At 72.3% G+C, this 56695-nt stretch carries 50 protein-coding genes and 2 pseudogenes (2 of these 52 only partly in view); 26 read left to right on the forward strand and 26 right to left on the reverse strand.

What is annotated here, in order from left to right; all coding sequences use genetic code 11:
* The 3 genes from G3I54_RS18485 to G3I54_RS18495 form a co-directional block, all read left to right on the forward strand.
* Nucleotides 1-247: the 3' end of a bifunctional DNA primase/polymerase gene (locus G3I54_RS18485; protein WP_164615963.1), read on the forward strand. Its footprint begins 440 nt before the window's first position; the window shows 247 of its 687 coding nt (coding positions 441-687); the start codon falls outside the window, past its left edge; its stop codon occupies nt 245-247.
* A 62-nt stretch (nt 248-309) separates the two neighbouring features.
* On the forward strand, nt 310-1137 hold the full coding sequence (locus tag G3I54_RS18490) for an ABC transporter ATP-binding protein (protein ID WP_164615964.1): 828 nt from the start codon (nt 310-312) through the stop codon (nt 1135-1137).
* Nucleotides 1134-2774 (forward strand): transporter, encoded by a 1641-nt coding sequence (locus G3I54_RS18495; protein WP_164615965.1) that lies wholly within the window; start codon nt 1134-1136, stop codon nt 2772-2774. Before G3I54_RS18490 ends, G3I54_RS18495 begins: the two co-directional genes overlap by 4 nt.
* A gap of 57 nt (nt 2775-2831) precedes the next feature.
* On the opposite strand, the gene G3I54_RS18500 is transcribed toward G3I54_RS18495, so the two are convergent.
* Together G3I54_RS18500 and G3I54_RS18505 are read right to left on the reverse strand one after the other, a co-directional pair.
* Nucleotides 2832-3725: an alpha/beta hydrolase gene (locus G3I54_RS18500; protein ID WP_164615966.1), complete on the reverse strand. Its 894-nt coding sequence runs from the start codon at nt 3723-3725 to the stop codon at nt 2832-2834.
* 657 nt (nt 3726-4382) lie between these two features.
* Nucleotides 4383-5075, reverse strand: a complete 693-nt coding sequence (locus G3I54_RS18505) for a metal-dependent transcriptional regulator (protein WP_003967172.1) — start codon at nt 5073-5075, stop codon at nt 4383-4385.
* A gap of 210 nt (nt 5076-5285) precedes the next feature.
* Between G3I54_RS18505 and G3I54_RS18510 the strand changes: the two genes are divergently transcribed.
* Complete coding sequence (locus tag G3I54_RS18510) at nt 5286-6041, forward strand: SIS domain-containing protein (protein WP_164615967.1); 756 nt, start codon at nt 5286-5288, stop codon at nt 6039-6041.
* Here the strand turns inward: G3I54_RS18510 and G3I54_RS18515 are convergent.
* Complete coding sequence (locus G3I54_RS18515; protein ID WP_164615968.1) at nt 6029-7219, reverse strand: ATP-binding protein; 1191 nt, start codon at nt 7217-7219, stop codon at nt 6029-6031. The two genes, G3I54_RS18510 and G3I54_RS18515, sit on opposite strands and share 13 nt — an antisense overlap.
* Nucleotides 7216-7905 carry a response regulator transcription factor gene (locus tag G3I54_RS18520; protein ID WP_164615969.1) on the reverse strand — a complete coding sequence of 230 codons (690 nt, stop codon included), beginning with the start codon at nt 7903-7905 and terminating at the stop codon, nt 7216-7218. The genes G3I54_RS18515 and G3I54_RS18520 overlap by 4 nt, the downstream gene beginning before the upstream one ends.
* A gap of 139 nt (nt 7906-8044) precedes the next feature.
* On the opposite strand from G3I54_RS18520, the gene G3I54_RS18525 reads away from it, so the two are divergent.
* The 4 genes from G3I54_RS18525 to G3I54_RS18540 are packed head-to-tail and all read left to right on the forward strand — an operon-like array spanning nt 8045 to nt 11593.
* Nucleotides 8045-8569 carry a hypothetical protein gene (locus G3I54_RS18525; protein WP_164615970.1) on the forward strand — a complete coding sequence of 175 codons (525 nt, stop codon included), beginning with the start codon at nt 8045-8047 and terminating at the stop codon, nt 8567-8569.
* Nucleotides 8566-9627 (forward strand): peptidoglycan-binding protein, encoded by a 1062-nt coding sequence (locus G3I54_RS18530; protein WP_203686632.1) that lies wholly within the window; start codon nt 8566-8568, stop codon nt 9625-9627. The genes G3I54_RS18525 and G3I54_RS18530 overlap by 4 nt, the downstream gene beginning before the upstream one ends.
* Complete coding sequence (locus G3I54_RS18535; protein ID WP_164615972.1) at nt 9624-10376, forward strand: ABC transporter ATP-binding protein; 753 nt, start codon at nt 9624-9626, stop codon at nt 10374-10376. The genes G3I54_RS18530 and G3I54_RS18535 overlap by 4 nt, the downstream gene beginning before the upstream one ends.
* The gene (locus tag G3I54_RS18540; RefSeq protein ID WP_164615973.1) at nt 10373-11593 is read left to right on the forward strand and encodes an ABC transporter permease; all 1221 of its coding nucleotides are present in this window, start codon (nt 10373-10375) and stop codon (nt 11591-11593) included. Before G3I54_RS18535 ends, G3I54_RS18540 begins: the two co-directional genes overlap by 4 nt.
* 188 nt (nt 11594-11781) lie before the next feature.
* Here the strand turns inward: G3I54_RS18540 and G3I54_RS18545 are convergent, their stop codons facing one another.
* Nucleotides 11782-13212, reverse strand: a complete 1431-nt coding sequence (locus tag G3I54_RS18545) for a PAS domain-containing protein (RefSeq protein WP_164615974.1) — start codon at nt 13210-13212, stop codon at nt 11782-11784.
* A 329-nt stretch (nt 13213-13541) separates the two neighbouring features.
* Between G3I54_RS18545 and G3I54_RS18550 the strand changes: the two genes are divergently transcribed.
* Complete coding sequence (locus G3I54_RS18550; RefSeq protein ID WP_164615975.1) at nt 13542-14984, forward strand: phytase; 1443 nt, start codon at nt 13542-13544, stop codon at nt 14982-14984.
* 262 nt (nt 14985-15246) lie between these two features.
* Here the strand turns inward: G3I54_RS18550 and pdxH are convergent, their stop codons facing one another.
* Nucleotides 15247-15888, reverse strand: a complete 642-nt coding sequence (gene pdxH / locus G3I54_RS18555) for a pyridoxamine 5'-phosphate oxidase (RefSeq protein ID WP_164616016.1) — start codon at nt 15886-15888, stop codon at nt 15247-15249.
* 262 nt (nt 15889-16150) lie between these two features.
* On the opposite strand from pdxH, the gene G3I54_RS18560 reads away from it, so the two are divergent.
* Together G3I54_RS18560 and G3I54_RS18565 are read left to right on the forward strand one after the other, a co-directional pair.
* Nucleotides 16151-17254 carry a citrate synthase 2 gene (locus tag G3I54_RS18560; protein WP_164615976.1) on the forward strand — a complete coding sequence of 368 codons (1104 nt, stop codon included), beginning with the start codon at nt 16151-16153 and terminating at the stop codon, nt 17252-17254.
* A 152-nt stretch (nt 17255-17406) separates the two neighbouring features.
* A complete protein-coding gene (locus G3I54_RS18565; protein WP_164615977.1) occupies nt 17407-17961 on the forward strand; it encodes a VOC family protein in 555 nt (184 codons plus the stop codon).
* A 58-nt stretch (nt 17962-18019) separates the two neighbouring features.
* Here G3I54_RS18565 and G3I54_RS18570 read toward each other — a convergent pair whose 3' ends face one another.
* Nucleotides 18020-18610, reverse strand: coding sequence for a hypothetical protein (locus G3I54_RS18570; protein ID WP_164615978.1), 591 nt, complete (start codon nt 18608-18610; stop codon nt 18020-18022).
* Between the two features lie 148 nt (nt 18611-18758).
* Entirely contained in the window at nt 18759-19421 is a 663-nt protein-coding gene (locus G3I54_RS18575) for a class I SAM-dependent methyltransferase (RefSeq protein ID WP_164615979.1), read from the reverse strand.
* 132 nt (nt 19422-19553) lie between these two features.
* Between G3I54_RS18575 and G3I54_RS18580 the strand changes: the two genes are divergently transcribed.
* The 5 genes and pseudogenes from G3I54_RS18580 (at nt 19554) to G3I54_RS18600 (ending at nt 24018) form a co-directional block, all read left to right on the forward strand.
* On the forward strand, nt 19554-20162 hold the full coding sequence (locus G3I54_RS18580; protein ID WP_239144423.1) for a helix-turn-helix domain-containing protein: 609 nt from the start codon (nt 19554-19556) through the stop codon (nt 20160-20162).
* Between the two features lie 566 nt (nt 20163-20728).
* On the forward strand, nt 20729-21583 hold the full coding sequence (locus G3I54_RS18585; protein WP_164615981.1) for a hypothetical protein: 855 nt from the start codon (nt 20729-20731) through the stop codon (nt 21581-21583).
* 70 nt (nt 21584-21653) lie between these two features.
* Nucleotides 21654-21809: pseudogene (locus tag G3I54_RS39530) on the forward strand (XRE family transcriptional regulator); the annotation flags it as partial.
* Nucleotides 21796-22524, forward strand: a complete 729-nt coding sequence (locus G3I54_RS18595) for a uridine kinase (protein WP_164615982.1) — start codon at nt 21796-21798, stop codon at nt 22522-22524. The pseudogene G3I54_RS39530 and the gene G3I54_RS18595, both read left to right, overlap by 14 nt.
* A 327-nt stretch (nt 22525-22851) precedes the next feature.
* Nucleotides 22852-24018 (forward strand): alanine--tRNA ligase-related protein, encoded by a 1167-nt coding sequence (locus tag G3I54_RS18600; RefSeq protein WP_164615983.1) that lies wholly within the window; start codon nt 22852-22854, stop codon nt 24016-24018.
* 71 nt (nt 24019-24089) lie between these two features.
* Here G3I54_RS18600 and G3I54_RS18605 read toward each other — a convergent pair whose 3' ends face one another.
* Entirely contained in the window at nt 24090-24974 is an 885-nt protein-coding gene (locus G3I54_RS18605; protein WP_164616017.1) for an aminoglycoside phosphotransferase family protein, read from the reverse strand.
* Between the two features lie 142 nt (nt 24975-25116).
* Here G3I54_RS18605 and G3I54_RS18610 point away from each other — a divergent pair, with 142 nt between their 5' ends.
* The gene (locus G3I54_RS18610) at nt 25117-26238 is read left to right on the forward strand and encodes an NADAR family protein (protein WP_164615984.1); all 1122 of its coding nucleotides are present in this window, start codon (nt 25117-25119) and stop codon (nt 26236-26238) included.
* A 106-nt stretch (nt 26239-26344) separates the two neighbouring features.
* On the opposite strand, the gene G3I54_RS18615 is transcribed toward G3I54_RS18610, so the two are convergent.
* Nucleotides 26345-26608, reverse strand: coding sequence for a hypothetical protein (locus G3I54_RS18615; RefSeq protein WP_164615985.1), 264 nt, complete (start codon nt 26606-26608; stop codon nt 26345-26347).
* Nucleotides 26609-27454: 846 nt separating this feature from the next.
* Between G3I54_RS18615 and G3I54_RS18620 the strand changes: the two genes are divergently transcribed.
* Nucleotides 27455-27859, forward strand: coding sequence for a hypothetical protein (locus G3I54_RS18620; RefSeq protein WP_343240363.1), 405 nt, complete (start codon nt 27455-27457; stop codon nt 27857-27859).
* Between the two features lie 3 nt (nt 27860-27862).
* Here G3I54_RS18620 and G3I54_RS18625 read toward each other — a convergent pair whose 3' ends face one another.
* The 3 genes from G3I54_RS18625 to G3I54_RS18635 form a co-directional block, all read right to left on the reverse strand.
* Nucleotides 27863-29071: an HTTM domain-containing protein gene (locus G3I54_RS18625; RefSeq protein WP_239144424.1), complete on the reverse strand. Its 1209-nt coding sequence runs from the start codon at nt 29069-29071 to the stop codon at nt 27863-27865.
* Nucleotides 29064-29711, reverse strand: coding sequence for a DUF5819 family protein (locus G3I54_RS18630; protein WP_164615986.1), 648 nt, complete (start codon nt 29709-29711; stop codon nt 29064-29066). Before G3I54_RS18630 ends, G3I54_RS18625 begins: the two co-directional genes overlap by 8 nt.
* A gap of 199 nt (nt 29712-29910) precedes the next feature.
* Entirely contained in the window at nt 29911-31158 is a 1248-nt protein-coding gene (locus G3I54_RS18635; RefSeq protein WP_164615987.1) for an ice-binding family protein, read from the reverse strand.
* A gap of 373 nt (nt 31159-31531) precedes the next feature.
* Here G3I54_RS18635 and G3I54_RS18640 point away from each other — a divergent pair, with 373 nt between their 5' ends.
* Nucleotides 31532-31984: a nuclear transport factor 2 family protein gene (locus G3I54_RS18640; protein WP_164615988.1), complete on the forward strand. Its 453-nt coding sequence runs from the start codon at nt 31532-31534 to the stop codon at nt 31982-31984.
* A 180-nt stretch (nt 31985-32164) separates the two neighbouring features.
* A pseudogene (locus G3I54_RS18645) lies at nt 32165-32634 on the forward strand (serine hydrolase domain-containing protein); the annotation flags it as partial.
* A gap of 35 nt (nt 32635-32669) precedes the next feature.
* Here the strand turns inward: G3I54_RS18645 and G3I54_RS18650 are convergent.
* The gene (locus tag G3I54_RS18650; RefSeq protein WP_164615989.1) at nt 32670-37820 is read right to left on the reverse strand and encodes a hypothetical protein; all 5151 of its coding nucleotides are present in this window, start codon (nt 37818-37820) and stop codon (nt 32670-32672) included.
* 207 nt (nt 37821-38027) lie between these two features.
* Nucleotides 38028-38807 carry an XRE family transcriptional regulator gene (locus G3I54_RS18655; protein ID WP_164615990.1) on the reverse strand — a complete coding sequence of 260 codons (780 nt, stop codon included), beginning with the start codon at nt 38805-38807 and terminating at the stop codon, nt 38028-38030.
* A 333-nt stretch (nt 38808-39140) separates the two neighbouring features.
* On the opposite strand from G3I54_RS18655, the gene G3I54_RS18660 reads away from it, so the two are divergent.
* Both G3I54_RS18660 and G3I54_RS18665 read left to right on the forward strand, forming a co-directional pair.
* A complete protein-coding gene (locus G3I54_RS18660; RefSeq protein WP_164615991.1) occupies nt 39141-39599 on the forward strand; it encodes a hypothetical protein in 459 nt (152 codons plus the stop codon).
* Between the two features lie 92 nt (nt 39600-39691).
* On the forward strand, nt 39692-40381 hold the full coding sequence (locus G3I54_RS18665) for a class I SAM-dependent methyltransferase (RefSeq protein WP_164616019.1): 690 nt from the start codon (nt 39692-39694) through the stop codon (nt 40379-40381).
* Nucleotides 40382-40401: 20 nt separating this feature from the next.
* Here the strand turns inward: G3I54_RS18665 and G3I54_RS18670 are convergent, their stop codons facing one another.
* The 8 genes from G3I54_RS18670 to G3I54_RS18705 form a co-directional block, all read right to left on the reverse strand.
* Nucleotides 40402-41004 (reverse strand): TetR/AcrR family transcriptional regulator, encoded by a 603-nt coding sequence (locus tag G3I54_RS18670; RefSeq protein ID WP_343240364.1) that lies wholly within the window; start codon nt 41002-41004, stop codon nt 40402-40404.
* Entirely contained in the window at nt 40992-41732 is a 741-nt protein-coding gene (locus tag G3I54_RS18675; RefSeq protein ID WP_164615993.1) for an enoyl-CoA hydratase family protein, read from the reverse strand. The genes G3I54_RS18670 and G3I54_RS18675 overlap by 13 nt, the downstream gene beginning before the upstream one ends.
* Nucleotides 41729-43330, reverse strand: a complete 1602-nt coding sequence (locus tag G3I54_RS18680; protein ID WP_164615994.1) for a 4-coumarate--CoA ligase family protein — start codon at nt 43328-43330, stop codon at nt 41729-41731. Before G3I54_RS18680 ends, G3I54_RS18675 begins: the two co-directional genes overlap by 4 nt.
* Nucleotides 43331-43468: 138 nt before the next feature.
* Nucleotides 43469-44638: an acyl-CoA dehydrogenase family protein gene (locus G3I54_RS18685; protein WP_164615995.1), complete on the reverse strand. Its 1170-nt coding sequence runs from the start codon at nt 44636-44638 to the stop codon at nt 43469-43471.
* Nucleotides 44635-46632, reverse strand: coding sequence for a biotin carboxylase N-terminal domain-containing protein (locus G3I54_RS18690; RefSeq protein ID WP_203686637.1), 1998 nt, complete (start codon nt 46630-46632; stop codon nt 44635-44637). The genes G3I54_RS18685 and G3I54_RS18690 overlap by 4 nt, the downstream gene beginning before the upstream one ends.
* 7 nt (nt 46633-46639) lie before the next feature.
* The gene (locus G3I54_RS18695; RefSeq protein ID WP_164615997.1) at nt 46640-48238 is read right to left on the reverse strand and encodes a carboxyl transferase domain-containing protein; all 1599 of its coding nucleotides are present in this window, start codon (nt 48236-48238) and stop codon (nt 46640-46642) included.
* Nucleotides 48235-49977 carry an acyclic terpene utilization AtuA family protein gene (locus tag G3I54_RS18700; protein WP_164615998.1) on the reverse strand — a complete coding sequence of 581 codons (1743 nt, stop codon included), beginning with the start codon at nt 49975-49977 and terminating at the stop codon, nt 48235-48237. The genes G3I54_RS18695 and G3I54_RS18700 overlap by 4 nt, the downstream gene beginning before the upstream one ends.
* Nucleotides 49974-50852 (reverse strand): TIGR03084 family metal-binding protein, encoded by an 879-nt coding sequence (locus G3I54_RS18705; protein ID WP_164615999.1) that lies wholly within the window; start codon nt 50850-50852, stop codon nt 49974-49976. Before G3I54_RS18705 ends, G3I54_RS18700 begins: the two co-directional genes overlap by 4 nt.
* Nucleotides 50853-51070: 218 nt before the next feature.
* Here G3I54_RS18705 and G3I54_RS18710 point away from each other — a divergent pair, with 218 nt between their 5' ends.
* The gene (locus tag G3I54_RS18710) at nt 51071-51964 is read left to right on the forward strand and encodes an XRE family transcriptional regulator (RefSeq protein WP_164616000.1); all 894 of its coding nucleotides are present in this window, start codon (nt 51071-51073) and stop codon (nt 51962-51964) included.
* Between the two features lie 9 nt (nt 51965-51973).
* On the opposite strand, the gene G3I54_RS18715 is transcribed toward G3I54_RS18710, so the two are convergent.
* Nucleotides 51974-52387: a peptidoglycan-binding protein gene (locus tag G3I54_RS18715; RefSeq protein ID WP_164616001.1), complete on the reverse strand. Its 414-nt coding sequence runs from the start codon at nt 52385-52387 to the stop codon at nt 51974-51976.
* A gap of 303 nt (nt 52388-52690) precedes the next feature.
* On the opposite strand from G3I54_RS18715, the gene G3I54_RS18720 reads away from it, so the two are divergent.
* The gene (locus G3I54_RS18720; RefSeq protein WP_164616002.1) at nt 52691-53734 is read left to right on the forward strand and encodes an XRE family transcriptional regulator; all 1044 of its coding nucleotides are present in this window, start codon (nt 52691-52693) and stop codon (nt 53732-53734) included.
* 72 nt (nt 53735-53806) lie between these two features.
* Here the strand turns inward: G3I54_RS18720 and G3I54_RS18725 are convergent, their stop codons facing one another.
* Nucleotides 53807-54256 (reverse strand): hypothetical protein, encoded by a 450-nt coding sequence (locus tag G3I54_RS18725; protein WP_164616003.1) that lies wholly within the window; start codon nt 54254-54256, stop codon nt 53807-53809.
* 368 nt (nt 54257-54624) lie between these two features.
* Here G3I54_RS18725 and G3I54_RS18730 point away from each other — a divergent pair, with 368 nt between their 5' ends.
* The gene (locus G3I54_RS18730) at nt 54625-55338 is read left to right on the forward strand and encodes an NUDIX domain-containing protein (protein WP_164616004.1); all 714 of its coding nucleotides are present in this window, start codon (nt 54625-54627) and stop codon (nt 55336-55338) included.
* 34 nt (nt 55339-55372) lie between these two features.
* Here G3I54_RS18730 and G3I54_RS18735 read toward each other — a convergent pair whose 3' ends face one another.
* The gene (locus tag G3I54_RS18735) at nt 55373-56017 is read right to left on the reverse strand and encodes a TetR family transcriptional regulator (protein ID WP_164616005.1); all 645 of its coding nucleotides are present in this window, start codon (nt 56015-56017) and stop codon (nt 55373-55375) included.
* 69 nt (nt 56018-56086) lie between these two features.
* Between G3I54_RS18735 and G3I54_RS18740 the strand changes: the two genes are divergently transcribed.
* A protein-coding gene (locus G3I54_RS18740) for an oxidoreductase (protein ID WP_239144426.1) crosses the window boundary here: on the forward strand, nt 56087-56695 show its 5' portion. 360 nt of this gene lie beyond the right edge of the window; only the first 609 of its 969 coding nucleotides appear in the window; the start codon lies at nt 56087-56089; its stop codon lies beyond the right edge, outside the window.

A 56695-nucleotide genomic window follows, 5' to 3' on the forward strand; every position in this document is an offset into this window, starting at 1 on the left:
CGCCGCCAAGGCCGCCGAGCTGGTGCGCACGCTCGGCTGGAACGCCGAGGCGATCGATCTGACGGGCCGGGGCGAGGGCCACTACATCGCCGCTCCGCCCACCCGGGTCGGCGCGCGGGGGGCCGTGCAGTGGGCCCGCAAGCCCACCCACGCCAACCGCTGGCTGCCCGATGTGGACGAGCTGATCAGCCCGCTGGCGTACGCCTGCGCCCGTGAGGCGGCCGACGCCCGCGCCCGCGTTTCTTAGGGGGTCCTGGCCGCCTTTCGTAGGGTGGTCCCCACCACGTGGGGATATCGAAAGGCTGTGCCATGCCGGACCGGGCAGATGCGCGTACGGAGACAGACACGGCGACGGGCGGTGCCCACGAGGCACCGCCCGCCGTCCGTGTGCAGGGGCTGTGGAAGCGGTTCGGGGAACAGGTCGCCGTCGCGGGGATCGATCTGGAGCTGCCCGCGGGCAAGTTCATCGGCCTGGTGGGGCCCAACGGGGCGGGCAAGACGACGACGCTCTCGATGGTCACCGGGCTGCTGCGGCCCGACCTGGGCAAGATCGAGGTGGCGGGCCACGACGTGTGGACGGACCCGGTCGAGGTGAAGTCCCGGATCGGGGTGCTGCCGGAAGGGCTGCGGCTCTTCGAGCGGCTCTCAGGGCGTGAACTGCTCGCGTACAACGGCCGGTTGCGCGGACTGCCGGGCGACGAGGTGGACAAGCGGGCCACCCAGCTGCTGGACGTGCTGGATCTCGCGGGCGCGCAGCACAAGCTGGTCGTGGACTACTCGACCGGTATGCGGAAGAAGATCGGGCTCGCGGCGGCCCTGCTCCACAACCCCGAAGTGCTGTTCCTGGACGAGCCGTTCGAGGGCGTCGACCCGGTCTCGGCGCAGACGATCCGCGGTGTGCTGGAGCGCTACACCCGGTCCGGGGCGACCGTGGTCTTCTCCAGCCATGTGATGGAGCTGGTCGAGTCGCTGTGCGACTGGGTCGCGGTGATGGCGGCGGGCCGGATCAAGGCGCAGGGCACGCTGGCCGAGGTGCGCGGCGACGCCCCCTCGCTCCAGAACGCCTTCCTCGAACTGGTCGGCGCGGGCGGCCGGGACAACGGCGACTCCCTCGACTGGCTGGGCGGCGCCCGATGAGCGTGCTGGACGCCCCGGTCACCGCGGCCGCCCCGGCCGCGCCGACGACGGGCCTGACCCCGATCTTCGTACGGCTCAAGCTGACGATGCTGCGGAACGGACTGCGGCAGTCCTCCGGGCGCAAGGCGGCGTTCATCGCCTCGCTCGTCGTCAGCCTGCTGCTCGCCGCCGGCCAGGTGCTCGGTCTGGTGCTGCTGCGCGGCAACGAGCACGCGGGCACGGTCGTGGTGCTGATCACGGGGGTGGTGGCGCTCGGCTGGGCGGTGCTGCCGCTGTTCTTCCCGAGCGGTGACGACACCCTCGATCCGACCCGGCTGGTGATGCTGCCGCTGCGGCCCGAGCCGCTGGTCCGGGCGCTGCTGGTGTCCTCGATGATCGGCATCGGCCCGCTGTTCACCCTGTGCCTGGTGGTCGGCTCGGTCCTGGCGCTGGCGCACGGGGCGGCGGGTGCGGTGTTCGCGGTGCTCGCGGTCCCGCTGACGATGCTGCTGTGCGTGGCGCTGTCCCGGGCGGTGGCCACGGCCAACGTACGGCTGCTGAACTCCCGCAAGGGCCGTGATCTCGCGGTGCTCAGCGGGCTGGTGATCGCGGTGGGCATCCAGTTCGTCAACTTCGGCGCGCAGCGGCTCGGCCGGGCGGGCGGGCTCTCCACGCTGGACCCGGTGGCGGACGTGGTGCGCTGGCTGCCCGGGGCTTCGGCGGTGGCGTCGGTGGACGCGGCGTCGGACGGTGCGTACGGGATCGCCGTCGCCCAGCTCCTGATCACGGTCGCCGCCCTGGTGGCGCTGATGTGGATGTGGCAGCGGAGCCTGGTGAAGCTGATGACCGCGCCGGACGGTTCGACGCTGGCGGCGGCGGAGCCGAGCCGTGAGAAGGCGTCCGGGCGGGGCGGTCTGTCGGGGCTGCTGCCGGAGGGCCGCACGGCGACGGTGATGCAGCGCAGTCTGCGGTACGTGGCACGGGACCCGAAGACCAAGGCGGCCTGGGTGACGGCGCTGGCGGTCGGGGCGATCGTGCCGCTGCTCAACGCCGTCCAGGGCACCGGCTCGGTCTACTTCGCGTGCTTCGCCGCCGGAATGCTCGGCATGCAGATGTACAACCAGTTCGGCCAGGACACCTCGGCCTTCTGGATGGTGGCGCTGACGATCTCCTCGCCGCGGGACGCGTATGTCGAACTGCGGGCGCGGGCGCTGGTCCTGCTGCTGCTGACGCTGCCGTTCACGCTGGTCGTGTGCGTGGTGACGGCGGCGATGATCGGCGACTGGCGGTCGCTGCCGGGGGCGTTGGGCCTGTCCTTCGCGCTGCTGAGCTCGATGGTGGCGACGGGTGCGGTGGCCTCGGCGCTGTTCCCGTACTCGATTCCGCAGGAGGGCGCGTTCAAGAACGTGGTGCCGGGGCAGGGCGGTCTGGCCTGGATCTCGATCCTTGGCGGCATGCTGGCCGCCGCGCTGCTGGCGTCGCCGGTGATCGCGGCGACGGTCTGGATGCACCTCTCGGACCACCACGACGCGCTGTGGTTCATGGTGCCGGGCGGGCTGGTGTACGGGGCGTTCATCGGGTGGGCGGGGCTGAAGGTCGCCGCGCCGCGCACGGCGGCGCGGCTGCCGGAGATCCTGGCGGCGGTCAGCAAGGGCTGAGCCGCCGTCCTCGGGCCGGGGCGGGGCGAGTGCCGAGGGCCGGTTCGACGACGGGCCCTACGGCGAGACGGGTTCGCGGTCGTCGCGGTTGTCCTCGGCCAGCTGCTCCAGGAAGGGTTCGACCGCGGCCCGCCAGCCCTCCGGCTGGTCGTAGTGGACGAGGTGGCCCGCGTCCGCCACTTCCGCGTACTGCCCGCGCGGCAGGACGCGGACCATCTCCTGGGCCTCGGCGCGGCCCAGCTCCCCGTCGAGGCCGCGCAGCACCAGCGCGGGGCACTGGACCTGGGCCAGCTCCTCCCAGTGGGCGTCGAAGACCCAGGTGGCGCGGGTACGGAGCATCTGGCGGCGGGAGAAGACGGGGCGCCAGCCGTCCTCGGTCTCGGCCATCACCTCGGCGTAGAACTCGCCGCGCGAGGGGTTCGGCCGCTCCACCCAGGGGTCGTCCTCGCCGAACCACTTCCGTACGTCGGCGAGGGTGGCGAAGGGCAGCGGCCAGGAGTCGAACCAGTCGCTCCACTCGCGCTGGGAGGCGGCTCCGAGGGCGGAGGCCCGCATGTCGCAGACGACCAGGGCGTGGACGAGGTCGGGGCGCTTGGCGGCGAGCTGCCAGCCGGTGAGCGCTCCCATGGCGTGGCCGACGACGGTGACGGGGCCGAGCCCGAGCTGTTCGATCGCGGCCTCGGCGTCGGAGACGTAGGCGTCGCGGGTGTACGGGCCGTCGGCGGGCTTGTCGCTGCGGCCGTGGCCCCGCTGGTCGAGGCCGACCGCGCGGTGCCGCTCGGCGAGCCAGCGGGCGGTCGGGGCCCAGTGCGAGGCCCGGCCCATCAGCCCGTGCAGCAGTAAGACCCCGGGAGCGCCGTCCGCTTCCGCGCGCCCCTTGGGCGGGTCGGCAAACTCCCATGCCGCGAGGCGTACGCCGTCGGTTCCGGTCACATCGATGCGCCGCACCATAGTCCTGGCACCCCCTTCTGGTCCTCGATCACCGTGTGGTCGCGCCCCGCCAGGCTATCGAACTCTTATTCGAAAACGGGGTTCCGCCACCCAAGACCCCACGTTCGAGTGACACCCGTCAAGGATTGACGCCGATCGGCCTGGGGAGATCTTCAGCGGGAGGCGGGCCGCTCGGGGACAGGGGCCCGCGGGGACTGACCTTGAGAGCTCGGGGCTCCGGGTCAGCACAGGGGAGGAACGGCCCCGGCGTCTTCGGACGCCGGGGCCGCCCTCTGGTCGGAGACGCCCTTCGGCGGGCGTCCGGCGGATCGGGGCCGGACACCCTCCAGCAGCCTCGACAACGATGGCAGGCGGCGTCGCGAACCGCCCCGCACCGGCCGGGATCGGTCCATTCCGAAGAGCGACGCGCACCGTGCGGTGCGCGTGGTGGTACGACGGGCGCATTCCCTGCTCCCTCCCCGACCGTGCCGGCCGTGGCCGGCCGACACCCTCAGGTCCGCTGCCTGGCCTCAGCCTGGCATGTGACGCGTCCGGCCGCTGCCATTCCGGACGGAAATCGGAAAGCGCACATCACGGTTGTGTTGCCGTGACCCGCCCCCGGCCGGCCGCCGCGCCGGCGCCGGACGACGAACACCTCGGCACCGGGCGGCAGCCGGGTCAGCGCTTGGCGACGAAGACGTGCGAGGCGACCTCGGAGTCCAGCTCCGCCGCCTCTCCGCTGGAGCCGACCAGCACCCCGCCGGGCGACTCGGTCACGCTGACGACGGACCCGGGCTGCACCCCGGCCCTGCGCAGCGTGTACATCAGCTGTGCGTCGGTCTGGATCGGCTCCCCGATCCGCCGGACCACCACGGTCTTGCCCTCGGCGCCCGGGTCCAGGTCGGCCAGGCTCACCATGGAGGCGTCCAGGAACGGGTCGGCCTCGGCCTTCTCGCCCAGCTCCTCCAGGCCCGGGATGGGATTGCCGTACGGCGACTCCGTCGGGTGGCGCAGCAGCTCCAGCACCCGCCGCTCCACCGCCTCGCTCATCACGTGCTCCCAGCGACAGGCCTCGGCGTGGACCTGCTCCCACTCCAGGCCGATCACGTCCACGAGCAGACACTCGGCGAGCCGGTGCTTGCGCATGACACGGGTGGCGAGGCGGCGGCCCTCCTCGGTCAGCTCCAGGTGGCGGTCCCCCGCGACCTGGACCAGTCCGTCGCGCTCCATGCGGGCCACCGTCTGGCTGACGGTCGGACCGCTCTGGTCCAGCCGTTCGGCGATACGGGCGCGCATGGGGACCACGCCTTCCTCTTCCAGTTCGAGGATGGTGCGGAGATACATCTCCGTGGTGTCGATCAGTCCGGACATACGTGCCCCTCGATGCTGTGACTAGAAAACGTCGTGCGATGGCCCTGCACCAATTCTGACGCATAGCGCCGACAACCGTGCCGCCCCGGTGGAAGACCGGTGGAAGTGCGTACGGACAGGGTCGCAGGGCGCTATTGACAGGCCACTGGTCCAGACCGCAACGTGATCGGCGGCACAGCCATTCCCACCCCGCCGAAAGGGCCCTTCCCGATGAGCGACAGCAAGCTGGCCGGTCAGTTCTTCGATGCGGCGATCGGCCTGCTGACGCGGGTGCGGGACGAGGAGGCGGACAGCATCGCCGCCGCCGGCGCGGCCGTGGCGGACACCGTCGAGTCGGGCGGCCGGCTCTTCGCCTTCGGCGCGGGCCACTCCTCGCTGGCCGCCCAGGACGTCGTCTACCGCGCGGGCGGCCTCGCGCTGATGAACCTGCTCACCGTGCCCGGTGTGGTCGGCGTGGACGTCATGCCCGCGACGCTCGGTTCGGCGCTGGAGCGGGTGGACGGGCTCGCCTCGGCCGTCCTGGACTCCAGCCCCGCCACCGCCGGGGACCTCCTGGTGATCGTCTCGCTGTCCGGGCGCAACGCCCTGCCGGTCGAGATGGCGCAGAACGCCCGGGCCCTCGGGCTGAAGGTCATCGGCCTCACCTCGGTCGCGTACGCGGAGAACACCCGCTCCCGGCACGCCTCGGGCGGCTTCCTGCGGGACCACTGCGACATCGTCCTGGACAGCAAGATCGCGATCGGCGACGCGGAGCTGACGACCCCCGGCGTCGAGGCCCCCTTCGCCCCCGCCTCGACGGTGGTGACCAGCGCGATCATGCAGGCGATGCTGGCGGCCGCCGTGGAGCGGCTGGTGGCCCGGGGCGTCGAGCCGCCGATGCTGCGCTCGGGGAACGTGGACGGCGGCCACGAGTGGAACGGCCGGGTCATGACGGAGTACCGGGACCGGATCTTCTACCGGCACTGAGCCGCGGCCTGCGGGGTGCGCGTCGGCAGCACGACCCGGGCCGTCAGCCCGCCGCCCGGGTTGGCCCTCGCACCGGCGTCCCCACCGTGCGCCCGCGCCACCGACGCCACGATGGAGAGCCCGAGGCCCGCGCCCTCGCCGGGCGCGTGACGGCGGGCCCGGGCGCGGCGGAACGGCTCGAACAGCAGCGGCACGGTCGCCGGGTCCACCACGGGCCCGGTGTTGGCGACCTCCAGACCGTCCGGTCCGACCCGGACCCGTACGGTTCCGCCGGGGTGGTTGTGGCGCAGCGCGTTGGCGACCAGGTTGTGCACGAGGTGGTCGAGCAGGACCGCGTCGCCCTCGACCGTCACCGGCCGGGCCGTCACCTCCACGGTGATGTCCCGCTCCTTCGCCTCGGCGGCCAGCGCCTCGGTGACCGTGGCGGTGGTCTCGTCCAGCGCGACCCGCTCCCGCCGCCGCAGCCCCTCGTCGGAGACCGCGAGGAGCAGCAGCCCCTCGATGAGCCGCTCGCTGCTCGCGGCGGTGTCGATGAGCTTGTCCCGGATCCAGGCGACCTTCTCCGGCGGCGGGTCGTCGGCGAGCCCGATCTCGGCGGCGGCCCGCTGCACGGCGAGCGGGGTGCGCAGCTCATGGGCGGCGTTGGCGGCGAACCGCTGCCGGGCGGCGACCAGTTCCTGGATCCGGTCGAGCATCCCGTCGAAGGTGTCGGCCAGCTCCTTCAGCTCGCCGGGCGGGGCCTTCAGCGCGAGGCGTTCGTGCAGGTTGGAGCCGGAGAGCCGGCGGGCGCGGGCGGTGATGACGCCGACCGGCCGCAGCACCCGGCCCGCCATCCACCAGGCGAGGGCGACGGAGAGCGCGGAGTAGACGGCCAGAGAGACCCCGGAGACGGTCAGCAGCTGGCTGAGCGCGGCGTCCCCGGCGGCGGTGCTGACCTTCTGCGCGACCGCGACCTGACCGGGTTCGAGCACCGCGGTCCGCGCCCAGTCCGAGGTGGGCAGGGCCGGGGCGGAGCCGGCGTCCAGCCGTGCGGCGGGGACGGCCGGGGCGACGGCGGTGCCGATGCTGGCGTACACGCCCTCGCTGACCAGCAGATAAACGATCGCCATGAGCAGGACGCCGGCCATGACCAGCAGTCCGCCGTACAGCGCGGCGAGACGGGTGCGCTCACTGTTCACCGGGCGTCCTCCGTACCGGCCCCGGGGGCGTTCCCGATGCGGTAGCCGGCCCCCGGCACGGTCTCGATGACCGGGGGCGCGCCGAGTTTGGCGCGGAGCTTGGAGAGGGTGACGCGGACCGCGTTGGTGCGGTAGCTGGTGTCCTCCTCCCACACCTCCTCGATCAGGTCGTCGCCGCTGACGACGGCGCCTTCGGCCCGCAGCAGGGTTTCCAGCACGGCGAACTCCTTGCGGGAGAGGGAGAGGAAGCGGCCGTCGCGGCAGACCTGGCGGCGGGCGGTGTCCAGCCGCAGCCCGGCCCGTTCCAGGACGGGCGGCAGGGCGGGGCGGGCGCGGCGGCCGAGCGCGAGGACCCGGGCGAGGAGTTCGTCGTACGCGAACGGCTTGGTCAGGTAGTCGTCGGCGCCGAGCCCGAGACCGGCCACCCGGTCCCGTACGGTCCCGGCGGCGGTGAGCATCAGGATCCGGGTGAGCAGGCGCAGGTCGACGACCCGGCGGCACACCTCGTCGCCGTGCAGCCCCGGCAGGTCGCGGTCGAGGATCATCACGTCGTACGCGCCGAACCGCAGCTTCTCCAGCGCCGCCCGCCCGTCGGGGGCGATGTCCACGGCGACGGCGTCACGGCGCAGCCCCTCGGCGATCATCTCCGCCAGGAATTCCTCGTCCTCCACCACCAGCACGCGCATGGGCCCTGTGTACCCGAAAGCGATGTTTCGTCGGTGTAAGCATCCGGGCTGAGAGAAACGAAACCGCGTCCTCGCGCACGCTCGGGCCGTCGTGGCCGACGTACCCGGCCGGACTGTCAGCAACCGACGAGGAGCCCTCATGGACCAGACCCTTTCCCGCCGGACCGCCTCACGCGCACGGGGGCGGTCCTTCGCCGCCGCCTGTGCGCTGGCCGCCGCTCTCGCCCTGACGGCCACCGCGTGCTCGGGCGACGGCGGCGGGACGAAGGACGGCGGATCGGCGTCCGGCACCAAGAAGACGAAGGAGGACCAGGCGCTGGAGCACCGCAAGTGTCTCCGGGAGCAGGGCCTGGACATCCCCGAGCCGAAGCCGGGCGAGAACGGCATGGGCGTCACCATCGACGGCGGCTCGATGGGCAAGGAGAAGATGGAGAAGGCGTTCAAGGCCTGCGAGGACAAGGCGGTCGGCGGCGGGCCCAAGGAGCTGACGCAGGCGGAGAAGGACAAGATGGTCGCCTTCGCCCGGTGCATGCGCAAGAACGGCTTCGACATGCCCGACCCGAAGTTCGACGGCGGGGCGATGCAGGCGGCGCCCGCGCTGAAGCAGAAGGACATGAAGAAGTTCGAGAAGGCCAACAAGGCGTGCGAAAGCGTCGGCCGATGAAGCGCGGACGGGCCGTGGCGGCAGCGGTGACGGTGGTGCTCGCCGTGGCGGCCGGATCGCTCGCCCTCACCCGGCTGGAGTCCGACGAGGAGCCCGGCGGGTCGAAGAACACCGGCCTGCCCCCGGCCACCGCCCCGGTCGAACGCGGGGATCTGCGCGACAGCGCCCAGGCCGACGGGACGCTCGGCTACGACAAGGAACGCAAGGTCAACGCGGGCGCGGCGGGCACCATCACATGGACACCGCGCACCGGCTCGACCGTGGAGCGGAACGAGCGGCTGTACGAGATCGACGGGCGGCCGGTCCGCCTGATGTACGGCTCCGGGCCCATGTACCGGACGCTGAAGGCGGGCGACAAGGGCCGGGACGTGGAGCAGCTGGAGCGCAATCTCGCGGACCTCGGCTACACGGGCTTCACCCCGGACGACGAGTACACCGAGCTGACGGCGGCGGCCGTGAAGCGCTGGCAGAAGTCCCACGACGCGAAGCAGACCGGGAAGGTCGGTCCCGCGGACATCACGTTCGCACCGGGGAAGGTCCGGATCAAGAGCATCGCGGCGGGCGTGGGCGAACAGGCCCAGCCCGGTGCCCCGGTCCTGGAGACGACCGGTTCCGAACGCATCGTGACGTTCCAACTGGACGTGGCCGAAAGTCAGTTGGCGAAGGCGGGCACGAAGGTCACGGTGGAACTGCCGGACGGCACGACCGCACCGGGGAAGGTCTCCTCGGTCGGCCGGACCGCGAAGCCGGGCGACGACCCGCAGGACGACAGCCCCAAGGTCACGCTGACCGTGTCCTTCGACGATCCGGACGAGGTCGGCGGCTTCGACCAGTCGCCGGTCACGGTGAACCTGACGGGCGAGACCCGCAAGGACGTCCTGACCGTCCCGGTCAACGCGCTGCTCGCCCTGCCCGGCGGCGGCTTCGGACTCCAGGTCGTCCAGGGCGGCACGGTCCGTGAGGTGAAGGTCGAGCTCGGCATGTTCGCGGAGGGCCGGGTCGAGGTGTCCGGCGGCGGTCTGCGCGAGGGCACGAAGGTGGGGGTGCCGAAGATATGAGCACCGGCACCGCCGCGGGCCCGGCGCCCCACCCCCGTACGGTCGTCGCCCTCTCCGGCGTCACCAAGGAGTACCCGGGCCCGGTCGCCGCGCTGCGCGGGGTGGACCTCACCGTCGAGGAGGGCGAACTCCTCGGCATCGTGGGCCCGTCCGGCTCCGGCAAGTCCACTCTGCTGCACATCATCGGCACCCTGGACCGCCCCACCGCCGGCTCCGTCCACATCGCGGGCCACGACGTGGCAGCGCTCTCCGACCGCAGGCTCTCCGCGCTGCGGGCCCAGCATGTGGGCTTCGTCTTCCAGGCGTTCCACCTGGTGCCGGGCGTCAGCGCCCGCGACAACGTGGCCGAGGGCCTGCTCTACTCCGGCCTCTCCCGCTCGGTACGCCGCCGCAGGGCGGCCGAGGCCCTGGACCGGGTCGGCCTGGCGGACCGCCTCGACCACAAGCCGCACCAGCTGTCCGGCGGCCAGAAGCAGCGGGTCGCCATCGCGCGGGCCGTGGTCGGCGAGCCCGCGCTGCTGCTGGCCGACGAACCGACCGGGGCGCTCGACACGGCTTCCGGGGAAGCGGTGATGGAACTGCTGCGGGACCTGAACCACGAGGGGGCCACGATCGCGGTCATCACGCACGACACGGAGATCGCGCGGGAGTTGCCGCGCGAGGTGCGGATCCGGGACGGCCAGGTGGTCGCGGACATACGGAATACGTCGCCGTCGCCGTCTCCTTCGGCGGCGGGAGCGGGGCTGTGAACCGGGGAACGGGCGGCCGGGGCCGAGGCAGGCTGAAGGCGGCCCGGCTGAGCCCCCGGGACGTGGCGCACGTCGGCTCGTCCGGTCTGCGCAGCCGGCCGATGCGGGTGGTGCTCTCGGCCCTGGGCATCGCCATCGGCATCGCGACGATGATCTCGGTGGTCGGCATCTCCGCCTCCAGCCAGGCCCAACTGCTGCGCGAGCTGGACAAGTTGGGCACCAACCTCCTGGTCGCCTCGCCCGGCGATTCGATGTTCGCCGGGGAGGAGGTGAAGCTGCCGGAGGAATCGGTCGGGATGGTGGGCCGGATCAAGGGCGTCCAGGACGTCGGCGCGACCGCCGATCTGAACGCGTCCGTACGCCGCAACGAGAAGATCGACGAGGGCGATACGGGCGGGATCTCGGTCAAGGCGACGACGGCCGACCTGCTCCGCGTCCTGCGCGGCGAGGTCGGCAGCGGCAGCTGGCTGAACGCGGCGACCGGCCGCTACCCCTCCGTGGTCCTCGGCCATGTATCGGCGGAGCGCCTGGGCATCACGGAGCCGGGACAGCAGGTATGGCTGGGCGACCGGTACTTCACGGTCACCGGCATCCTCGCCCCGCTCCCCCTCGCCCCGGAGATCGAGCGTTCCGCCCTGGTCGGCTGGGAGGGCGCGAAGCGGCTGCTGGACTTCGACGGCCACCCGACGTCGGTGTACGAACGCTCGACGGACGCGGCGGTGCCGGACGTACGCAAGGTGATGGCGGCGACGGTCGACCCGCAGAACCCGCAGAACGTGAAGGTCACCGACCCGTCCTCGGCGCTCCGCGCGAAGGCGGCGACCGAGGGGGCGTTCAGCAGCCTGCTGCTGGGCCTGGGCGGCATCGCGCTGCTGGTCGGCGGGGTCGGGGTGGCCAACACCATGATCATCTCGGTCCTGGAGCGACGGTACGAGATCGGCCTGCGCCGCTCGCTGGGCGCGACCCGGGGCCAGATCCGCATCCAGTTCGTCACGGAGTCGCTGATGCTGTCGGGCCTGGGCGGTCTGGCGGGCGTGGCGCTGGGCGCGGCGGCGACAGGGGTGTACGCGCACTCCGGCGGGCTGCCCTGGGTGGTCCCGCTGTGGGCGGTCGGCGGCGGCTTCGGCGCGACGCTGGTCATCGGCACGGTGGCGGGCCTGTACCCGGCGGTCCGGGCGTCCCGACTCTCCCCGACCCTGGCGCTGCACGCGGCGTGAGGGGGGGCGGGGGGGCGGGGCCGGGGCGGCTCCGGCCCCGCCGCCGGGAGGCACTGCGGCCGGTCGCCGAGATGCGCTCTGGCCGGTCTCCGAGAGGCGCTGCGGCCGATTGCCGGGAGGCGCTCCGACCCGCCTCCCGGCACCGCACGGTGCCGTGCGGCACCGGACCGCACCACACCGCACCGGCCCTACCGCCCCGCCGTCACCTGCGCCAGGTCGACCGCCCCCGCGACCCGGGCCGCGACCGTCTCCGCGTACGCCGTGTCCGGGCGTTCGAAGGCGGCCCGGTTCGCCGCGCGGAGGAACGTCAGCACGCCCAGCGTCCGGCCCCGGCTCCGGAGCACCGCGCAGAGCGCGTGCGCCGCGTCCCGGGGCCAGCGGCGTTCGGTGGCCCAGGCCGCCGAGCCGGCCTCCCCGGCGCCCGCGCTCGTCCGGACGGTGCCGGTGCGCTCGACGGACTGGAGGGCCGGGTGGCCGGGGCCGTAGCGGGCCGGGATGGAGCCCCCCGCGACCGGCAGGCACGGACCGGGCGCGTCGAACGGCGTGGCGGCCGTACGCACCAGGCGCTCGCCCGCCACCAGGTCGACCAGGACATGGTCGGCGAACCCGGCGAGCGCGAAGTCCAGCAGGGAGGTCGCCGCCTCCATCGGGTCCTCGCACTCGGAGGCCGTACGGGCGGCCCGGTGCAGCTGGCTCGTCCGGAACCGCAGCCGGTCGGCCTCCTGCTCGGCGAGCTTGGCGGCGGTGACGTCCCGGAACAGCCACCCCACCCCGAGCGGAACCGGCTCCTCCGTCAACGGCGAGGCCAGCCGCAGGAATCCGCTGCGCCAGCACCGCCGGCGCTCGCCCTCCGCCGTCCGCAGCGTCACCCACAGCTCGGCCGGGGCGCTCGGCGCGCCTTCGGCGAGCACATGGTGCAGGGCCGCCTCCAGCTCCTCGACGCCCTGGACGACCAGCTCGCCGAGCGGGCGGCCGAGCAGCCTGGTGCGGCCTCCGCCGAGCGCACGGGAGGCGTACGCATTGACGACCGTCGGGCGCAGGTCGACGTCGACGAGGACCACGCCCCAGGACGCGTCCTCCAGCAGCGCCTCGCTCAGCGCGATGGCCCGCTCCAGGTCGATCTGGGCGTGCACCTCGCTGAACGCGCAGTAGACCCCGGCCGGTTTCCCGTCAGCGCCGCGCACCCCGGCGGACTGGGTCCGCACCAGCACCCGGCCGCCGTCCTTGCGGAGCAGCGCGAACTCGTGCACCTGCCGCCCCGGCGCGTCCATGGCCGACATCAGCCGCGCCCGCACCTCGTCCGCGTCGGCCCGGCGGACCGCCCAGCCCGCGAAGCCGGACCGGCCCACGGCCTCCTGTGCCGACCAGCCGAGGATGCGTTCGGCCTCGCGGTTCCAGTGGGTGACCGTGCCGGCCGCGTCGAACGCGCAGAGCGCGGCGTCCATGCCGTCGAGCAACGCCGCGAGCAGCTCGGACCCGTCGGGCGCGCCGGGCGCCTCGGGAATCCCGCCCTCGCCGACCGAGGCCCCGGGGTCCGTGGAGCACCCCGGGGGCCCGCCGCCGGAATCCTCGTCCGGCCCGAGCTCGTCGGTGGTCCCGCTGCTCCTGGAAGCACCCACTCCGCACCCCCCGCAGAACGTGTCGGCCGTTTCCCCACGCGTCGCCGCGTGTATTGCTGCACGTCAGACCATTCAACTCGAACGTGACCCAGCACACATCAACTTCACCGAAATCATTTCCGCCATCGGCGTTCGCCCGATGGTTTCGCGCCACGTAGCGGACGGCCCGTGAACGCTCCGATGCCCCCATCGAGCCTGCCGACGTGGGGAGTTCACCGGCGGCACGGCGGTGCGTGGTGACGCCGTCATACGGAGTCCACCGGGCACGCCCAGCCTTGGGGCGCCTTCGTCCGCCCCGGCCGCCTCGCCCCGACCTCCAGGAGCCTTCCGTGACGCCCTTCCGCACCGCACGTCCGGCGGCCGCGACCACCGTGGCCGTCTGCGCCGCGCTCGCGACGCTCACCGCCGCGGCCCCCGCGCCCGCAACCGCCGCCGCCCGGCAGGACGCCTCCCGCCCGCTCCCCGCCGTCACCCCGCGCGCCGAGACGGCCACGCTGTACGACGACGAGCAGGGCGGCAACGCCAACGCGGACGACCCCGCGATCTGGCGCAACCCCGCCGACCCGGACCGCAGCCTGGTGATCGCCACCGCCAAGGAGGGCGGGCTGCGGGTCTACGGCCTGGACGCCCGCCTCGTACAGTCGCTGCCCGCGCCCGCCGCGCCCGGCCCCGACGACGCACCGGGCCGCTTCAACAACGTCGACCTGGTGCACGGCCTGCGGCTCGCCCCGGACCGGACGGCGGGCCCGGCGGCGGGGCGGGAGGCCGAGCGGAGGACGGGCCCGGCGGCGGGGCGGGAGGCCGAGCGGGGGAAGGACCGGACGGCGGATCTGGCCGTCACCACCGACCGGGGCCACGACCGGCTGCGTATCCACCGCATCGACCCGTCCCGCCCGGGCGGTCCGCTGACCGACGTCACCGACCCGGCCGCGCCCCGGGTGTTCTCCGCCGACCAGGACGAGGTCAACGAGCAGACGACGGCGTACGGTCTGGCCACCTGGACGGACCGCCGCAGCGGCCGTTCGTACGCGCTGGCCAGCCGCCGCAACCGGACGTCGATCGCCCTGCTGGAGCTGCTGCCGACCCGGTCCGGCACGGTCACGTACCGCAAGGTCCGCAGCCTCGACCTGCCCTCCGCCTTCCGGCTGCCCGACGGCACGGCCTGGACGCCCTGCGGCGAGCCGGGCGAGCTGCCCCAGGTCGAGGGGATGGTGGTCGACCCGGCCGACGGCACGCTCTACGCCGGCCAGGAGGACGTGGGCATCTGGCGGCTGCCCGCCGACCTGCGGGGGAAGCCGGTGCTGGTCGACAAGGTCCGTGAGTACGGGGTGCCGGGGACGTACGACGAGGAGAGCGAGGAGTGCGCCCCCGGAAAGGACCCGGGCTTCGGCGGCACCCGCGTCTCGGCCGATGTGGAGGGCCTGACGCTGCTCGCCGAGCGGAACGGCGACCGCTATCTCTTGGCCTCCAGCCAGGGCGACGACACCTTCGCCGCGTACGCCCGCCGGACCGGCCGCGAGGACCGGGCCGTTCCCGGGTACGCGGGCGGCTTCCGGGTGACGGCCGCATCGGCGACGCTGGACGGGTCGGAGGCCTGCGACGGCGCGGCGGTCCTGAACGAACCGCTCGGCAGCCGGTACCCGGGCGGCCTGCTCGTCGTCCAGGACGGCGAGGCCACCCCGGCGCAGGAGGGCCGGGAGGCCACCGGCTTCAAGTTCGTGGACCTGCGAAAGGTCCGGAGCGCCCTGGGCCTGACGCGGGCCGCCGAATAAATAGCTTGAACCGCGATCCGGGTGGCTCCTAGGCTGTGGGCAGCGAAGAAAGGAGGTGTTCCGGAAGTGATTTCTTCTCGGACTCGTGAGGTGACTGCGGGCTGACGCCCGTCGTCGCGCTCTTTGCAGTGCATGGCCGGACGCCGGCCAATCCCAAGCAGTCACCGACCCGCAGGCTCGCCGGTAAGTCCGGCCGGCTCCTCTGTGCACGGAGGAACCAGAGCCTGCGGGTTTCTGCGTTGTCGGCGCAGGTGCCGGCCGCCTACGGGCAGAGCCGCTCCACCCGCCACGGGCCGCCGGACGCCCCGTCGCCCTCCCTGACGTACCGCAGCCGGTCGTGCAGCCGGTTCGCGTGCCCCTGCCAGAACTCGATCGTCTCGGGCACCACCCGGAAGCCGCCCCAGTGCGGCGGGGCCGGGACCTTCTCGCCCTCGGGGTAGCGGGCGGCGAGCTCCTCGTACCGCGTGACGAGCTCCTCGCGGGAGCCGACCACGCTGGACTGGTCGCTGGCCCACGCACCGAGCTGGGAGCCGTGCGGGCGGGTGCGGAAGTAGCTCACGGTCTCCTCGCGGGAGGTGCGGGCGGCGGTGCCGGTGACGATGACCTGGCGGGCCATCGGGTGCCAGGGGAAGAGCAGCGAGACGTGACTGTTCGCGGCCAGCTCGCGGCCCTTGCGGGAGTCGTAGTTGGTGAAGAAGACGAAGCCCCGGTCGTCGTACTGCTTGAGCAGCACGGTGCGCGAGGACGGGCGGCCGTCCGGGGTGGCGGTGGAGACGACCATGGCGTTGGGCTCGTGCAGCACCCCGCCGACGGCGACCTGGCGGAACCAGCGGGCGAACTGGTCCATCGGGTCGGAGCTGAGGTCGCTCTCGGTGAAGTCCTCCGAGCGGTACTGCTCGCGCATGGCCGCCGGATCGGTGGTGGAATCGTCGGGGAGGGGTCCCGAAGAACCTTCTGGTGTGGGCACAGGCCCATCCTGCCGCAGCGGCGGAGTGTGCCCGGCGGGGAGGGCCCGTAACCACGCACCGCCGAAATGGAGTCCTGTGCCGGATGTCACGCTTCCCCGCTCCGAGGGAACCCGCCAATATCTTGGGGCAGGCCTCGTGGGAGCCCTGGGGCCGTAGGGACTGTCGCCCATCCGCCCGCCGAACTGAGGGAGCCGCCTGATGTCCGACTTCGTACCCGGTCTTGAGGGAGTCGTCGCGTTCGAAACGGAGATCGCCGAACCGGACAAGGAAGGCGGTTCGCTCCGTTACCGAGGGGTCGACATCGAGGATCTCGTCGGCCATGTCTCGTTCGGGAATGTGTGGGGCCTGCTGGTGGACGGGGCGTTCGATCCCGGTCTGCCGCCCGCCGAGCCGTTCCCGATCCCCGTGCACTCCGGTGACATCCGGGTCGACGTGCAGTCGGCGCTGGCGATGCTCGCGCCCGTCTGGGGCCTGAAGCCGCTGCTGGACATCGACGAGGCGACCGCCCGCGACGACCTGGCACGGGCGGCCGTGATGGCGCTGTCGTACGTCGCGCAGTCGGCACGCGGCCAGGGACTGCCGATGGTGCCGCAGAGCGAGATCGACAAGGCGCAGTCGGTGGTGGAACGGTTCATGATCCGCTGGCGCGGCGAGCCGGACCCGAAGCATGTGAAGGCGGTCGACGCGTACTGGACGTCGGCGGCCGAGCACGGCATGAACGCCTCCACGTTCACCGCCCGGGTCATCGCCTCGACCGGCGCGGACGTCGCGGCGGCCCTGTCCGGCGCGGTGGGCGCGATGTCGGGCCCGCTGCACGGCGGAGCCCCGTCCCGGGTCCTCGGCATGATCGAGGAGATCGAGCGCACGGGCGACGCGACCGCGTACGTGAAGCAGGCCCTGGACCGGGGCGAGCGCCTGATGGGCTTCGGCCACCGCGTCTACCGCGCCGAGGACCCGCGCGCCCGCGTCCTGCGCCGCACGGCCCGCGAGCTGGCCGCGCCGCGCTTCGAGGTGGCGGAGGCGCTGGAGAAGGCCGCGCTGGAGGAGCTGCACGCACGCCGTCCGGATCGCGTCCTGGCGACGAACGTGGAGTTCTGGGCGGCGATCGTGCTGGACTTCGCGGAGGTCCCGGCGCACATGTTCACGTCGATGTTCACGTGCGCCCGTACGGCGGGCTGGTCGGCGCACATCCTGGAGCAGAAGCGCACGGGCCGCCTGGTCCGCCCGTCGGCGACGTACATCGGCCCCGGGACGCGTGACCCGCGCGAGATCAGCGGGTACGAGGACATCGTCGCGGGCTGAGGCGGGGATGGGGTCACGGGGCGGGCGGGGCACGGGCTGAGCCGGGCTCGGGGCGGGTCGGGCGCGGGGCCGGTCGAGTCGGGCGCGGGGCCGGTGAAGGCGTCGGCACAGGGTACGCGTACCGGCACAGCTCCCGCCCCGAGGAGGCAATCGTGACCACCGCCCCACGACCGCCGCGACCGTCCCTGACCCTGTCCTGCACGGTGCTCGACGCCCCGGACGCGGCGGAGCTGGCGGACTTCTACCGCCGCCTCCTGGGCTGGGAGACCGTGCAGGAGGAGCTGGGCTGGGTGCAGATCGCCCCACCCGGCGGGGGCTCCGGTCTGGGTTTCCAGACGGAGGAGGCGTACGTGCCCCCGGTCTGGCCCGCCCCCGCCGCCGCCCCCGGCGACCAGCTGATGATGCTGCACCTGGACTTCGAGGTGACGGACCTGGAGGCGGGCGTGGCGCACGCGGTGATGGAGGGCGCGACACCGGCCGATTTCCAGCCCCAGCACGACGTACGGGTGCTCCTCGACCCGGTGGGCCACCCGTTCTGCCTGGTCGTGAGCGGCAAGGTCCCGGGGCTGCCTCCGGCGATCAGCCCGGAATGGGTGGCCGAGCAGACCCGGGAGATCGCCGAGCAGGACCGGGTGACGGTCCAGGACACGGTTGCTCCCGGCCCTGGTGGGACGGCACGGCAGGCTGAGCCCGACACATCGTCGTAGCCCGGGGCCGCCCCGACACGGCAGCGGTGGCGGCGGTGGACGCGTCGTCCGGCCCGGCTCAGATCTTCCCGCGCACGAGGACCGTACGGTGGCCGTCCAGCCGGCGGTCGAACTCCGCGAGGAAGGCCGGGGTGAGGTCGGGCCACCCCCAGAAGGTGAAGCCGAGACCGCCGAAGGCGAAGCAGTGCTCCATTCCGTCCCAGTCGACGAGCGGTGACGACACGTCGCAGTGCGCGCACCGCACGAGGGCCTCGCCGCCGCCCTCCTCCCAGTCGGCGATCGCCTCGGAGAAGGGGTCCCAGGCACCGGGTATCTCCTCCCAGGCCTCGTCGTGGAACTCGATGTCCCGCTCGCAGCGCGGGCATTGTGCCGAGGACGGGTCGGCCCACTGCCCGGCGTCGAAAACGGTACGGGTGACGACCACGTCGAGCCCCCCGGCCTGCCAGGGCTCGCTCCAGCCGCTGCTGTCGACGACCTCCCGGATACGCGGTCCCGGCGGATGTCCGGGGCCGCTGCCGAGCACGGGCTCGGTGCGGTCGGGCCCGATGACGCCCTCGGCCACGAGCCAGGCGACGACGCGCGCGGCCAGCGGGGCGGCGTCCGCCTCGGTGACATCACGGTCGACGATGGTCTGAAAGTAGTCCCCCACGGCTCCCCCTCCGGCCCCTGCGACTCTCCTGTTCCGCTGACCTCCACTCTGCCACCCGCCTCTGACAATGCGGGCGGGCCCGCCCCAGCGGACGGCAGCCTCTGACGTTTCAGGCGGACTCGCCCGGCGGACGGCCGCCTCTGACGGTTCAGGCGGGCTCGCCCCGGCGGACGGCGATGACGTTGTCGGTCACGGTCGCCGTCTCGCCGCCGGGCCCGGTGGCGGTCCGCCGGGGCGCGTGGCAGCGCTCGGTCCGCCAGCCGTCGCCGAGCCGCAGGGACGCGAGTACGTCGTCGGGGGCGGGGAACCGTACGTCCTCGTGGCCGTCCCGCCAGGACCAGGGTGCGAGCGAGGCATGCTCGACCAGCACCAGGAGGCCGCCGGGGGCGACGGCCCGGGCCGCGCGTCGGAGCACCTGCTCGCGGGGGATCTCCACAGGGGTGTGGAAATAGCTGGCGGTGACGAGTCCGAAGGTCCCGTCGGGGAAGGACCGGGCCAGATCGTGCCGGCTCGGGTGGACCCGGCCGGCCAGCCCGGCCGCGGCGGCCCCGGCGGCGACGCGCTCCAGGGCGGTCGCCGAGACGTCGACGGCGGTGACGTCCCAGCCGAGCGAGGCGAGCCAGAGCGCGTCGCCGCCGTGCCCGCAGCCGAGGTCCAGCGCCCGGCCGCCGCTGCCCGGCGCTGGGGCCAGGTCGGTGACGACCTCGGCGAGGACGACATTCGGCTTGGTGCCCCACTGGGCGTCGATGCCGGCGTAATGGCTCTCCCAAAAGCCGGCGGAGTCGGTGGAACCTGTGGTGTCGCTGCTCATCGGCCATGCCCTTCCCCTTGGCGGTCGCTCCGGATGAACGTTCCGCTCAGCAGGAAGGTGCGCCACGCCCTGCCGCACTTGCAAGATTCCATGCCATTTCGGCAACCTGATGGCATGAGTGACACGGGAAGCATGAGTGACACGGGAAGCAGGGACGGCGTGCTGGCCGCGGTGGGCCCCCGCCTTCGCGAACTACGACACCGGCACGGAATGACGCTCGCAGACCTGTCCGAGCGGACCGGGATCAACGAGAGCACCCTGTCCCGCCTGGAGGGCGGCACGCGCAAGCCCACGCTGGAACTGCTGCTGCCACTCGCGGAGGTCCACGCGGTCCCGCTGGACGAACTGGTGGGCGCGCCCCGCACGGGCGATCCGCGCATCCACCTGCGCCCGGTCACCCGGGACGGCCTCACGTACGTACCGCTGAGCCGCCCCGGCGGGGTCCAGGCCCACAAGCTGCTGATCCCGCCGCGCCCGGACACCGAGCCGACCCTGCGGACCCACGAGGGCTTCGAGTGGCTGTACGTCCTGGCCGGCCGGCTCCGGCTGCTCCTCGGGGAACGGACCCTCGTCCTGAAGCCCGGCGAGGCGGCCGAGTTCGACACGCATGTGCCGCACTGGCTCGGCCCCGACGACGACCACACCGTGGAACTCCTGGTCCTCTTCGGCCACCAGGGCGAACGGGCCCACCTGCGGGCCCGCCAGGAGCCTTTGCGAGGACCAGCTGATAGGACCCACTGACGCAGCAGCTGGGCGGCGAGCTGGTCCCGGGCGGCATCTGGGGTCATCCCATAGGCGTAAGTTTCCCATTTCCCTTATCCAGCCAGGGTCAACAGCTCAAAACTGGTCCGGAATGCGGCGATCACCGAATTGGCCGGTGGTGTTCCGCGGACTCGTAAAGGGGACCTTCATGCTCACAGCCATTGCTGTCGGGTACCGGGGTAGCGGCGTCCGGACACGGGTGGTGGAAGAAGGGCGACTGCAGCAACGACCGTGCCAAGGTGTTCAACTGCCTGTACGAGTGGTACACGGACAACACCTGGCGCCAGCAAGCATGTTCAGAGACCAAGACGCTTAAGCCTGGCGGCGGGAGCACACACCGAACGGCGGCCCGCCGCGACTGCCGCGGTACCCAGCGGACGTCGTGGCGCAATCACGTGGATGTAGACGTGATCGGCGAGATCGACACCGGAGAGAAGCCGATGAACCAGAGTGAGGTCAACTGTCGCGTCTACTGATGGCGCCGCCTGCTGCCTCTCAGGGCAGGCCGGAGCAAGCCCCAGCCGAATACAGGGAAGGGCGGACACATGTCAGAGCAGGATGACGTCGCGCGACCGGGGATCGCACCGACGTCGTGTCGCACCGCGGGCACCATGTTCGCCGCTCTCTACGGCGAGTTCGTTCCGCACGCCTGGCACGATCCCGAGTCCGAGCACGACGCGTATCAGTTGTTCCTCCAGCGTTCGCTCGCCATGGGCTGGCTCGACGACCGGTCAAGCGCTGTGCCAGGAGCCGCCCCCGAGAAGCGCACGATCGTCGCACCGGGGCTGTGGGCCATGAACGACGCGGGGTGGAGCCACCCTCTCGCCGCTCCGTCATCGAAACTGATCTCGTGGTTCCAGGTCGAGGCCAGCGAGGTGGCCAGTGACAGGCCGCTCCCCGTACAGCCGTTCCTGCGATGCGCGCAGGACACGACAGAGCGGATCGGTGCCGTACAACTCGACGCGGTGCAGGTCCTCCTGCCGGTTCAGGGGGTCGACGCCTCGACCCGCCCGGCTTATGCGGTGGTGCCGTCCATGCAGACGCCCGACTGGTTCGGCGCGTGCGATCCACGGTCGCGCGCATCTGTGAGGATCCGCATCGACAGCGGACGCACCCCGTCGGTCCCGGCGGTCGCCTCGCAGCTCACTCGCAACCTCAGCCGCTTGGACCAGGGCGTGTTCGTAGGTGCGGCTGACCAACGCATCCCCCTGGACAGCTTCCCCACTCCGCCGTTCGATGACCGTTTCTGGGGCGGTCCGCCCATGCACGGCATCGTGCTGTCGGGCGAGTTGGCGGAGTGGTCCTGTGACGCAGTCGGCTGGCTGGCCGAGACCGTAGCCGACTCGGCCGCCCATCTTGGAATTCGGTCGCCACTACTGTTCACCGTCGCACGGGCCTGATCGCCCGGGACGCGATGCCGTGGGCCTCATGCCTGATCAAGAGCTTGGTACGGTAAGTCTCTAAACGTGCGAGGCGGCCGAGTTCGACACGCATGTGCCGCACTGGCTCGGCCCCGACGACGACCGCACCGTGGAACTGCTGGTCCTCTTCGGCCACCAGGGCGAACGGGCCCACCTGCGGGCCCGCCAGGAGCCTTTGCGAGGATCAGCCGATGGGACCCACTGACGCAGCACCCGTACGCCACTCGCCCTCGACCTGGCAACAGCCCTGCCCCGCACCGGCGTCGGCCGAGCGCAGCGCCCTGACCGAAGCGCTCGCCGAGCGCGTACGGGTCCTCGGCCCGGGCCGGCTGCTCGTGGGCATCGACGGCTTCACGGCAGCGGGGAAGACGAGCTTCGGCCACGAACTCGCCGCGCGCATAGCCGAGTCGGGCCGCCCGGTGCTCCGGGCCACGCTGGACGACTTCAAGAACCCGTGGAAGGACCGCCACCTGTACGACCGGGAGTCGGGCGAGGGCTACTACCGCAACGCGTACGACTACGACGCGGCCAAGCGCCTCCTGCTGGACCCGGCCCGCTCCCCGGAGGCGGCGTCCTGCGCCCTGTGCTCCATAGACCCGCTGACCCAGCGGAACCACGCGGTCGACACGACCCCGCTCACCCCGGACTCGGTGCTGATCGTGGACGGAGTCTTCGCGTTCCGGCCCGAGATCGACGCTTACTGGGACTTCCGGATCTGGATGGACGTGGACGCCGAACTCTCCGTACGCCGGGGCGCGGAACGCGACCAGAACTGGGCGGGCTCGGACGCGGAGGCCATCCACCGCGACCGCTACCTGGTGGCGGAGCGCCTGTACCTCGGAGAGGTGGACCCGCTGCCGAGGATGGACGCGGTCGTGGACAACACGGACTTCGCGCGGCCGAGGCTGATCAGGGGCTGACCGCGCGGCCGCTCCCCTCGGCGGGGCAGGCGCGTCGACCGGCGGACCCCGTCGACCGGCGGGCCCCCAGGGCCCCGGTGCCGGCAAATTCACGTGCTTCGTCGAGCGGGACCGCGCTATCGTCGATGACATGAACGTCACCGGCCCAAGCACCACCGCGACCGCGCGAGCGACCAGCTCGCCGGCCGCCGCCGCCTGACCTTCCCCATCCCCCGGCGACCGGAAACGGTCCGTCGGCAGTGCCGTGGAGCCTCTGGCCCCGGCCGGGTGACTGAACGGGTCCCGTTCTCCGGTGCCTCCCCGCTGCAACGCGAAGGAGCCACTCCCATGCGTACGGACCAGCTGATCAGCACGTTCGTCGAGTACTACGAAGAGCGCGGCCACCGCCGGATCACCGGCTCGACGCTGCTGCCACCGCCCGGCGACTCCGTGCTCTTCACCACCTCGGGCATGCACCCGCTCACCCCATACCTGGAGGGCCGCCCCCATCCCCTGGGCGAGCGGCTGGTCAACGTACAGCGCTGTCTGCGCACCACCGACCTGGACGAGGTCGGTGACGCCACTCATCTGACCGTGTTCGAGATGCTGGGCACCTGGTCGCTGGGCGATTACGAGGGCCCGCTCAGTCTCGACTGGGGGTACGGGCTGCTCACCGAGGGCCTGGGCATCGATCCCGGTCTGCTGCACGCCACCGCCTTCGCCGGTGACGACCGGACAGGGCCGGACACCGCTTCCGTCGAGGTGTGGCAGCGCCTGGGCGTCCCCGTGGAACTCACCGTCGAGGACAACTGGTGGTCCAACGGCCCGGTGGGCCCGTGCGGCCCCGACTCGGAGTTCTTCCTGTGGAGCGGCGACGGCCCGCCGCGGTCGACGCCCACCCGTGACGACCGCTGGGTGGAGGTGTGGAACCACGTGACGATGACCCACCGCCGCCTCGACGACGGTTCCCTCGTACCGCTTCCGCAGCGCAACGTCGACACCGGACTCGGCCTGGAACGGCTGGCCTCCCTGCTCCAGGGCAGGTCGTCCGTCTTCGAGTGCGACGTGTTCGAGCCCTGGCGACGCCTCGTACCGACCCTGTGGACCCTGGACGAACCTTCCCTGCGCCTGGTCTGCGACCACCTGCGCTCGGTCATCGTGCTGCTCGGCGACGGCGTGCGCCCGGCCAACACGGGACAGGGCTACGTGCTGCGCCGCCTGCTACGACGCGTACTTACGGTGCTCCGTCGGGACGACCCCTCGCGCGGCATCGACGGCCTCCCGGACGAGCTGATCCGGCACACCTTGGACCACTTCCGGCAGGACGTTCGCCCGAGCGAGGTGCGCCGGACGCTGATCGACGAGGAGCAGCGGTTCGGCCGGCTCCTGGAGCGCGGCCGAGGAGTGCTCGCCAGGCCCAGGTTCCGGGGCCCTCTGGCCGAGGAGGACTTCCACTACCTCCACGACACCCACGGCCTGCCCCGCGAGCTGATCACGAGCCTGCGCCAGGAGTGAGACGGGAAGCGCATCGCGCCTACCCGTGATGAGCTGCCCGGCCGGGAAGCTCATCACGGGGCCGGGCGTGCTCACCGGCTCAACGCGAGCAGTTCGTCGACCACCGCTTCCCCACCACCGCCGACACCGGCACCGAGGTGGGCGATGGCCGCGAACGGCGCGATGACCCGGCTCCAGGCATGAAGCCGGTCGCCGTCGAGCCCGCACGCCGCCGCCACACGCGCGCAGCGGGCCTCGACGCCCTCCAACCCGGCCCCGGCCACGACGTAGTCCACGGCGTCGAAGCACGGATCGCCGACACAGGCCTTCGGGTCGATGGCCAGGAGACCGCGGTCCGCGCCGCCGTCGAGCACATTGCCCAGGTGCAGGTCGCCGTGGAGCAGCACGGTGGTCGCTTCCGTGTCCAGCAGCCGTTCGCACCGCTGGATGGCCCTGTCCCACAGGGCGGCGTCCATCCGTGCACTGATCGCAGGCTCGGACAGCCGTCTTCCGACCCGGGCGAAGGACTCCTCGCACCGGCCGCGCAGCACACGCGTGAGCTGCGGGGGCGGAGCGACGCCGTGCAACGCGACGAGCAGTTCCGCCCACTGCTCGGGGAGGGAAGCAGCGGGCACGTCCTCCGCCGATGTCCCGGGCAGGATCTCCTCCAGCACCATGGCACCGGCCTCCTCGTCGGCGGCCAGCACGGCGGGCACCCGGCCCGAGGCGGCGAACCACCCCAGCATCCGGACCTGTTCGGCCATGAGGTCCCGCTCCGGGCTGACCTTGAGCACCGCACGCGTACCGTCGGGCCAACGGCACCGCAGCGCGACCGACGAAGCACCGTCCGGGAGGGGTCCACCGAGCGCAAGTCCCCACCGGGAGGCCAGCCGCGCGATGAGATCCGGCGTACCGGCGCACCATGCGGCGACCTGGGGACCGAAGCGAGGGACCAGCCGCGCGGTGACGCTCTCCACATCCACCAACAGTCGATTCATACGGGCCAGTGTTCCGCTCACGCGATCCGCGTCCACTGCTTTTCCACCGCGCACCGCCCACCACCCCCCCCACACACAGAAGCCCCAAACCCATCCGCGACCGGCGCGGCACAATGGCCGGATGACCGGCAGACGGACCACCCATCGCACAGCGGACGGCGTCCGCATACCCGGAACCTGGCGCCACGCCTTCATCCGCAACGGAAGCTCCTACTTCCTCACCGACCTCGTCATCTACGCCGACGGGCTCATCGACTGCTGGGGTCTGGTGACCTTCGAGGAGTTCGAGGAGAAGCTCCGGACCGGCTGGGTGGCCACCACGTTCCCGGAAGGCGCCAAGGCGTCCGCGCACGGTCTGGCGCGCTGGACGTTCGGCGAGCCCCGGAGTCAGCTCACGCCCGAGCTGTTCGCCGCCGAGGTCCGCGACACCATCGACCGGCTGAACGGCCGCCCCGACTCGACCGGCCGCTGCCTGGCCGCCGTGGACGTCTTCCTCGCCGAGCGGACCGAGGAGAACCGGACGGCGGCCCGTGACGCCTTCCTGTCCATCCCGGCCTCGAAACGCCGTTACGCCCTGGGGGACATGGACAGCAAGGACTGGCCGCTGCGCGTGCTGGTGGCAGGGCCCGGCGGCGCGACGTACCTGCCGGCCGACCCGCCGGTCACCCAGGCCTCCTACGACAGGGCTCTCGCGTACTTCGAGGACCGGGCCCGTTGGATGGCCGTACGGGACACGCAGGCCCTCGCGGACGGGCCGACGGCTCCCCACAGCACGGCGATCAAGCTCCACCACTCCTTTCCGCGCGAGCCGGAGGACCACCCCGGTCAGCTCGGCCTGCGCAACGACTACCCCGTACCGGTCACCGTGAAGGAGATCGTCTACCCCTCCGTCGCCCACGCCTACTGGGCTCTCTCGGTCGCCGAGCCGGAGGCCCACGACGCGATCGCCGCGGCGGACACCTCGGCCGCAGCACGCAAGCTCGCGGCCGGCGCATCACGCCGCGAGGACTGGGCCCACGTCCGCACCGCCGTCATGACCGGCCTGCTGCGCGCCAAGTACGACCAGCATCCCGAGCTGGCCGAGATCCTGCTGGCGACGGACGACGCCACCCTGATCTACGAAGACGTGGACTCGACCTACTGGGGCGACAGCGGTGGCCGGGGCCGCAACTGGACGGGCCGTCTCCTCGAACTCGTCCGCTCCGAACTCCATCTGCGGGAAGCCGGGCTCTCCGGCCTCTGACCGGATGGCGGGCGTCGACCGGCCTCGGGGAAAAAAGGCGGGTGGCCGCCGGCGACGCATTACACGTCACCGGCGGCCACCCGCCCCGCTCTCACGAGCAGATGTATTAACCGCGGCTCGGCCAGCCGTACGACATGCAAATCCGGGCACGCGTCTTGTAGGGCTCGGGCGTCCGGTCCAGCGTGTAGCCGAGCTTTCCGACGATCTGCCCGTTGATCAGGCAGAGCTCCTTGGTGGGCTCCCAGTTGCAGGACTTCGTGGGATAGTCGCAGGGTCGGGCAGACGCCTGGCTGGCGCCCACGAAGCCGATTCCGGACACCATGACGAGAGCTGCCGCAGCCACACTCACCGAGCGCTTCAAACGGTTCATTTATTCCCCCTGTTGATCCGGCAGCTGGTCAGGCCGCCGTTTTCTTCGGTCAGGTGGACGATAGCTATTCACCGCCACCAGGCGCCAGCCTTTTGAGGATCACTTGAGCTTCATGATCACTTCCATTGGAGGACAGAAAAGGAACGCGATACTTTTCTGCCCCCACCTCGGACCCAACTCCCATGACAGGCAAATCAGTTGGACATCGATGAGGAAAGGGAAGCAAGCACTCCGTTTACCCGCCGAGGCCTGCTCGGTGCGAGGAGCAGGCGTTCGGGACGGAGCGAGGCCTCTACACGACGTTCCAGTGCACTGCATGGCGCATTTCTCTGAATCCCTGAACGGCCGCACCGCATACGATCGAAGCACCTGACCAACTGGCCTCCGCTGCGGCGAAAGCGTTCACCGCAGCCGAGCAAGTCTGCGTGGGTCCCGCCTTTCGCGCGGACCAACCGAATGACCTCGTGCGAGTCGCGCAGCCATACCTGCTGGCCTCGGTCGGTGACGGTCAGCCCGAATTGCGGGCTGCCGGAAGGAACCCATTGACCGTACGCACACGATGACTTTGTGGAAGCTGATTCCTCTAGCTTTCGGCGATCGCGATAAGTTCCGTGAGCGAGTGGATCATCCAGTCGGCAGTCACGCGGACGTGATCGTCGCCGCCCCACAGGCGCCTCCCGTGATGCCCCGGAGCACGCCGAGCCCACAGACTCCTCGGCCGCCGTCTCCGTACCGGATCAGCGCGCCGCCCCCCAGCCCCCGGAAACGGCCCCAGCGCCCGGCCTGGACCACTCCCCCGCCTACCTCGCCCTGGCCCGCCTCGGCCTCAAGGACAACCGCCTGACGTTGTCCGCCGACGACTGCGCGGCCCTGGAAGCGCGGGCGGCCGAGTGGTTCGCCCGGGGCGTCGACGCCGAGTACCTGATCGCCGCGCTCACGGCAGGGTTAGCCGCCCAAGTCGATATCCCGGTCCGGTTCATCCGCCGTCGCCTCACCGACAAGATCCCGCCCCGGCTGCCTTCCGAGCGCCCTTCGCCCGGGGCTCCCGCCCACCGCGTTCTGGTGGAATGCACCGACTGCGGCACCCCCGGCCGCCCCGAGGCCCTCCCCGACGGTCTCTGCCGTCCGTGCCGTGCCGACCACCGGCCGGAGGCGGGTGCGGCCATGCTCCCCGCCACCGGGGCGTCGGCCGAAGCGCCCGACATCGGGGCCTACGTCGCCGGTCTCCGCGACATGCTCAAGGCCCCTTAGAGGTCATCCGGCGTTCGTACCGGCTCGGCTGCCCTGCTTCGGCACCGCACCTCGCGGCGTCCCCGCGCCGTCCAGCACCCCGGACGTCTCCGGTGCCACCGCCGGTTCGGGCTGCGCCTCTGCCGTACGTCCGAGCGCCCGGCGGGCCAGCCTTCCGGCCGCGACCCAGAAGCGGTCCGGCAGGAACACCGCGTCGGCGATGATCATCGCGCCGGAGAACAGCGGCAGACCCATGAGTACCGCGATGCCGATATGCATCCCGAGCAGCATCGTCAGGACCGGGTACTTGAGCCTGCCGAACAGCACGAAAGGGAAAGCGACCTGGAGGAGCACGGTCAGGTAGCCGACGACCGCGATGGCGAGTACCTGCTCGTCCGCCCAGTGCGAGAGCGCGGGCCACGGCTGGAAGAGGTCGAGGTTGAGGACGTAATGCAGCGCGGTTCCGGCTCCCCAGGTGCCGCCCTGGACCTTGTAGAGGCCGGCGGCGCCGTAGAGGAAGCAGACCTGGACGCCGATCACGAGGAGCCGGCAGTTGTGCACTGCCGTGACCAAGGTGACGCGTGCTGCGGCGAGTTGGGGTGGCAGCCCGGGCAGGCGTCGTCGACCGGCGGGGGCGCGGCGGGCCCTCCTGGCGTCCAAGGACCAACGGCGGCCCGATGCCGTGAGGACGAGGTAGAGCGCCATCAGCAGGACGAGGTTGTCGCCGCCGTCCGTCATGAAGATCGACCGCGCGTGGAACGAGGCCACGACGAGCGCGAAGAGCACCGAGACCGCGCGGGTTCGCCAGCCGAGCAGGAACAGGAGGCTGACGACGAGCGCGGCCGCGTAACAGAGTTCGAAGTAGAGGCGACTGTCGGAGAGGGTCAGCACGCTGACCCAGCCGGTCTGGTCGAAGAGCTGCCGGGCCAGGTCCGGTGTCCACGGGGAGCCGGGGCCCCAGATCGCGTCCCGGTGGGGGAACTCGCGCAGCAGGAAGACGAGATAGAGCAGGCCGTATCCGATGCGCAGGACCGATACCGCGTAGAGGGAGAGGGGGCGGTCGGTCAGCAGCGTCCACGCGTGGCGTGCCGCGCCCGTGACCCGTACCAGTGGGCGGGTCGGGGTGACGGCCGACTCGGGCGGACGGGTCGGGGTGACGGCCGTCTCGGTCGGTCGGGGCGGGCCGGTGGTCGGCTCGGGCGGACGGGGCGGGCCGGTGGTCGGGTCAGGCATCGGAGGTCACCTTCCACCAGGGCAGGAGCCGTGTCTCGGCGTTCTTCGCGGCGGTGACGGCGGCGGCGCTGCGGCCACCGTCCGCGCTGCCCTGCGCGGCCACGGGCAGGGTGACCACCCGGAGCTGGATGTTCTCGAACGGCTTGCCGTCCCGTTCCGCCATGCGATCCGCGGCGATGTTCCGCAGGTACCGCTGCATCATCACGGCCCGGTCCGAGCGCGAGAGGTCGTCGCCTCCGTGGAGTTCGACGTACGACGTCCACGACCGGCGCAGCATGTTCTGCGAGGTATGGCTCGGGAAGGCGTTGTGCTCGATGGCGGAGGAGTCCACGGCGGTCAGGTCGACCCAGTCGCCGACCTGGACGGAACCGTCCGGGGCCGTGTGCGCTGTCCGCGCGGAGATCTGCCGGTTGACGGAGTCCGGGTCGGGGGCGAACAGCCGCCAGTTCTGCTCGAAGAGTGGGTAGATCCAGGCGTCCACCTGGGAGTTGAAGCGCTGTGACACCGCATTCGACGGTGCCACGTGCAGGAAGACCAGGCCGATGTGGGTCAGGGCCGTGGCCAGGCAGAGCGCCACGGCGGTGTTGAGGGCTCCTCTGCGTACCTGGCTGCGTACCTGACTGCGTACCTGACTGCTCACCCGGCTGCTCGCCTGACGGCTCACCTGGCCGCGGATCCGGCTGCGGACCTGCGTGTGTTCATGTTCCTTTGCGGCTCCACCCAGCACGTGCCCCGCCCTCTTCTTTCTCGTCGTCCGTCCCGTGGAAGCGTGCGGCGGGGCAGGAGGACATGCCCCGCCGCACGCCGGTCATCCGGCAGCGCGCTTTCCGCGCCCCCGGTCAGCCCTCGTGGTGGCCGGGGCCCTCAGGCTTGTCGCCGTAGCCGCCGTGCTCCTCGCCGGGGCCAGGGCCGTGGTCGCCGGGGCGGCCTTCGCCGTAGCCGCCGGAGTGACCGCCGGTGCCGCCGCCCTTGCCGCCACCGCTGTGGCCGCCGGAGTGGCCGCCGGTGCCGCCGCCCTTGCCGCCGCCGATGACGCCGCCCTTGCTGCCGCCCGAGGTGGTGCCGGCGATGTTCCCGGAGGTGTTGCCGACGGTGTTCCCCGTGGTGGTTCCGGTGGTGGTCGAGCCGCCCGGAGTGCCGCCCGTGGTGCCGCCGGTCAGGACGCCGCCGAGTACGCCACCCAGCACCCCGCCGGTCCCGCCGGTGGTGCCGCCGGTCAGGACGCCGCCGAGTACCCCGCCCAGCACGCCGCCCGTCGTGCCGGTGGTGGTGCCCGTGGTGGTCCCGGTCGTCGTGCCCGTCGTGGTGCCGGTGGTCGTCCCCGTCGTGGTGCCGGACGTGGTGCCGCCGGAGCAGGTGGACCGGGTGATGCGGTTGTTGTCCAGGGTGACCGAGCCGTTACGGGCCAGCGCCCGGCCCTCGATGGTCGCTCCGGTGGTCACGCTGATCGAGGTCAGCGCCAGGATGTTGCCGATGAAGGTCGAGTCCGTACCGAGCGTGGCCGAACTCCCGATCTGCCAGAAGACGTTGCACGGCTGCGCGCCGTTGATGAGGTTGACGCGGCTGGCGGACGCCGTCGTCAGCCCCGAGCCGACCTGGAAGACCCACACGGCGTTGGGGTCGCCCTCGGCGTCGAGAGTGAGCGTGCCGGTGAGACCCAGCGTCGAGGAGGCCGTGTAGACGCCGGGCACCAGCGTCAGGCCCCCGGCGTCCGGCGGCAGCGCGGCGTCCGTGGCCTGGCCGGCCGCGTTGTTGTACGCCACCACCAGGTCGGACTTGGCCTGGAGAGCGACGGCGTCCGCCGAGTGCTGGACCCCGTTCACGAGCCCCGGCGGAAATCCGCTGATGGCCGTTCCCGGGCTGACGCCGACGTCCCCGGTGATCACGGTGGGGCCGGTGTTGGTGACCGACTCCCCTGCCAGCACCGCGAAACTGTCCGCCGTGCCGAGCGGCACGGGCGTGGCGATGGCTACCGCCGGGGACGTCGTCGCGACCACCATGGCTGCGGCAACTGTCGCGGTGAGAGCGGCGGTGAGCCAGGACGAGACAATGCGCCGTACTCCAAGATCAGGAGTTCTGAGCTTCATCAGAAACCGATTTTCTGTGCGAGGCGGCGACTTCCGAGCCGTTCACGGTTTCCCGGAAGCCCTCGTGTTGTCGGCAGCACATTACGCACAGCGGCAGCTATTAAACCCGGATAAATAGTGGCGAGCCGGGCCCTTTTTTCGAGTACTCATTCAGGACTGTCGGAAATTCCAACAAGCCATCCAGGACTACGCGTTCACCTTACACAACGAGAAACGTTTCTCTGTGTTGCAGAAATGTTTACTCGGAAATTCATGCCCCGAAATAAAGAACCGATCAAGAAAGATTCCATCACATGTTCCCGCCGGGCCAGGTGAATCACGGGCCGGCCCGTGCCCGCCGCCGACTGAGAGCCTCTTCGGCGATCATGGGCGGATGAGCAAGGAAACCGAGGAACCCCAGAAACCGCAGATAGCCCAGAAAGCCCGGCGAGCCCAGGAAGCCGCGGATGTGAGCGCTGCGATCGACGGCGAGCTGCGGCTGCTGGACCCCGCCGTACGTCTCTCCCGGTCTGCCGCCGAGGCGCTGCTCGACCCGGAGTTCGTCGAGGTCGGGGCCTCCGGGAAGCGGTGGACGTACGAGGAGATGGTCGCCGCGCTGCCCGGCCTGGACGGCGGAGGTGCGAACGGGCCGCGCTTCGAGCCCTCCGGAATGACCGGGGTGGTACTGGCGCCCGGGCTGGTGCATCTCACGTACGAGACCGTCGTCGGCGGCCACCGGGCCCGGCGGAGTTCACTGTGGCGCAGGCGGGACGGGGAGACGGCCTGGCGGATGTACTACCACCAGGGGACGCCGGTCCCGGGTGGTGAGGGCGCCGGACACTCCTGAGTCCGCGCGGCTCCGAACGAGTGGACCTGGCAGGGCGCGGGCGGCATGCGGCACGGAGGCCCGGGGGCGGGTGGGGCCGTTGCCGTCCGTTCCGCTCCCCCTCCCTCCCCCCACTGCCCGGAAGAGGCACGCCCACATGCGACGCTCCCCCGCTCGACGTCCGTTCGCCGCGATGCTGCTCGCGGCGTCCACGCGAGCGGCGTCGGCAACACGGTCACCGGTGAGCCGATGTCCGCCGACACCCGTGTATCCGGATCGGCAGTGAGACCAAGACGTTCACCGTCACCGCGCTGCTCCAACTCGTCGACGACAAGCTCGTCAAGCTGGACGACCCGATCTCCCGTTACGTCTCCGGCGTGCGCGACGGCGACCGGATCACGCTCCGCCAGCTCGCCGGGATGCGCGGCGGTCTGTTCCCGTACACCGCCGACGCCGACGAGAGGATCGGGCACAACGGTTCCCTGCCGGGGTACGAGACCGTGACCGTCTACCTGCCCGCGCGGAAGGCCACCATGGTCATCATGATCAACACGGACTCCCTCAGCGGCGGCCAGGAGCCGTCCACGCTGCTCGCCCGCGCGGTGACGCGGATCGCCACCCCGGACCACGTCTACGACGGCAGCGCCTCCCAGGGGCGTAACACCCCCTGAGGTCAGGGGCCCGGCAGGAATACGGCAGGCGCCACTCAGGGCCCCGTCAGCGGTGGTGCGGCCGGCGCGCGCAGGCCCAGGTGGTCGCGCGGGTCGGTGACGGCGTCCGGGTGGGCGGCCAGCAGGCGGGTGGCCGTCGGCAGCGGCATGCGGACCACCACCGGGCGGGGCAGCGTCAGTTCGCGCTCCGCCACCGTCGTACGCGATGTGCGCACCCGGTCCGTCACCCGCGCCACCACCCGTACGTCCAGCGTGAATTGCACCAGCACCGACGCGAACTTCGGCTTGTGCAGCGGCATCGAGCCCGCGCCGTGCGCCGCCGCGCCGCTCGCCGAGCCCGCGCCGCCCGTGTTGCCCATCAGCTGGTTGAGGCGGAACTCGTCGGCGTTCAGCACTCCGGCGCCGAGGAGTCCGCGCGCCTGCCGGCCCTGTTCGGCCGCGCTCTGGCCTTCGCCCTGGGTGGGGCGGGGTGCTCCCAGGTGGCTCTGGGCGACCGTCTCGAACGTCATCTTGTCCCCGGCGCCCAGCACCCTGCCCGCCCGCAGCCGCGCGTGCACCGAGGCCTGGAGGTCCTGGCCCGACGCCCCGCTCGCGTGCACCGGCGGCAGCTCCGCCCCGGCGTTGGTGAGCAGCGGCAGGGCCGAGATCAGCCACTCGGTGGAGACCGCCTCGCCGAGGGTGTAGGCGGCGGCCTGGCCCTTCTGCCGGAAGCGGTCGCCGCCGCCCGCCGCCCGTACCGCCGTGTTCACCAACTCCCGTACGCGCGGCGCTCCCTGGAAGCCGTTCACCTGGGACTCCATCGGCAGCGGCACCCCGTCGGCCCGCCAGGCGCCCAGCCCGGCCGGGTCGCCGGCCGGCCTGTCCGACGGGGCGCGCTCGGGGGCGCGGCGCGGGGCGGTCACCCGGCGCAGCGCCGTGAGGTCGCTCTCCAGGATCCGGTGGACCAGCGACGTACGGCCCGTGGCGGCGAACGCCAGTCGGCGGTCCCCCTTGTGGAGTTCGAGGGTGGCGATGACCGGCACCCGCATCTTCGCCGACTTCGCCGTCTTCGCCTCCGCGACCGTCTTCATCCCCAGCTGGCCCCGCGCGGCCTCGCCCCGGCGGCGTCCGGAGCCCGAGGCGACACCGAGGCCGGCGGCGGCCCCGGCGCTCTTGACCTGCCCCGCCCCGCCGTCCGGTTTGCCGGAGCCCGCGAGGACGCCCTCCACGCCGGTGGTCGCTCCCTCGTCGTGCGAGGTGGCCTGCTGGGCGACCGCCGAGGTGATGTACTCCATGTCCCGGCCGTCGTCCGCCGCCCCCTCCCAGGAGCCCGCCCCGACCCGGTCCACCTTGAACACCGCCCAGTACGGCGTCCTGCGGCCGTCCAGCAGCTCCACGGTGACGCCGCCGTCCATGGCGCTGCCCAGCAGTCCGGTGGAGCCGTCCCGGTCCAGGACCCGTAGCAGGCGCTGCACGTTGTCGTTGCGGTCCCGCAGCTGCCGGCGGGGCAACAGGTCGTCTGCCAGGTCCTGTTGACCGGTACGCGCGAGGGTGCCGCGCAGTCGTTCCAGCAGGGGCACGAAGTCCGGCAGGTCCTCGATCATGCCGAAGCCGAGCGGCAGATCGCGGGCGAGGGTCGGTCCCGGGCGGGCGGCCGGGCCACCGGACGCGGACGCCGAGGCCGAGGTCGAGGTCGAGGCCACCGCTGACGTGGACGCCTCCGCCGGTGGTGCCGCCGACGTCGCCGATGTCGCCGACGTCGATGCCTCCACATCCAGCTTCAGCGCCTTCCGCGCCGACTCCGGCAGGTCCACCCCCGCCGCCCGCAGCTGCTCCGCCGTCAGCCACACCGCGGCCGCGCCCGGCAGGGTCCGGGCCGCGTTGGCCACGTACGGGCCGCCGCCGGTGACCTTGACCTCCGCGACCATCGTCACGAGCAGATCGCACCGTACGAGATACAGCGGGGCCTTCTTGGGGGTGTGGGCGTTGCGCTCCACGGTTCCCGACACGGTGGCGGCCTCACTGTCGCCCCGGCTCGTCGTGCGGTACCCCGACAGGCTCTCGCCGACCCGCCACTCGGCCCCGTTCTGCACACCGGTGGCGCCGACCTGGACCGTGGTGGAGGTGCCCTCCCCCTGCTGTCCGCCGGCCTGGTGGCCGCCCAGCACGAAGGTCTCGGTGCCGGGCCCCGCCGCCTCGTGCACCAGCTGCGGGGCGGCCAGCGCCAGCCGGGTGCCCACCGCACCGTTCAGCGCGGCCAGCCGGCGCGGGTAGCGCAGGTTCTTCACCACCCAGCCGGAGGACGCGGCCTGCCGGAGCGCGGCCGTGATCGCCCGGGGGCTGAAGCGTTCCTCGACCGCCAGCCGGGGGGCCAGGCCCTCCGCGGCCAGCGCCGGGTCCTGGCGGCCCGCCCGGCCCCGGGCGGCGGCCCGGGACAGCAGGGCCAGGGCGAGGTCGCGGACGGGCTGCCCGTCGCCGATGGTCTCCACCAGCTGCCAGTCCCGTACGAGCTGCCCGGTGGCCGGGGCCGGGGCCGCCCGGGACAGGTCGCCGATGCCCGCCGCGCCGACGGCCCGCTCCGGTCCTGGGGCCTGATCGGCGCCCGCGTCCAGCCGCGCCTTCTCGTCCGTGCCGACGGTGAACTCGGACGGCGTCAGCAGCCGCACGTCCTGCTCCTCCATATGCAGCCCGGACAGCAGCTTGGCCTCCGGCGCGTCCCGGCCGGGGCCGCCCGGGGTCATGGCGCGGGCCAGCTTGCGCTGCCGTGAGGTCATGGTGACGTCCACGTTCAGGCGCAGCGCCGCCCCGAACGCGCTCGCCTTCTCCGATCCGTTGGTGAGGACGTCGGTACGGGTGGTGGGGCCGCCCTGGTTGCGGCGGGAGCCGGAGCTCTGCCGTTCGTAGCGGGCCGAGCCGGTGAGGACGCCGGGCACCAGCCGGGCCTGGGCCAGCACCATGCCGCCGATGGAACGCGAACTGCTGCGCCCGCTCTGCGCGTTGGCGGCGACACCGGAATGGGCGCGCACCAGCCAGTCGTCGATGTCGCCGAGGTGGGTCGCCTCGCCCAGGTCGCCGTGGACGCGCAGCTGTACGTCATGGGAGTGCATCGCGGTCTTGCGGCGCAGCCGGACCCGGATGCCGGTGGAGAGCAACTGGTCCTTGTTCACCCGCAGGTTGGCCTCGGAGAGGGCGGCCATCAGCTCGCGGTGGTTGGTGCGCTGCGCCTCGTCCTCCTCCCTGCTGAGGCCCGCCGGGGGCGCGGTGACCCCGAAGGCGGGCAGATAGCCGGTCAGCCGGGGGTCGGTGGCGAACAGCTCCTGTACGGCCTTCAGCATGGGCGCGGTGTCGAGCCGGCCGAGCGTGACGCTCGATCCCATCGCGCCGAAGGGCAGGTGGCGTTCGTTATCCGAGGCCCCCGCGCCTTCTTCGGCATCCGCGGCGGGGTCCGCCTGCTGCGGCTCCGGTCTCTTGATGAACTCGTCCGCCGTCACCCCGGGCGGCAGCGGCAGCCCCAACTCCTGTGCCTCGTCGGCCCGCAGCCCGACCCACACCCGCATCGCGTGGGTGGCCTCCCGTGCCTCCGGGCGCAGGATCGCCCGGACCGACCGGGGCCCGGTGCCCTCCACGGTGAACCGCACGGTCCCGAGATACAGCACCTTCTCGCCGCGCACCTCCGCGCCCTGGCGGCTGGAGACGGTCTGCTCGTTGACGCTGAAGCGGGCCTTGCGGGCGGCGGCGACCGGCATCGCGGTGGCCCGCACCACGGCCGCGTTGGCCGCGGCCCCGACCCCGATCGCCGGGCCGATGCCGCCCGCGACGGCGCGGCCCTTGCCCGCCGATTCGGTCGCGGTGTGCTGGGCGTGCTGGTGTGTACGCAGCTGGGTCTTCCCGGTGCCCCAGGCCGGGGAAAGGCCGGTGACGTCGGCGCGCATGCGGTAACTGCCCGCGCTGCTGCCGTCCTTGGAGTACAGGTCGTCGCCGGTGACGCCGCTGCCCAGCAGCCGGGGCAGGTCCTCCAGCACGGTCGCGGTGGCGGTCGCCTCGTACAGCCGGGAGCGGCCGGGGGCGCCGGGTGCGGTCAGGGAGGGGTGCAGGACGGAGGCGACCGCGTCGAACAGGCCGCCGCCGCCCTGGTGCGGCCCCTCGGTGTCGGAGACGGCGACCGGGGCCAGCGAGTCGGCCAGCGCGACCCGGCGCGCGAGGCCGTCGTCCACCGGCCGCGGCCGCTCCGGCGCCCCGGTGCCGGCCGGGATCAGGTGCTCGGTGGGCACCCGCTGGGTGAGGCCGCCCGAGCCCCGGAAGGTCTGCTCCTCGCCGCCCGCCTGGGGCCGGATCCGTACGACGTACACCACCCTGCGTGCCACCTCCACCGAGCCCATGTCGCTGCGCAGTACGCGGGGTTCGGCCACGCCGCGCTGGGCGCGGGAGTCCCGCGAGGACTGCCAGGGCTGGACGCTCCCGGTCGCCGCGCCGCCCAGCCACAGCCCCGGCGCGACCGGGGCGAGCCCGAAGGCCGTGCCGCCCACGCCGGTGCTGGAGGAGTTGCCGGCCGTTCTGCTCGCGGTGGCCCCGCTGTTGTGCTGGACGTCGACCTTGGTCTCCTTGCCCTCGGCCTCGTCCACGGCGGCGAGCGGCGCCCCGCCCGGGTCCGGCGCGGCCGACGGCAGGTCGGCGGCCGGGTGGAAGGTGGGCGGCCGGTCGTCGGGGGCGGGCGCGATGCGCACGGTGACGTCGAACCCGTCGCCGCCCTGCGCGCCCTCCACCGCGAACGCGCGGCCCCGGCCGAAGAACGACTCGGGCCGCCCGGCCAGTTCGGCGGCGATGCCGGCCACCGTGCCGCCGCCGTGGCCCACGACGGCCGCGACGGCGCTGCTCACGAACTCCTGCCCGGTCAGCCCGTACGCGGTCGACAGTCCGCCCGCCTCCAGGTCCATCAGGTACGGCGGCAGCACGAGCCCCTGCTCGGCCCGCTCGTCGATGACCGGCGGCGGGGCGACGGGCCGCTTCCCGCGGCGCAGCGCCCGTGTGGTGGCCTCGTTGCCCAGCATCCGCTGCAGAGGCATCAGGCCGCCGGGACCACCGCCGAAGACGCCCGGACCGGCCGGAAGCCCTGCCCGACGTGCCTGCTCGACATCCCCGGCCACGTCCCGCGCGCCCTCGGGCCTGCCCCCGCCGTTGCTCTCCGACCTCTCCCGCTGGCTCCGCACGGCACCAACGTAGCCAGCGGCACGACGGCCCAAGGCCGTTCGGGAGGCCGTACGGAGGATGGCCGCCGACTCCTCATCCGCGCGCCAACTCCCGTACATCTGGCGCCCGGTTGCCGGAGGCCGTCGGTCCATGCTCCCGGGGCCCGAGCGGCCGCGCTGACAGCCGAGGTGGAGTTCGTCACGGGGGCACCTGTCGGGCCAACGACCCTACTCCGGCGGCTGGCTGTACCTCTCCATCGTCGCCTTGCTCGTGGACCGGTCCACGAGCCGCAGTTCCCAAGGGCCGGTGTTCACGTCGAAGTCCTTGCCGAAGCCGACCCACTTCCCGGCCATGCGCCGTCCGGTCGGCTCGACCAGCAGTTGAACGGCCCCGTGGTAGCGGGCCCCGTGGTAGTAGCCGTCTGCGGCAGTCTGCTCGACCCATGTACCGGTGACCACGTTGCGATCAACAGTCAGGTCCAGCGTGAGCGGGCTGTCCGGGTTGCTGCTCGCCCCGGGCAGACTCTGAACGGTCAGCCGATTACCGTGCTGGACGATCACTACGTAGTGCTTGCCCTCGTATGCGTCGCCCCGTCCCGAAGAGAAGTACTCGTAGCGGCTGAGCCACACCCCCGAGAACATCTCCTCACCCCCCTGCGCAGCGGGCTGCGCTCCTACAGCGGTATACGCGCCACCAGTTGCAGCGGTCTCCACGTCATGTCCTCCCTTCCCGTCTGTGTGGACTCGTGCCGTCGGCATCGGCAGGGCGAACCCCAGTGCCTCGACCGGTCGGCCAGTGACCCGTTCTAAGGCCCTGGCGTAGACGCCCCGAGGCGTCTTGCTGATGCCGGACTCCCAGCGCTGCACCAGCCGCTTGGAAGCCTCGTTCGGCTCCCCCAGTTCCGCACCGGCCCGGCGGAGCGCCTTGGCGAAATCGTCTTGGCTCAAGCGCAGGCCGATACGCACGGCCCGCAGCACATCATTCGGCACCACGGCGGTCGTCGTCATGACGTCAAAGCTAGACCGAACAGCTATGCAATGACACCGGTTTGACGCCCTGGAGGGTGTCTTTGACACCCCACTGCGTGACACCCGGGTGACGCCCGGAACGTCGTCGTTCCGACCGCCCGGCGGCGGGAACATCGCTTCACGAGCAGGATGGGGCAGCGGAAGGCGACCCATGACCGTGCGGGTGATTCGCGACTCCGGCCAGACGTTCGGCTCTGAAGTGGTCCACCTCAGCGGCAGCGCCGAGAAGCCGTTGCCCTCCACACACGACCTCTGCCGCCTGCCCTCCTGCAAGTGCGCCCGACGCTCCTCACAGACCAGGAAGGCACAGACGTGACGATCACCGAAACGACGAAGACCGCGTACGACCTCATCACTCCGGAACTGAGGGCCGACCTCATCACCATGGTCCGCGAGGACTCCTGGCCGGAGATGACCGACGACCAAGGCGAGCGCGGCGTCGACCAGGTGGCGGCCTTCCTCGCCGTCGCCGCCAACGCCACGGAGAGGACCACGCCCAGCCTCCGTGTGGACCTCTTCTGGCACGCGCTCGTGCTCCACACCAAGCATTACGCCGAGTTCTGCGACGCGCTCGGCGGCGGGTTCATCCACCACGTCCCCGACCGCGACAGCGGCCACAACCCGGCCGAGGGCCGGGCCGCGATGCGTCGAACGGCCACGTTGATCCGGTCGGCCGGCTTCGACGTGGACCCGGAGTTCTGGCCGATCGACGGCGCGGCTGACTGCACCCAGAGCTACGCGGGCTGCTCCGACAGCCCCGTCGCCAAGTAGCTCCGGCACAAGCGGAGCGACCGACCCGCCAAAGCTTCGGCCGCCCGGTATCGTGCCGGGCGGCTGTCGCCGTGGACGAGAACGGACAGGTCGTGACTGACACTCGCAGCACCGCATGGGACACGTACTCGCAGAGCAAGCCCCAGCGTCGGAACACCAACGCCAAGGGCGAGACCACGTGGTTCAACTGGACCCAGTACCCGGACCACGGCCCCAGGGCTGACGTGCTCGGTCTCAACCCGGGAGACCGCGTGCTCGATCTCGGGTGCGGGTCCGGTGGGAACGCCGCTCACCTCGCAACGCTCGGCATGAAGTCCGTCGGCATCGACCTCTCCGCCAAGCAGCTCGACAAGGCACGCGAGCGGTGGCCGGGCGTGGACGGGATGGAACTCCACCAGGCCGACGCCCTCACCTACCTCGGGGACACATGCACGGTCTTCGATGCGGTCTACAGCGTGTTCGGCGCTGCCTGGTTCACCGACCCAGGCCTACTGCTGCCGGTCGTCCACGCAAGCCTCAAGCCAGGTGGCGTGTTCGCCTTCTCCCAGCGGCCCGCGGTTGAAGGGTGCTACGGCTGCCAGGCGTCATACATCCCGCGCGGGCCCGAAGAAGACCCCGCTGTCGTCAAGCGGTGGGACTACGCACTCGACGAGTGGGCGCTGATTCTCAAGGAACACGGCTTCATGGACGTGTCAGCGTCCGTGCTTGCCCCGCCCCCGGGAGGTCGGCGCACAGGCACCTTGTTCGTCCGGGCGCTCAAGGAGACCAGGGCAGGGTACTGACCTGAAGGGGCCGCCAAGGCTCACCCCAACCCCTCCTCCACCAGCGTCGCCCACTGCGCCACCACCCGCGCCCGCCGGGCGGTGTCGTCGGTGAGGAGGTTGGCGAGGCCGAGGCCGCGGGCCATGTCCAGCAGGCCCTGGACCGTTTCGCGGGCGCCGGGGCGGGACTCGTCGGCGCCCAGGAGTTCGACGGCGATGCGGTGGGTCTCGCGGCCCACCCGCGCCTCCAGCTCCGTGACGCGCGGGCGGAGTTGGGCCTCGTTGGAGGCGGCCACCCAGAGCTGGAGCGCGGCCCGGAACAGGGGGCCGGTGTAGAGGTCGACGAGGGCCGCGACCACCTCGGCGCGGCCCTGGACGGGCAGGGCGCGCAGGGCGGCGGAGCGTTCCTCGGCGACGTACTCCACCGCGCCCGTGAACAGGTCCTCGCGGGTCGGGAAGTGGTGCTGGGCCGCGCCGCGCGAGACGCCGGCGCGCTCGGCGACGACGGAGACGGTGGAGCCCGCCCAGCCGTGTTCGGCCAGGCAGGCCACCGCGGCCTCCAGGAGCCGCTGCCGGGTCGCCCGGCTGCGGTCCTGCTTGGGCGTGTGCGTAGCCCTGGAGGTGGAGGAGGTCATCGCACCCACGCTGGGTCCCGTCGTTCCAGGAAGGCCGTCATCCCCTCCCTCGCCTCGTCGGAGGCGAACAACGCGGCGGAGCGGGCGATGAGGTCTTCGGCGTACTGGTCGAAGCTCCTCAGCACCGTAGCCGTGACCAGCTCCTTCGATGCGGCCAGCCCCTGCGGTGAGGCCCGGCGCAGGCCGTCCAGGACCGGGACGAGCGCCTTGTCCAGGTCCACGTCACCGGCGGCCACCGTGACCAGCCCGATCCGCGCCGCCTCCGCCGCGTCGAAGCGCTCACCGGTGAGGTAGTAGCGGTTCGCCGCCGTACGGTCCAGGCGCGGGAGCAGCGTGAGCGAGATGACCGCCGGGGCCAGGCCGAGGCGGGACTCCGTGAGGGCGAAGGACGACGCCTCGCCCGCCACCCCTATGTCGCACGCCGCGAGCAGGCCGAGACCGCCCGCCCGGACATGGCCGTCGACCCGGGCCACCACCGGTTTCGGCAGCGCCACGATTTCCCGCATCAGGCCCACGAACGCCGCCGGGTCCGGCGGCGCCTTCAGGTCCGCCCCGGCGCAGAACGTCGACCCCGTGTGGGCCAGCACCACCGCCCGTACGGTGTCGTCGGCGGCACAGCCCGCCAGGGCCTCGCGCAACTCCGCCACCAGCGCCGCCGAGAGCGCGTTGCGGTTGGCCGGGGAGTCCAGGGTCAGTGTGGTGATGCCCCGGTCCCGGGATGTGGCGATCAGGGTCACTTCTCCTCCGATGGTCCCGAACGATCCGTCTTCTCTCGGTCGCGCAGCTCGCGCCGGAGGATCTTGCCGGACGCCGCCCGGGGCACCGTGGCGATGAACTCGGCCTGCCGCACCTTCTTGTACGGGGACACCCGCTCGGCGACGTACGCCATGACGTCGTCCTCCGTCAGGCCGTCCGCCGCCGGGCCCCGGACCAGGAACGCCTTCGGGACCTCGTTGCCCTCGGCGTCGTACACCCCGATCACCGCCGCGTCCGCCACCTGCTCATGGGTCAGGAGCAGGGCCTCCAGCTCGGCGGGGGCCACCTGGTAGCCCTTGTACTTGATCAGCTCCTTGACCCGGTCGACGACGTACAGCCAGCCGTCCTCGTCGGTCCGGCCGACGTCGCCCGTGTGCACCCAGCCGTCCGCGTCGATCATGTCGGCGGTGGCGTCGGGGCGGCCCAGGTAGCCCTTCATCACCTGCGGGCCCCGGATCAGGATCTCGCCGTCCGCGCCCGGCTCGGCGTCCTTCGCCGGGTCCTCCAGCGACACGATCCGCATCTCGGTGCCCGGCAGCAGCTTGCCGACCGTGCCCGGCGGCGGCTGCTCGACCGAGAGCGGCACCACGTGCGTCCCCGGCGACAGCTCCGTCATCCCGTACGCCTGCCGCACCGGCGGCACGCCCAGCCGGGCCGAGCAGGCGGCGGCCAGATCGGCGTCGAGCGGGGCGGCGGCGCTGACGATGTACTGGAGCGAGGACAGGTCGTACTCCCCCACCAGCGGGTGCTTCGCCAGCGCCAGCACGATCGGCGGTGCCACGTACAGGCCGGTGATCCGGTGCGTCTGGATGGCCTCCAGGAACTGGGCCAGGTCGAAGCGGGGCAGGACGACGACCGTCGAGCCGCAGCGCAGCGGGACGTTCATCAGGGCGGTGAGGCCGTAGATGTGGAAGAAGGGGAGGACGGCCAGGATGCGGTCGCCCTCGCCCATGGGGATGAACGGTCTCAGCTGCTCCAGGTTGGTCGCGATCGAGCGGTGCGTGAGCATCACGCCCTTGGGCGTGCCCGTCGTGCCGGAGCTGTACGGGAGGGCCGCGACGTCCTCGCCGGGGTCGATCGCGATCTCCGGTTCGGGGGCCGTGGAGGACAGCATGTCCAGGATGGAGGTGTGGCCCTCCGCCTGGTCGCAGACGTAGATCTCCTTTACGCCGCCGGTCAGTTCGGCCGCCCGGCGGGCCGTCGCCAGGAGCGGTGAGACCGTGACGATCCACTTCGCGCCGCTGTCGGCGAGTTGCTTGGCGAACTCCTCGGGCGTGGCCAGCGGGTGGACGGTGGTGACGGAGGCCCCGGCGCGGGTGGCCCCGTAGAAGACCGCCGGGTAGGCGATGGTGTTCGGGCTGTGCAGGGCGAGGACGTCGCCCTTCCTGAGCCCCGCCTCGGCGAGCGCGGCGGCGATGCGCCGGTGGAAGCCGTCGAGCTGGGCGTACGTGAGGGAGGCGCCGTTCGTCCCGTCGATCAGGGCGACGGTGTCACCGAACCGGGCGGCCTCGCCGAGGACCGCGTCGTGGATGGGCGTGTCGAGGGCCGGTACGTCTGCGTACTCGCTGCGGAACACCATGGCGGTCCCCTGTCGTCGCGGCTTCCCGCGCCGCCTGGACGGAGGCGCGGGACGCCGTGCGGGTGTGGAGGGTCAGAATCACCCCTGTGGGGGAGGGATGGGGAGAGGTCGGACAGCGCGAAAAACTCACGGCCCGGTCTAGTACGACTTCGGCAGGCCCAGCGTCTGGTGCGAGACGTAGTTCAGGATCATCTCGCGGCTGACCGGGGCTATCCGGGCCACCCGGGACGCGGTGATCAGGGACGCGAGGCCGTATTCGCGGGTCAGGCCGTTGCCGCCGAGGGTGTGCACGGCCTGGTCGACGGCCTTCACGCACGCCTCTCCGGCCGCGTACTTCGCCATGTTCGCCGCCTCGCCCGCCCCGATGTCGTCGCCCTCGTCGTAGAGCCGGGCCGCCTTCTGCATCATCAGGCGCGACAGCTCCAGGTCGATGTGCGCGGTGGCGAGCGGGTGCGCGATGGCCTGGTGGGAGCCGATGGGCTCCTTCCAGACCTGGCGGGTACGGGCGTAATCGACGGCCCGGGAGAGGGCGAAGCGGCCCATGCCGATGCCGAACGCGGCCGTCATGATCCGTTCGGGGTTGAGCCCGGCGAAGAGCTGGAGCAGGCCCGCGTCCTCGTCGCCGACGAGCGCGTCGGCGGGCAGGCGTACGTCGTCCAGGACGAGCTCGAACTGCTTCTCGGGGGCGTGGAGTTCCATGTCGATCTGGTTCCGGCCGAAGCCCTCGGCGTCGCGCGGGACGATGAAGAGGCAGGGCTTCAGCTTTCCCGAGCGGGCGTCCTCGGTGCGGCCGACGATCAGCGTGGCGTCGGCTATGTCGACGCCGGAGACGAAGACCTTGCGGCCGGTCAGCACCCAGTCGGTTCCGTCGCGGCGGGCGGTGGTGGTGATGCGGTGCGAGTTGGAGCCGGCGTCCGGTTCGGTGATGCCGAAGGCCATGGTGAGGCTGCCGTCGGCGAGGCCCGGCAGCCACTGCCGCTTCTGTTCGTCCGTGCCGAAGCGGGCGATGACCGTGCCGCAGATCGCGGGCGACACGATCATCATCAGGAGCGGTGAGCCCGCCGCACCCAACTCCTCCAAGACGATGGACAGTTCGGCCATGCCGCCGCCTCCGCCGCCGTACTCCTCGGGGAGGTTCACCCCGAGGTAGCCGAGCTTCGCGGCCTCCGCCCACAGCTCGTCGGTGTGGTTGCCCTCGCGGATGACGGTGGTCATGTAGTCGCGCCCGTACCGCTTTCCGAGGGCGGCGACGGCGGCCCGCAGTGCCTGGTGCTCTTCGGTTTCGAGGGCGGTGTGTGCGGTGCTCATGCGGTCTCCTCCGGTACGGGAACGGGTACGGGGGTGGCGGCCGGGTCCTCCTGGACCACGGCGAGCAGCGCGCCGACCTCGACCTGATGGCCGGGGGCGGCGTGCAGGGCGGTGAGGGTGCCGGCGGCGGGGGCGAGAATGCGGTGCTCCATCTTCATCGCCTCCAGCCAGATCAGCGGCTGCCCGGCCTCGACGGGAACCCCGGCGGCCAGGCCCTCCGCGAGGCGGACGACGGTCCCGGGCATCGGGGCGAGCAGGGAGCCGGGCGCGGTGTGGGTGGCGGGGTCGGTGAAGCGGGGCAGGGCGGTAAAGGTGTGCGAGGCGCCGGTGGTGTCCACGTGGATCCGGTCGGCGTGGGCGCTGATGGCGAAGTGCCGTGTCACGCCGTCCACTTCGAGGGTGACGCGGTCGGGCGCGGCGGCCAGGACCCGGATGCCGGGGGCGTCGTACGGTTCCGGGGAGCCGGTGCGCCCGGTGCGGTAGGCGACCTCGTGTTCGGTGCCGTCGGGTTCGCTTCGGTAGCGCTTGTGCTGGGGCCCCGAGGGCACGTTGCGCCAGGCCCCGAGGCGGGTGGGGGCGGGGCCGCCGGGCGTGGTGGTGTTGCGTACGGCCGAGGCCAGGGCGGCGGCGAGGGCGGCGGTGGCGGGGTCGCCGCTCCCCGGCCCGGTGAGATCGGCCAGGTGCCGGTCGTAGAACCCGGTGTCCAGGCGCGCCGCCGCGAAGTCCGGGTGGCGCAGCGACCGTACGAGCAGCTCGCGGTTGGTGACCGGGCCGTGGATCCGGGCCCGCTCCAGCGCGCGGGCGAGCAGCCGGACGGCCTCGGCGCGGGTCGGGGCGTAGGCGATGACCTTGGCGAGCATCGGGTCGTAGTGCACGCCGATGCTGTCGCCGCCGGTGTACCCGGTGTCCAGGCGCAGGCCCGGCGCGTCCGGCACCTCCAGTACGTGCAGGGCGCCGGTCTGCGGCTGCCAGTCGCGGGCCGGGTCCTCGGCGTAGAGCCGGGCCTCGACCGCGTGGCCGGATGCCTCCGGGGGCGCGGCCGAGGGCAGCGGTTCGCCCTCCGCGACGCGCATTTGCAGGGCGACCAGGTCGAGCCCGAACACGGCCTCCGTGACCGGGTGTTCGACCTGGAGGCGGGTGTTCATCTCCAGGAAGTACGGCCGGCCGTCGGCGGAGACCAGGAACTCCACGGTGCCCGCGCCCCGGTAGCCCACGGCACGGGCCGCCGCCACCGCCGCCTCGTGGAGCCGGGTGCGCAGGGCCTCGTCCAGGCCGGAGGCCGGGGCCTCCTCGATGACCTTCTGGTGGCGGCGCTGGAGCGAGCAGTCGCGGGTGCCGAGCGCCCACACGGTGTCGTGCTCGTCGGCCATCACCTGGACCTCGACGTGCCGGCCGCGTTCCACGTACGGCTCGGCGAAGACCTCGCCGTCACCGAAGGCCGACGCCGCCTCGGCGGCAGCTGCCAGCAACTCACCAGGCAGCGCGTTGAGTTCGCGGACGATCCGCATACCACGTCCGCCGCCGCCCGAGGCCGCCTTGAGCAGCAGCGGCAGATCGTCCTCGCCCGCCGTCGCCGGGTCCACGGGGGCCAGCAGCGGCACCCCGGCCCCGGCCATCAGCTCCTTGGCCCGGGTCTTGGACGCCATCAGCTCGATGGCCTTCACCGGCGGGCCCACCCACACGAGCCCCGCGTCCTGCACGGCGGCGGCGAAGGCGGCGTTCTCCGAGAGGAAGCCGTAGCCGGGGTGCACGGCGTCCGCCCCGGCGGCCCGCGCGGCGGCCACGACGAGGTCGCCGCGCAGATAGGTGTCGGCTGGCGACGACCCCGGCAGCCGTACGGCGAGGTCCGCCTCCCGTACGTGCAGGGCCTCCGCGTCCGCGTCGGAGTACACGGCGACCGTGGTGATGCCCAGGTCGCGGCAGGTGCGGAAGATCCGGCAGGCGATCTCGCCCCGGTTGGCGACGAGCAGGGTATGGATCACGTCACTCCTCATGGGCGGGTCACATCCGGAAGACGCCGAAGCCGCCGCGGGCGCCCTCGACCGGTGCGGTGTGGATCGCGGACAGGCACATGCCGAGGACGGTCCGGGTGTCGCGCGGATCGATGACCCCGTCGTCGTACAGCCGCCCGGACAGGAACATCGGCAGCGACTCCGCCTCGATCTGCTGCTCCACCATGGCGCGCAGTCCGGCGTCCGCCTCGTCGTCGTACGGCTGCCCCTTCGCGGCGGCCGAGGCGCGGGCGACGATGGACAGCACACCCGCGAGCTGCTGCGGGCCCATGACGGCGGACTTGCTGCTGGGCCAGGCGAAGAGGAAGCGCGGGTCGTAGGCGCGGCCGCACATGCCGTAGTGCCCGGCTCCGTAGGACGCGCCCATCAGGACCGACAGATGCGGGACCTTCGAGTTCGCCACCGCGTTGATCATCATCGCGCCGTGCTTGATGATGCCGCCCTGCTCGTACTCCTTGCCGACCATGTAGCCGGTGGTGTTGTGGAGGAAGAGGAGCGGAATGTCACGCTGGTTGGCGAGCTGGATGAACTGGGCCGCCTTCTGCGACTCCTCACTGAACAGCACCCCCTGCGCGTTGGCGAGGATCCCGACCGGATAGCCGTGCAGCCGCGCCCACCCCGTCACCAGGCTCGTCCCGTAGAGCGGCTTGAACGCGTCGAAGTCCGAGCCGTCGACCAGCCGGGCGATGACCTCGCGCGGGTCGAACGGTGCCTTCAGATCGCCCGGAACGATGCCGAGCAGCTCGTCCTCGTCGTACTTCGGCGGCTCGGCCGGTCCCGGATCTGCGTGTGCTTTACGCCAGTTGAGGCGGGCGACGATACGGCGGGCCTGGCGGATCGCGTCCTGCTCGTCGACGGCGAAGTGGTCGGCGAGCCCGGAGGTACGGGCGTGCATCTCGGCCCCGCCGAGCGACTCGTCGTCGCTCTCCTCGCCGGTGGCCATCTTCACCAGGGGCGGTCCGCCGAGGAAGACCTTGGACCGCTCCTTGATCATCACGGTGTGATCGGACATGCCGGGCACATACGCGCCGCCGGCCGTCGAGTTGCCGAACACGACGGCCACGGTGGGGATTCCGGCGGCGGAGAGCCGGGTGAGGTCCCGGAACAGCGCCCCGCCCGGGATGAAGATCTCCTTCTGGGACGGCAGATCGGCCCCGCCCGACTCCACCAGGCTGATGACGGGGAGCCGGTTGGCGAAGGCGATCTCGTTGGCGCGCAGGGCCTTCTTCAGCGTCCACGGGTTGGAGGCTCCGCCGCGTACGGTCGGGTCGTTGGCGGTGATCAGGCACTCGACGCCCGCCACCACCCCGATCCCGGTGACGAGCGAGGCCCCGACCGCGTACTCGCTGCCCCAGGCGGCCAGCGGCGACAGCTCCAGGAACGGGGTGTCGGGGTCGACGAGCAGCTCGATCCGCTCCCGCGCCGGAAGCTTGCCGCGCTTGCGGTGCCGGGCCACGTACTTCTCGCCGCCGCCCGCGAGCGCCTTGGCGTGCTCGGTCTCCAGCTCGGCGAGCTTGGCCAGCAGGGCGGCGCGATGGGCGGCGTAGTCGGGGCCGTCGGTGTCGAGCGCGGTGGGCAGGACGGTCATGCGGTCACCTCCGGGAGGGGGACGCCTTCCAGCAGCGGCACGGGCACGGGGAGCCACCGGGACCGCAGCCACTCCCCCACCGCCTTGGCCTGTGGGTCGAACCGGGCCTGAGCGGCGACGCCCTCGCCCAGCAGGCCGTGGACGATGAAGTTCAGGGCGCGCAGGTTGGGCAGGACATGGCGGACGACGGCCAAGTCGGCAGTCTCCGGCAGGAGTTCCTTGAACCGTTCGACGGTCAGCTCGTGCGCCAGCCACCGCCAGGCGTCCTCGCCGCGCACCCAGACGCCGACGTTGGCGTCGCCGCCCTTGTCGCCGCTGCGCGCACCCGCGATCAGTCCGAGAGGAACGCGCCGGGTGGGGCTGGTGGAGGGGTACGGATCGGGCAGCGGCGGTTCCTCCACCTCGGCCAACTCCTGCGTGAGCGAGGGCGGTTCCACGACGGCGCGGCTTCCGTCCGGCAGCACGGCGGTGTGCTCGACATCGCCCGCCGGTACGGGCCGGGCCTCGAACACCCCGTAGGGCGCGCCCTTTCCGGGCGGCGCGGTGACATGGAAGCCGGGGTAGCTGCCGAGGGCCAGCTCCACGGCGGCCCCGGAGACCGCCCGACCCACGGCCTCGGCGTCCTGGTCGCGGACGACGAGCCGGAGCAGCGCACTGGCCCGCTCCTCGGTGTCGGCGTCGGGGTGGTCGGTCCGGGCGAGCTCCCAGCGGACCTCGGCGGGCGGACGGCCGCCGCCGCGCTCCAGGGCGTCGGCGAACTGGTCCTTCACCAGGTCCGCCTTGGCCTCGATGTCGAGGCCGGTGAGGACGAACACGACCTCGTTGCGCCAGCCGCCGAGCCGGGTGAGCCCGGCCTTGAGGGTGGGCGGCGGGGCCTCGCCGCGTACGCCGTCGATACGGACCCGGTCCGGGCCGTCCGGGGTCAGCGTCACGGTGTCGATGCGGGCGGTGACGTCGGGGCCCGCGTACCGGGCTCCGCCTGTCTCGTATAGGAGTTGGGCGGTGACGGTGGAGAGGTCGACGACCCCGCCCGTGCCGTCGTGCTTGGTGATGACGGACGAGCCGTCGGCGTGGATCTCGGCGAGCGGGAAGCCGGGGCGGCGGAGGCGGGCGGGGCCGTACTCGCCGAAGAAGGCGTGGTTGCCGCCGGTAGCCTGCGTACCGCACTCCAGGACGTGCCCGGCGACCACGGCCCCCGCGAGCGCGTCCAGGTCGTCCGGGCCCCAGCCGAAGTGGGCGGCGGCGGGCCCGGTGACCAGGGCCGCGTCGGTGACCCGGCCGGTGACGACGACATCGGCCCCGGCCCGCAGACAGGCGGCGATCCCGGAGCCGCCGAGGTAGGCGTTGGCGGTGAGGAACCCGTCCGGGACGGGCAGGCTGTCGCCCTCGACGTGGGCGACGGTGACGGGCACACCGACCTTCTCCGCCAACTTCCGCACCGCGCCGGCGAGTCCGGCCGGATTGAGGCCGCCCGCGTTGGCGACGATCCGCACCCCGCGCTCGTGGGCGAGCCCGAGCCCTTCCTCCAACTGGCGCAGGAAGGTGGTGGCGTAGCCCTTGCCCGGGTCCTTGAGGCGGCTCCGGCCGAGGATGAGCATGGTCAGCTCGGCGAGGTAGTCGCCGGTGAGGACGTCGAGAGGGCCGCCGGTGAGCATCTCGCGCAGCGCGTCGAAGCGGTCGCCGTAGAAGCCGGAGGCGTTGCCGATCCGGAGGGGTGCAGATTCGGGTGGCGTGTTCACCGGTGGCCGTCCTGTTCGGCGGACTCCGGCCGCTCTGCGCGCTCCGGCCGCTCTGCGCGCTCCGGCCGCTCTGCGCGCTCCGGCTGCTCCGCGCGGGGCAGGCGGCCCGGTCCGGGCGGTCCGGCGAAGGCCTGGGCGATGGAGAGCCACTGGTCGGCGTCGCGCCCCTCGGCGGTGACCGCGAGGTCGGACCGGTGGGCGCGCTGGGTGACCAGGAGGCAGAAGTCGAGGAGCGGCCCGGCGACACGCTGGGCGGCACCCTCCGGCCCGTACGCGATCATCTCGCCGTCGGGGGCGCGGAGTTCGACGCGGAACTCCTCCTCGGGCGCGGTGATGCCGCGTACCGCGTAGGCGTAGTTCCTGGCCCGTACGCCGATCCGCGCCACATGGCGGAGCCGGGCGGTGGGGGTCCGGGTCACGCCGAGGGCGTCGGCGATGTCCTGGCCGTGCGCCCAGGTCTCCATGAGCCGGGCGGTCGCCATGGACGCCACGCTCATCGGCGGCCCGTACCAAGGGATCCTGGCCCCTTCCGGGGCATCCCGCAGGACCTTGTCGAGCCGCTGCCGCCCTTCCCGCCACCGGGCGAGCAAGGCCTCGGGGCCATGGGCGGCGACCAGAGCGTCGGCCGCCTCGTCGACGAAGGACTCCGGGGCGGCCAGGGCCTTGGCCACCTCGTCACCGAACCGGTCCGGCTCGGTGGCCGCCAGCAGCGCGACCTCGTCGGTCCAGCTGAGATGGGCGATCTGGTGGGCCACGGTCCACCGCTCGGCGGGGGTCGGCCCGCGCCAGCCGGGCACATCCAACGCCCCTACTAGGGCGTCGAGTTCGTCGCTCTCTTCGCGCAGATCGTCGATCACGGCTACGACAGCGGACACGTGCGCTCCCCTCGGGACCGGGTGTGGTGCCCAGGAGCATGGCAGCGCGCCAGGAAACAATCAAGCACGCTTGCATGATTTTCTGCCCGGGGTGGGCCGATATCGTCCGTTGAACGGCGGGCGGGCACGCCGCTCCGGTGCCGCGGCGGGCGTCCTCACGCCGGACCGTGATCACCGCGCACGGTCCGCGTACAGAACGATGGGGAGGCCGGGTTCGGATGGCACGATGGCTGCCGCTGGCGGCGGAACTGGGTTCCGAGCGGCGGCGACTGACGGAGCGGCTGCGCCTGTTGAAGGACCGCACGGGCCTGAGCCTGGCCGCGCTGGCGGCGAAAACGCCGTACAGCGTCTCCTCCTGGCACCGCTACCTCAACGCGACGACGCTGCCGCCGTGGGCGGCGGTGGAAGCGCTCGGGAAGCTCGGCGGCGCGGACCGGCAGGGCCTGGCTCGGCTGCGCGTGCTGTGGGAATCGGCGGCGGAGGCGGCGGAGGCGACCCGAAAGCGTGAACCGGATCCGGCCGACCAGCCGTCGGCGCGCCGGGAACCGCCGGAACAGCACCGGGAGCGGAAGACGCAGGGGGTACGGGGGCAGCCCTCCCCGCAGCCTTCTCGGCCGTCCTCTCGGCGAAGAGTGCGGCTGCGCTCTCTCGCGGCCGGGCTCGCCGTGCTCCTTCTCCTGGCCCTGTCGAAGTCCTCGGAGACCACGCCCGAGGCCCCCTCATGGCCCTGGCCCGCCCGCCCCGCCGGCACCGACACCGCGGACCGGGGGGCGCGGTGCCGCGGACCCGCTTGCGAGGGGCGGGACCCGGTCAGGTCGGGGTGCGCGCGTGACGAGCGCGTCCTGGGGAGGCTCGACCGGGACGCGCAGCGGCTGGAGCTGAAGCACAGCCCGTACTGCGGGACCGTCTGGGGCGAACTGTCCCCCGTACGGAGCTCGGACCGGCTCTCCGTCAGCACGCCCGTGCCCGCTCACCTGGAGGGGAGGCAGGGCGTGGGCCGCACCCGCATGCTCCAGGTCCTGGACGAAGCGGGGACCGGCGCACAGGTGTGTGTCCAGTCGGAGGACGAGCAGGCGTGCGTCGCCTCGGACAACCGCTCCTGGACGGACTGAGCGCCCGGCTCAGCGAGGCCGCTTCCCGCACACGTCCAGAGTCGGCCGGTAGCGGTGCAGCGGCTTGTACCGGCCGCCGTCCTCGACCAGATACCTGCCGTCGTCCGCCCGCCGGAAGGGCACGGAGAACTTCGCCCCCTCGTAGTACACGGCGTCCCTGCGGCGAGTGAGCCGCTCCCCCGCCTTTCCGAAGGTGTCCGGGCCGATGATGCCGTCGGCGGGCAGCCCTCGGTTGCTCTGCCAGACCCGGGCGGCGCGGACCGTGGATTCGTCGTAGCGGCAGTCGATCTGCGACCGCTTGAGATAACCGTCGGCCCACAGCACGGCCTGCCACAGGGCGACCAGATCGCTGTGGCGCGGCAGGTCCAGGCCGAGGAGTCCCTCGTCGTCCCAGTGCCGAGCGAGCGGCCCGGTGCCACGCACATACGGGCGGTCCTGCGCCGGTACCGTCGGGTGGTGCGAACGGTCGGCCGGTGAACCGCCCGCCGGGGAAAGGGAATCCTCCCGCGCACAGCCATTCGCCATGACAACAGCAAGCAGAACCAACGCCATTGACCTGGAGCGGAGCATGCGGCCTTCCTCACGCTGACTGCCGAATTCCGGCCAGTCTATGAGCAGTCGGGTACAAGATGAGGCAGCAACGGGAAGCGTAGAAAAGTACATATTTCAATCGCCTCCGCAGAGTTGAGTCAAGAGCGTGCGGTGGCCGAAGAATGGGTCTGGCTCATGGCTGAATGGAAACCTTTGCCCGAGCGGCTGAATGCCGATGTCGGCCGCCTCGTCGAAGAATTGCGCCGGGCAAAGGACGCCACGGGCCTGAGCCTGTCCGCGCTGGCCAAGGCGACTCCGTACAGCAAGTCCTCCTGGGAACGGTTCCTCAACGGGGCCCAACTCCCTCCGCGCTCCGCTGTCGAGGCCCTGGCCGCGCGGAGCGGCAGGGGCGACGAACGACTGCTGGCGCTGTGGGAGGTGGCCGAGTCCGCCTGGAGCGGCCGGGCACGTACGGCACCGGAGGCCGCTCCCCGCTCCGGTCCCCCGACGGAGGCCGGGACCGATATCGGTACGGCGACCGGTGGCGACGGCGGCAACAGCGGCAGCAGCGGCTCGGACGTGGACGCGGCCTTGAGCACAGACGCGGCCGGGGGTGCGGAGGCGGATGCGGATGCGGATGCGGATGCGGACGATGCACGAAGCCGTGAGGTCCGGCCTCGCCGCAAGGTCCTGGCGGCCTGGACCGCGGCCACCGCGGCCGTCGCCGCCCTGTGCGTAACCGCCCTGATCGTCGCACCGGCCGACGGCCCCCCTGATGACGCCGCCCCTTCCGAGGCCCCGAGCGCGCAGGAGCCCCCGGTGAAGGGGGTGGAGGCGAAGTGCTTCGGCTCGGCGTGCGACGGCAAGGACGCGGTGGAGCTGGGCTGTGGCGGCGACGCCTGGACCGCCGCGGTGACCGAGGTGCGCGGGAGGTTCGTCGAGGTCCGCTACAGCAGCACGTGCAGAACGGCCTGGGCCCGGGTGAAGGCCGCGCACCCCGGGGACCGGGTGAGGGTCGTCCGGGAGGACGACCACAGCTATGACGAGGTGACGCCCGACGATCCCATCCGCGCCGCCTTCACCTTCATGCTGCCGGCGCCTTCCCCTCGGCAGGTGAAAGCCTGCTGGGAACTGTCGACCGGGGAACAGGGCTGCACGCGGCCCGGCGGCGACAAGCCGCTCCCCGAGGCATCGCCGCCCAGGAAGCCGCTTCCGGAGGCATCGCCGGTCCCGTCCTAGACACAGCCGGACAGGACGAGGACGCCCGTCGGCGAACCGCTCCGGTGCGGTTCGCCGACGGGCGCGCGCCCGCTACTTGAGCTTGTAGCGGATGTTGGCGTTGACCTTCACCGGCACGTCCCGGTCGGCCTGGATCTTGACCACCTTGGACTTGCTGCTGTTGTTGGTCCAGGAGAGCACGTACCCGGAGCCGGGCTTGACGTTGCTCTTCTTGGCCAGCGCCTTCGAGTTCGCGTTGGCGATCCGGAGGTCGATCGCCTTGTTCCCGGACGAGACGAGCTCGACCAGGAGCGTCTTGCCCTTCTTCACCGTGACCTTGCCCGCGCCCTTGCAGGTGGTCCACTTGGCCGTCTTGAGAGCGCACTTGGCGTTCTTCGCCTTCGCGGCCGACACATCCTGCGCCACCGCGGCAGGCTTGGCCGTCGTCGACCCGGGGGCGGCGCTGGCGGCCGGCGCGAGGGCGAGGCCGCCACCGAGGACGGCGGCCGCGGCGAGCAGAGAAAGGCCCTGACGTGTTGCCATCACAGTCTCCTTCGTAGGACGTTCGCGGTTCGTCCGACGCGTCGGCGGTGTCCGTGGACGGTGCCGCCGGGTCGGTACGCCAACGAGACTCCCCCGGCCCGCCCGGCACCGTCCACGGAAACCGCCGACGCGGGAAACCACGGGACAGGAACGGGTCTGACCTGCGGATATGCCGGTACGGGTGACACTGTCGCGGGACGGCCGGGACGGCCGGGCGGGCAGGAGTCGGGCAGGCGGGCAGAGGTCGAGCATGCGGGCAGGGGTCGAGCAGGCGGGCAGGGGTCGGGCAGGCGACTCCTGGGGCCGGCGCCTTACGGACGAAGGCATTCCGGCGGCGGTGCGGCCGTGGTGCGCGTTAGCCTCCGTCGATGACTGCCGAACCCCGTCCGGTGACCGTCCGGTTCGACGCGGACCAGCTGATCCTGGAGCTCCGCCACGACGCCGAAGGCGCCTACTACGCCTTCCCCGACGGCCGCCCCGGGACCGCCGACGCACCGCGCGTCGCCCTGTCCCTGGCAGAGGCCGTCCATGCGCGCATCCGGCCGGCCGGCACCGCGGAAACGGTCCTGCGCGCCTGGGCGGCGGGCACGGTTCCACCCGGTCCGGTGGCCCTGGACGATCCCGCGGCCGTCGTGCCGGTACGGGTACGGGCCGGGGCGATCGTCATCCGGGACGGGGCCATGCTGCTGATCCGCTTCGAGGAGGCCGGTGCTCCGTACTACGAGATTCCGGGCGGCGGGGTCGAGGAGGGCGAGACCCCTCAGGAGGCCGTCGTGCGCGAGCTCGACGAGGAGACCGGCCTGACCGGGACCGTCGGGCCCGAGGTGGCCCGCGTGTGGAAGGGCGGGCGGCGCGAGCACTACTTCACCGTGGCGGCCACGGGCGAGGTCGGCGCACCGGAGACGCTGGACAACTACGGCGGCGCCCCGGTCTGGATGCCGGTGGAGCGCCTGCCCGTCACCCCGCTGTGGCCCCGCCGGCTGTCCTGGCGGATCGAGCACTGGTACCGGTCGGGATGGCCGGACCGCCCGGCCGAACTGGCCGACTCCATCACCGAGCTCGGCCGACCGTGCGGATGGTGAGGCGTTCACGCCGGGCCTCGGTCCGTGAGGGCTTCTACCGGGCGGCGGCGCGCGCCTCGGCCGTGTCCAGTGCCGGGGCGAGGACGGCGAAGGCCCGGTCGGTCAGCGCGGCGGGGTCCTCGGCTCCGTCGCTGTCGCTCCAGCGCCGCAGCACGGTGTCGAAGGCCGTGAGCGCGACCCCGGCGGCGAGGCGCGGATAGAGGTCCGCCTCCGGGTCGAGCTCCAGGCGGCGGGCCGTCTCCACCGCGAGGTCGTCGCGCCACTGGGCCTGGTGTTCCAGGAAGCGGGCGCGCAGGGCGGGTGTGCGCAGGATCAGCTGGACGACCCGCAGGGCCCGGCCGGAGTGCTCGGCGCCGTCGGCGCAGGCCGCCATGGCGACCCAGACGGCGTGCCGCAGTGCCGTGGAGGGGAGTTCGGCCGTGGGGCGGGCGGCCAGTTCGGCGTGCATGCCCGCCCCCATGTCGGCCAGGAACTGGACGACCACGTCCTCCTTGGACGCGAAGTACCGGAAGAACGTCCGCTTGGACACTCCGGCGGCGGCCACGATCTCGTCGACCGTGACCGCGTCGAAGCCCTCCAGCGCCATCAACTGGAGTGCGGCTTCGGTCAGTTCGTTCGAGACGAGCTGACGTTTGCGCTGGGCCATGGTCACTGCGGGGCGGGTACTCACGCCTCTCATCGTAGCGCCATGCCATCTTTGGCACTTGATGCCGTTGAGGCACTCAGTAACTTCTTGACACTTGGTGCCATGACCGGCAACGTATGCCGCATGACACAGGACGCTTCTCGGAAAGAACGCTGGACTGTCGAACGGATCCCGGACCAGACCGGCCGGGTGTCCGTGGTCACCGGAGCCAACAGCGGCCTCGGCCTGGCGACCGCCCGGGCCCTCGCCCACCGGGGCGGGCACGTGATCCTTGCCGTACGCGACACGGAGAAGGGGAACCGCGCCGTCGCCGGCATCACCGCCGGCCGGCCCGGGGCCTCGCTGGAGGTGCGCCGCCTGGACCTGGCCGACCTCGACTCCGTACGGGCGTTCTCCGACGCCGTGCGCGGCGACCACTCCCGGCTGGACGCGCTGGTCAACAACGCCGGGGTGATGGCGCCGCCCCGTACGGCCAGCGCGCAGGGGCACGAGTTGCAGTTCGCCTGCAACCACCTCGGCCACTTCGCGCTCACCGGGCTGCTGCTCGATCTGCTGGCCGAGGGCCGGGATCCGCGCGTCGTCACGGTGACCTCGGTCAACCACCGCAGGGCGGAGCTGCGCTTCGACGACCTCGACGGCGAACGCGACTACCGGCCGATGGTCTTCTACGACCGGTCGAAGCTCGCCAACGCCGTCTTCGGGCATGAGCTG

It is taken from the genome of Streptomyces sp. SID14515, assembly GCF_010548505.1.
In the GTDB taxonomy this organism is placed as follows: Bacteria; Actinomycetota; Actinomycetes; order Streptomycetales; family Streptomycetaceae; genus Streptomyces; species Streptomyces caviscabies.

Coding starts and splice junctions, on each gene's coding strand:
- G3I54_RS18560 (WP_164615976.1), top strand. CDS start 16,151: ATGTCCGACTTCGTACCCGGTCTTGAGGGAGTCGTCGCGTTCGAAACG.
- G3I54_RS18530 (WP_203686632.1), top strand. CDS start 8,566: ATGAAGCGCGGACGGGCCGTGGCGGCAGCGGTGACGGTGGTGCTCGCC.
- G3I54_RS18510 (WP_164615967.1), top strand. CDS start 5,286: ATGAGCGACAGCAAGCTGGCCGGTCAGTTCTTCGATGCGGCGATCGGC.
- G3I54_RS18695 (WP_164615997.1), bottom strand. CDS start 48,238: ATGACCGTCCTGCCCACCGCGCTCGACACCGACGGCCCCGACTACGCC.
- G3I54_RS18720 (WP_164616002.1), top strand. CDS start 52,691: ATGGCTGAATGGAAACCTTTGCCCGAGCGGCTGAATGCCGATGTCGGC.
- G3I54_RS18710 (WP_164616000.1), top strand. CDS start 51,071: ATGGCACGATGGCTGCCGCTGGCGGCGGAACTGGGTTCCGAGCGGCGG.
- G3I54_RS18495 (WP_164615965.1), top strand. CDS start 1,134: ATGAGCGTGCTGGACGCCCCGGTCACCGCGGCCGCCCCGGCCGCGCCG.
- G3I54_RS18640 (WP_164615988.1), top strand. CDS start 31,532: ATGAGCAAGGAAACCGAGGAACCCCAGAAACCGCAGATAGCCCAGAAA.
- G3I54_RS18500 (WP_164615966.1), bottom strand. CDS start 3,725: ATGGTGCGGCGCATCGATGTGACCGGAACCGACGGCGTACGCCTCGCG.
- G3I54_RS18655 (WP_164615990.1), bottom strand. CDS start 38,807: ATGACGACGACCGCCGTGGTGCCGAATGATGTGCTGCGGGCCGTGCGT.
- G3I54_RS18680 (WP_164615994.1), bottom strand. CDS start 43,330: ATGGTGTTCCGCAGCGAGTACGCAGACGTACCGGCCCTCGACACGCCC.
- G3I54_RS18580 (WP_239144423.1), top strand. CDS start 19,554: ATGAGTGACACGGGAAGCAGGGACGGCGTGCTGGCCGCGGTGGGCCCC.
- G3I54_RS18535 (WP_164615972.1), top strand. CDS start 9,624: ATGAGCACCGGCACCGCCGCGGGCCCGGCGCCCCACCCCCGTACGGTC.
- G3I54_RS18685 (WP_164615995.1), bottom strand. CDS start 44,638: ATGAGCACCGCACACACCGCCCTCGAAACCGAAGAGCACCAGGCACTG.
- G3I54_RS18600 (WP_164615983.1), top strand. CDS start 22,852: ATGCGTACGGACCAGCTGATCAGCACGTTCGTCGAGTACTACGAAGAG.
- G3I54_RS18615 (WP_164615985.1), bottom strand. CDS start 26,608: ATGAACCGTTTGAAGCGCTCGGTGAGTGTGGCTGCGGCAGCTCTCGTC.
- G3I54_RS18585 (WP_164615981.1), top strand. CDS start 20,729: ATGTCAGAGCAGGATGACGTCGCGCGACCGGGGATCGCACCGACGTCG.
- G3I54_RS18735 (WP_164616005.1), bottom strand. CDS start 56,017: ATGAGAGGCGTGAGTACCCGCCCCGCAGTGACCATGGCCCAGCGCAAA.
- G3I54_RS18525 (WP_164615970.1), top strand. CDS start 8,045: ATGGACCAGACCCTTTCCCGCCGGACCGCCTCACGCGCACGGGGGCGG.
- G3I54_RS18490 (WP_164615964.1), top strand. CDS start 310: ATGCCGGACCGGGCAGATGCGCGTACGGAGACAGACACGGCGACGGGC.
- pdxH (WP_164616016.1), bottom strand. CDS start 15,888: ATGCGCGAGCAGTACCGCTCGGAGGACTTCACCGAGAGCGACCTCAGC.
- G3I54_RS18575 (WP_164615979.1), bottom strand. CDS start 19,421: ATGAGCAGCGACACCACAGGTTCCACCGACTCCGCCGGCTTTTGGGAG.
- G3I54_RS18690 (WP_203686637.1), bottom strand. CDS start 46,632: ATGAGGAGTGACGTGATCCATACCCTGCTCGTCGCCAACCGGGGCGAG.
- G3I54_RS18520 (WP_164615969.1), bottom strand. CDS start 7,905: ATGCGCGTGCTGGTGGTGGAGGACGAGGAATTCCTGGCGGAGATGATC.
- G3I54_RS18595 (WP_164615982.1), top strand. CDS start 21,796: ATGGGACCCACTGACGCAGCACCCGTACGCCACTCGCCCTCGACCTGG.
- G3I54_RS18730 (WP_164616004.1), top strand. CDS start 54,625: ATGACTGCCGAACCCCGTCCGGTGACCGTCCGGTTCGACGCGGACCAG.
- G3I54_RS18505 (WP_003967172.1), bottom strand. CDS start 5,075: ATGTCCGGACTGATCGACACCACGGAGATGTATCTCCGCACCATCCTC.
- G3I54_RS18610 (WP_164615984.1), top strand. CDS start 25,117: ATGACCGGCAGACGGACCACCCATCGCACAGCGGACGGCGTCCGCATA.
- G3I54_RS18625 (WP_239144424.1), bottom strand. CDS start 29,071: ATGCCTGACCCGACCACCGGCCCGCCCCGTCCGCCCGAGCCGACCACC.
- G3I54_RS18635 (WP_164615987.1), bottom strand. CDS start 31,158: ATGAAGCTCAGAACTCCTGATCTTGGAGTACGGCGCATTGTCTCGTCC.
- G3I54_RS18725 (WP_164616003.1), bottom strand. CDS start 54,256: ATGGCAACACGTCAGGGCCTTTCTCTGCTCGCCGCGGCCGCCGTCCTC.